The organism is Kaistia granuli DSM 23481, from assembly GCF_000380505.1.
GTDB classification, from domain to species: domain Bacteria; phylum Pseudomonadota; class Alphaproteobacteria; order Rhizobiales; family Kaistiaceae; genus Kaistia; species Kaistia granuli.
The window spans coordinates 508811-565468 of record NZ_AQYH01000008.1 but is presented as its reverse complement, the minus strand read 5'-3'; the positions used below and the strand labels follow the sequence as shown (position 1 = coordinate 565468).

Genomic DNA, 56658 nt, shown 5'->3' with positions numbered 1-56658 from the left:
AGGCTGCAAGTTGACCAGGGCCTCCACGACCGGTGCCATGTCGATCGAATTGTCCGGTGTCTATTACCCACGCGGTCACCTGGGTGATTTCACGCCCGATGGTGGCGATGCGTCGATGATCATTCCGATGAGGGCGCGTGCAGCATGAGCCGCTTCGACACCATCGAGCTGTCCCGTCTGCCGGCGCCGGCGGTGATTGAGAAGCTGGACTTCGAGACGCTGTTCGGGGGCTTTCGAGCAGCCTTCGAAGGGCTGATGCCCGACTATGACGTCGGCGCTCTCGAAACCGATCTGGCGATGATCGCCGGCCAGGCCTTTGGCTATCAACGCCTGCTCGACCGCGCCCGCGTCAATGATGCCGCCCGCTCGGTCATGCTGGCCTTCGCGCGCGGCAGCGACCTCGATCAGTTAGCGGCCCACTACAATGTCGCGCGGGTCGTGCTCACGCCCGCCACCGGCACGACGCCGGCCGTGATGGAAGACGACACGCGCTTCCGCGCCCGCGTCCAGCTCGCCCCCGAGGCGCTGGCGACGACGGGAACGCGCGGCGCCTACATCTTCCATGCGCTGGCGGCGGATCCTTCGATCAGCGACGTTGGGCTGATCGTGCCACGCCCTGGCGAGGTGCATGTCATCGTCATGGCGGGCCAGACCGGCGAGCCGAGCTCGGCGACGGTCGACAGCGTTCGCGCCCGGCTGACGCGGGACGACATCAAGCCGCTGACCGACGCCGTGGTGGTTCGGCCGGTCGGTGTGGTGCCGTATTCCGTCGCCGCGACGCTGGAGATCGCGCGTGGCCCGGATCCTGCCCTGATCCGCCAGCAGGCGGAAACCTCGCTGCGGATCTATGCCGCGTCCCGCCAGCGCGTCGGCGCCTTCGTGCCGGTTTCCGGCCTGCATGCCGCGCTGTCGGTCGCCGGCGTGCAGCGCGTCCGCCTGCAGCAATGGTCGAAGGATCTGACGGTCGGCCTCGACCAGGCGCCGCGCCTCGGCACGATCGAGATCTCGACGGAGCTGGTGGAATGACGGCACAGCTCTCTTCCGGTCAGCTCGCGGAACTGGAGGCGACGGCCCGCGCCATGCTCCCGAGCAACGCGACGCGCTACGAGCGGTCGCTGGTCGGCGGCATGCTCTCGTCGGCTCTGCAGGTGCCGATCGGTGATCTCTGGAATGCCGATCGCTGCCCCCTCCCGCTGCTGCCTTTTCTCGCCTGGGCCTTCTCGGTCGACGTCTGGGACGAGGCCTGGCCGGAGGAGGTCCAGCGCTCCGTCGTTCGGAATGCCATCCCGCTGCACCGGATCAAGGGAACGCTCGAAGGCATCCGTCGCCATGTTCGTCTCGCCGGTGGCGAGGTCGTGCGCGCCGTGCTGCCGCCGGCGAAGCTCTTCCTCGGCCAGACGCTGACGCTCGACGAGCGCCGCGCCTTCTACGCTGGTTTCCCCGAGATCCGGATCACCTCCGTGGTGCGACGCGGCCAGGCCGGCCGGGCCTTCTTCCCCGGACCGATCCAGCCCGGACGGTATCGGCGCAATACCTTCCTGTCGGATGCAGGTGGCCCGGCCAGCTTCCCGGCCGACCTGCAGACGCTCGAGCGCTTCGGCCGGCGCGGTCTCTATGTCGACGGCGGGGTCTCGCTGCCGCTGGCCGTCGCCGAGATCCGCCAGGACGAGAATGGCAGGCCGGTCGACGCCTTCGAGCGCCTGGTCATCCCCGGCCGCGCCGCCGGCGGCTACTTCACCGACGCGCCGAGGTTCCAGCGCTGGCTCGGACAGTCGGTGTCGGCCGAGCGCGTCGTCTCGCTGAAGATCGTGCCGTCCGAGACACCGACCCCCGCCGCCGTGCGCGGCGGCCTGATGCCGATCGCGGTCGAGCCCGAGACGATCCGCGTGCCCGGCGTCAACCGCTGGGGCGCGTTCGCCGGCCGTTTCGCCGGCCGCTTCTTCGTCGAGGCCCGCGCCGATGTCTCGATCTACCAGTCGATCCGATTGCACGACACGACGCGGGCGATCGCCAGGCGCAAGGCCTTCACCTTCCTGAATGCCGATCGCTTCGGCATGGACGCCTTCACCGCCGAGCTGGACGTCGCCATCCGGGGCCGCCGGCCGCGCATCATCCAGAACCAGTTCATGACCGGCTTCCTCTATGCGGGCGACCGCGAGAAGGAGGCCAAGGTCTATCGCGCCATCGTCGCCTCCAAGGCGGCCCGCGACACCATTCTCGTCAACACCAAGATCAGCCGCCCGCCGACGCTCGGGAATGACCTCTTCGTCGGTCAGGTCCGGGTCGGCGAATTCGTGAGGGGTTAATACCATGCGTCAGCAAGTCATCTTCCGGAACCGCCAGGAAACGCAGGCCGGCGACTTCAACAACCTGCAGGACTACGTCAAGGAGACCTTCGACGATCTCGTCCGCGACGCGATCGTCTCCGGCCGGGCCTTCGCCGGCTTCACGGTCTCGGAGAAGTCGGCGACGGAACTGTCCGTCGCGCCCGGCCGGCTCGTCTCGGACGGCGCGATCCACCTGCGTCAGGATGAGGTGCCGCTCTCTGTCTTCGACTATCTGCCGGTCGCTGCGAAGCGCATCGTCACGGTCATCGCCTGGGGCTCGACCAACCAGACCGACGTCCAGCCGCGCGATTTCCTCGTCAATATCGAGACCGGCGTCACCGAGCCGCAGGCCGTCGCGATGCAGCGCAGCCTCTACGCCAATATCAACCTGCTGCCCGGCATCGAAAGCGCCGATCCGCAGCCGGCGCCGATCGAGGCCAGCTATCTCGCCATTGCCCATGTCCGCCTCGGCGTGACCGGCATCGAAGAGATCAACATGGTCGAGGCGAACCGCCTGCCGCAGGTCGCCGCCGTCGCCGGCCGGGTCTCCGGGCTGGAGAGCTGGCGCGGCCAGGTCGAGCCGCGCATCGCCACGATCGCCTCCGATATCTCGGCGCTCGCCGCGAAGATGCGCCTGGCAGCGGCCGGCAACTTCCTGCTCGACGTCGCTGGCGACGTCGCCCGCCTGAAGGAAGTGAACGGCCTCCCGGATGACTACGCGCAGTACGGCGCCGACCACTTCCTCGACACGGACGAGACCGACACCACCAACCCGGAGTATCTGGCCAAGACCGAGGAAGGCATCCGCTTCGCGCCCGAGGCCATGGGCGACGGCCAGCTCTCCGTCTTCAATCCGCTCGACCAGAAATCCAAGGTCGACAATGGCGTGCTGCTGCCGGCCTTCGACCTGGTGCCGCGCCTGCAGGTGCTCGAATATGGCGGCGAGGTCTCGATCGCCCAGTACCAGTACCAGACCTTCGAGATGGTCGAGCGGATGATGTCGCGCCAGCGCATCCGCTATGGCGCCGAGTTCAAGATCTGCACCAACCACAACTGGTGGAAGTCGGGCAAGTACGACAGCGTCACCAACACCTTCAAGGTCGGCACCGAGGTGTTCACGGTCCTCAATCCGCAGGACCGGAACGGCAAGCACAACACCATGCGCTTGCAGCAGATCTTCGTCGACACCTTCGAAGAGCCGTACTGGGACGCGCTCACCGTCAACCACACCGTCAACGGTTCGCAGTGCTGGCAGTCGTTCCTGAACAGCCAGGACGGCTGGTGCAAGGGCGTCGGCCTGTTCTTCCCGAAGCTCGCCGGCTCCGGCAATGTCCATGTCGCGCTCTGCGAACTGACCCAGTCCGGCACGCCGGATCGGGAGAAGGCGATCGCGACCGTCACCATCGATCGCGGCAGCCTCAAGCTCTTCCCGGCCGAGACCTTCATCGAGATCCCGGCCACCTTCCTGCAGGCCGGCAAGCGCTACGCCTGGCTGATCACCACCGGCGGCAACCACTTCGTCGCAGTGGCGACCGGCGGCGCCTATGTCCAGGGCACGTTCGGCTACACGACCGACGGCGCCTACTATGACGGCGACCTGACGAAAGACCTGATGATGAAGGTCTATTTCGCGCAGTTCCGCCAGTCGCGCGTCGTCGTCGAGCTGAACCCGCTTTCGCTCTCGGGCGGCATCGCGGCGATCGACGTGATCGCCGGCCTGGTCGCGCCGAAGTCGACGGCCATCACCTTCGAGGTCCAGGTCGCGGGCGTCTGGCGGCCGCTTTCCGAGGTCGATACCACCGCGCTCGTCGGCCTGCCGCCACTCCTGCCGTTCCGGGTGGCCTTCGTCGGCACCACCGACATCATGGGCGGCGTGCAGATCTCCGGGTCCCGTGTCCGCGTCTCCCGGCCGCGCACGATCTTCAAGCATTTCTCGACGCTGCGCACGCTTGCGGCGCCGACGTCGGAAGTCCGGCTCGATCTGCTGCTGCAGGGCTGGGATCCGGCCAAACATACGCTGACGCCGACGCTGAAGATCGGATCCACGATCGAGGCGCCGGATGTCACCGAGACCATGCCGGCGGATCCCAGCGATCCGACCATGGTCATGAAGCGGCTGACCTTCAACCTCGCCGCGCCGACGAGCTCCTACGTGATCGTCATCGGCGGCACCACCACCACCGCGCTCGACGTCTTCCTCGTCAATGAGCGCGTCGACATCGCCTTCTGATCGGAGCCCTAACCATGGCCAAGAAGCCCAGCAATGCCTTCGCCATCGACCCGGACAAGCGCTACCGCCTGTCGGTCAATCGTGTCGTGCCGCGCGGCCGGACGATTTTCCGGCCGGCCAACAGGTACGAGGTGAAGGGCGCGGTGGCGCTCGACCTCGGCGAGGCGGTCGCCGAGATCGAGCTGATCGAGGAGTAGGAACGTGGCGCGTCGGTTCGACAAATACCGGGTCAAGACGGGGGACCTCATTGATGAGGCGTTCCTGAACGTCCGGTTCCAGGACGTCGACGTCCGCATCGCGGATGTCGAGGATACGGCCAAGGATTGGTCGACCGAAGCGGCCAAGCTGCGCGAGGCGGGCCTCGCCCGCGTCTCGGAGGCGCTCGACCCGGTGCTTTCGGCCATCGAGCGCCGCGCCAATCTCGGCGCGATCCTGACGGCCGAGAGCGACAGCGACATCGACGCTTCCGAGGGAACCAAGGTCTTCCAGATCCGGGCGCAGGACCGGGCGCAGTTCGCGCCGGCCGCCCATCTCTCGGTCTGGAAGACGGCCGACCCGTCCATCGCCATGCTCGGCCGGACGCTCGGCTATGATCCGGAGACCGGCGCGCTGACCTTCCTGGCGGAGCAGTTCGCCGGCGCCGGGTTCCATACCGGCTGGACCATCTCGGTCGCCAATTCGGTCAGCACCTTGACCGAGGCGCAGATCGCCACGGCGAAGGCCCGCGAGGCGATCGACGCGGCCAAGGTCGCTGTGATCAACCGCGACGAGGCCGTGACGGCGGCCGACACCTCCTTGCGCGCCAAAGACGACGTGGGCGAGGTGGTGGAGGCCGTCGAACTGCACCGCGCGGCAGTCGAACAGGCGCGCAATGAGGCCGAGGCCTTCATGAAGCGCTACCAGGGCGCCCATGCCACCAACCCGTCGACGCGGCTGGACGGCAGCGCGCTCCAGCGCGGCGACTGGTATCTGAACACGGCCTCCTTCGAAGGCGAGGGCGACTGGCGTTGGTGGACCGGCACGGCCTGGCGTTCGCGCCAGGTGCCGAGCGATAGCACCGTTGTCTCGTTCGAGGGCCGGGCCGGCGCGGTCACGGCGCAGGATGGCGACTATCACGCCGGCGAGGTCGTCTTCACCCCGTCCGGCGGTCTGGTGGCGAGCCGCGTTCAGGCGGCGCTCGTTGAACTCGACGCCAAGAAGCAGGCGATCTCCGCCTTGCTCACCTCGGTCGCGGCCATCGCCACCAATGGCATCCTCGCCAAGTCGGGCGCCGGCACAGCCGTGGCCCGCACGATCGGCGGCACCACGAACGAGGTCACGGTCGCCAATGGCGACGGCGTCGCCGGCAACCCGACGATTGCCCTGGTCAAGACGACGCAGCCGGAGGCGGAGGCCGGGGACGACAACAACAAGGCGATGACCGCCTTGCGCACCAAGCAGGCAATCGCCGTCCAGGTGCCGGCGGCATCCGAGACGGTCGCCGGCCGAGTGCGCCTGGCGACCGAGGTTGAGGGTCTCGCCGGCATCGAGGTCGGCCGCGCTCCCAGCGTCTATGTCGTCAAGAAGATGCTCGATCAGCTGCGCAATCAGCTGACGGCCGGCGCCGGCGCCGCGCTCGATACGTTCGAAGAGCTGGCCGCCGCGCTCGGCAACGATCCGAACTTCGCCACCTCAGTGACGACGGCGATCGGCACCAAGCTGTCGGCCTCGGCGGTCTCCGCCTACATGATGACGCTGCTCGACGACGGCAACGCCGCGAATGCCCGCGCCACGCTCGAGCTCGGCGCCCTGGCGCTGCTCGCCTCGGTCGGCACGACCAGCCTCGACAACGACGCCGTCACCAATGCCAAGCTCGCCAACATGCCGGCGAACACGCTGAAGGGTGTCACGACGGCAGGCGACCCGCTGGATCTGACGGCCGCACAGGTGCGGACCTTGCTGACGCTCGGCGGGCTCGCGCTCAAGTCGACCATCGTCACCGGCGATATCAGCGACGGTCATGTGACCTTCGCCAAGCTGGCGGCGGCGGCGATCGCCACGAAGCCGGAGGCCGAGGCCGGTCTCGCTGCCGACAAGCTCCTGACGGTGCAGGGCGGCGCCGAGCAGATCGCCGCGCTGAGCGGCGGCGGCGTGAAGACTACGGTTTTCGATATTGGCGGGACATTCGTCAAAGACCCGAAGGCGAAGAAAATACTGGTTCGCGGCGTCGGCGCCGGAGGTGGGGGCGGCGGTACAACTAACAACGCCGGCGCAAGGGCGTCGGGAGGCTGGGGCGCTGTTGGGGGGGAGGCCCTCTTCGACGCGGCCGATGTCCCGGCCTCGGTATCGATTACAATCGGCGCAGGCGGTACTGGGGGGAGCTCCAGCGGGGGCAACGGGGGTAGCGGAGGGAGCACTTCCTTTGGTGGCCTCTTCGTGCTCCCAGGCGGCCCGGGCGGCCAAGGCGGAAGCGGCGCCGCAGTAAGGGCCTCTCCTCCCGCCGCGGCGACAATCTCATCATTGGCATCGTTCGGGTATGGGATGCTAGCTGTGCTCCCCGACTATCCGGACCCGGACAATGTGCCGATGCGGGGTCTGGGATCGCTTATGGGGATCGGCGGCGCGGCGCGGACCTCGCAGAACAACGGCATCGCTGGCACCGGGTACGGAGCAGGGGGCGGCGGAGCCTATGCGAACCTCCGAACGGGTGGGGCTGGTACGGATGGTCTGCTTGTAGTCGAGGAGCGTTTTTGATGCGCACTACAGTCATCAGTGGCGGCGTCGTCACGAATGTTGTCCTCGCGGGCGATGGTTGGGTGCCGCCCGAGGGGGCCGCTGCCGTCGCTAGCGAGACGGCCAATATCGGCGACTTCTATGCCGATGGCGAGTTCACGCCGCCGCCCGTGCCGGAGCTGCCGCCGACGACCCCGAGCGAAGTCTCGCGCCGGCAGTTCTTCCAGGCGCTCGCCATGCCGGACTACCAGTTGATCACCGAGGCGGAAGCGCTCGCGGCAGTGCAGACCGGAGCCATCCCGGCGGCGTTCGAGGCGTTCATCGAGATGCTGCCCATCGGCCAGCAGTTCGGCGCCCGGATGCTCCTCGCCGGCGCCGCCACCTTCGAGTTCGAGCATCCGATCTCGATCACCTTCGGCGACGTCCAGGGCTGGACCGACGAACAGCGCGCCGGGCTCTGGTGTTTCGCCGATACGCTCTGACGGCACGGCCGTGATCTGAAGGATCTCGCCGAGGCCGCCGGCACGATCGCGGATCTCGGCGCCATCGACGAAACGGCCGGCTGGCCGGGCTGATCCGCCAACAACATCGAAAATTCAACCGGCCGCAGGGCCATACCGAAAGGAGAGCCGCAATGGCTTCTGTGTCCTTCCACCACGGCACGCGCGTATTCCAGAGTGCCGAAACGCCGGTCCTTGTCCGCACGGCGCAGACCGCGGTGATCGGCCTGATCGGCACCGCCGAAGATGCCGATGTGACGAAGTTCCCGCTCAACAAGCCCGTCATGATCCTGCGCCCACAGGATGCCGAGGGGCTTGGAAGTGACGGCACGCTTGCCGATGCCATCGACAGCATCTTCGATCAGGTCGGCTGTCCTATTGTCATGGTCCGTGTCGAGGAAGGTGCGACGGTTCCCGAGACCTGGGCCAAGCTGGTCGGCAGCCAGGTCGCATTCACTGGCGTGCACGCCTTCCGCCGAGCTGTCTCCGATGGCCTCTACAAGCCCAAGCTGCTCATCGCGCCCGGTTTCACACAGGCGTCGCCGGCGGATGGCATTGCGTCCATCGCGGTGACGGTCGGCGGCACCGGCTATGTCGATGCAACGACCGTGGTGACGATCGCTGGCGCCGGCGGCAGCGGCGCTGAGGCGAAGGCCGTCGTCGAAGCTGGCATCATCACGTCGATCCTCGTCACCAAGCCGGGCTATGGCTACACCGGAACCATCACGGTGACGATCACCGGAGCGGGTTCGGGCGCGACGGCGACGGCGACCAAGGGGTCGACTATCAACCCGGTTGTCGCCGAGCTTATGGGGGTCGCGGAGAGCCTCAAGGCGGTGGCCTTTGTCGACGGGCCCGACACGACCGACCAGGCTGCCGTGCAATATCGCGGTCTGATCAATTCCGGCCGGATATTCGTCTGCGATCCGAAGGTTCTGAAGTTCGACACGGAGCAGGCGCTCAATGTGCCGCAGCCTTCGTCGCCTGTCTGGGCGGCGCGGCAGGCCAAGATGGACCTGGAGCAGGGCTTCTGGTGGGCGGGCTCTAACGTCGATGTCGCCGGCATCGTCGGCATTAATCGGCCGATCGAATACGGCTCTCAGTCGAACTACCTCAACGAAAATCGTGTCAATACGATCGTCAACATCAACAATTCCGGCTTCCGGCTTTGGGGGGTGTGGACCTGCGATAGCGATCCGCTCTGGCAGTTCGTCTCGGTTCGCCGTACCGCCGACGCGATCAACGAGGCGCTCGAAGCAGCCTATCTCGAGTTCGTTGACAAGCCCTTCGGCAAGGCGAACCTCAAGTTCCTGGTTGAGGCTGGCCGCGCCTATCTCCGCACCATGGAACTCGAAGGCGCCATCCTGCCCGGTTCGGACGTCTGGCTGCTCGATAGCAATACCAATGAGGAATTGACGCAGGGCATCATCAAGCTCGGCGTCAAGTTCGAGCCGCCGGCGCCGATGGTCGATATCCGGATCACCAGCCATCGCCACATCGCGGCGTATGAGCTGCTGCTCAACCAGGTGGCGCGGGAGATCAGTTCCGGCTCGCTGGCTGCCTAAGGCCGTCTCTGGCGCCGGTCGAAAGCCGGCGTCATGCCCCCATTGTCCTCGAATTTGAAAGGTGGCTCTTATGCCGTCGCAATCCGACATGCCGCGCTACATCCTGCGCAACTGCACCATTTTCGCCGATCGCGTTTCCAAGATCGGCCAGGCCAGCGAGATCACGCTGCCGGTCCCGGCCGTCAAGGTCGAGGAGCTCCGCAATGCCGGGATGGTGATGCCGATCGACGTCAACATGGGCTACGAGAAGATCGAGGGCTCGTTCAAGCTTACCGGCTTCGATCCGCAGGCGATCACCCTGTTCGGCCTCGCCGTCGGCGTCGAGAAGGAATACATGGCGACCGGCGCGCTTGCCCATGAGGACGGAACGATCGTCAACGCCACCGCCTATCTGCGCGGCATGTTGATCAAGAACGATCACGGCTCGTGGAAGCCGGGCGAGGTCGGCGAGAACGATCACGCGATCACGCTGCGCTACTACCGCCTCGAGGTCGATGGCCGCGTCCTCATCGAGATGACGCCGTTCGATGTTTCGATCGGCGGCCTCTCGCAGACGAGCGCCATCCGCGATGCGCTGCTGGCGTAAGGGGCGGGATCATGACCGAAAAGACCGTAACCGTTTCTCTCGACGAGCCCGTCAGCCATGACGGCAAGACCTACGCCAGCCTCACGCTCCGCAAGATGAAGGCCAAGGATCTCGTGGCAGGCGATCTTGTCACGGGAGACACTCGCCGGGCCTTCGCGATTTTCGCCTCGATGGCGGGCGTACCGATCGGCGTGATCGAGGAACTGGATGTCGACGACTTCGAGCGGCTTGGCCAGGAGGCGGCGCCTCTCATGGGAAAGTCGGCGCAGGCGGCCATGACAAAGCCGCCGGCGCAGGCGGCGCAATAGACGCGGTGGCGACGCTGGCTCGCCACCTGCATACGCCGGTCAGCGAGGTGGAAGATATGGAATGGGACCGCTTCGGCGCCTATTCGGCCTCGCTTGGGCGCATCCTGAAAGCAGAGAGCGGGAAGTAGGGGATGGCGACTCTCACATCGAAACTCATTGTTGAGCTTCTGGATCGGGTGACAGGCCCTTCGCGTGCCGTCACCTCAGCCCTCGCCCGTATGAATGCTGCGCAGGCGCGCAACAATGCCCGCCTCGATGCTGTCCGCGGACGAATGATCGAGACTGGTGCCGTTGCCTACGCGCTGGCGCGGGCCGTGGCTGCACCTGCACGGGCGGCCACGGCGTTCGAAACCAAGCTGGAGGACATTGGCCAGAAGATCGACGCGCCGATCTCGGCCCTGCCGAAGCTCGGTCTGGAGCTGAAGGCCGTCGCGCGCGACACGACACAGACTGCGGCCGCGATCGCAGAAGGCATGGACGTGCTGGCCGGCATGGGGGCGAGCCGCGAAGACGCCCTCGGCCTGCTCAATCCGATTGGCAAGGCAGCAACGGCCTACAATGCCGAGATCGCCGACCTCTCGCAGGCGGGTTATGCGGCGCTCGACAATCTCAAGGTGCCTGCGCTGGAGTTCGGCAGGGCGCTCGACGCCATGGCGCAGGCCGGCAAGGCCGGCGCTTTCGAGCTCAAGGATATGGCGCAGTATTTCCCGACGCTTGGCGCCGGATACCAGGCCTTAGGCCAGACGGGCGTGCCGGCCGTGGCTGATCTCGCCGCCGCTCTTCAGATCGTTCGCAAGGGTACGGGTGACAGCGCCAGCGCCGCGACCAATTTGTCGAACATCCTGCAGAAGGTGAACGCTCCGCTTACCCGCAAGAACTTCGCCAAGATGGGCGTCAACCTCGAAAAGGAGATGAAGAAGGCCGCCAAGAAGGGAATGACGCCGATCGAGGCGATAGCCGACATCACCAATCGTACATTGAAGGGCGACCTCGGCCGCCTCGGGGATCTGTTCTCCGATGCTCAGGTCCAGCAGGGTTTGCGCCCGCTCATTCAGAACCTCGATCTCTATCGGCGTATCCGCGCCGAAGCGCTGGCCGCGCAGGGTGTTGTCGAGGCAGACTATCAGCGCCGGCTTCAGACCGGAGCTATTGCAACGCAGCGTTGGGCGATCGCATTCGAGGGCCTGAGCCTCGCCATCGGCAGCGCGCTCTTGCCGGCATTGACCAGCCTGGCGAACGGACTGGTCCCCATCGTCAATCGAATTTCCGAATGGACCGAGAGGCACCCTGCCTTGACGCAGGCCATTGTTGCCACGACCGCCGCGCTCGTTGCGCTTCGTGTCGCCGCCATCGCAGCGCAATTCTCCCTTCTCTGGATGAAAGGCGGCGCCATTTCCGCCGCCACCCTGGGGCTCAGCGGTTTGTCAGGCGCAGGCAAAATCGCCAGCGCGGCCTTGCTTCCGGTCGCGGCAGGCTTTCGCGCTCTGCGTACGGCCATGATCGGCTATGCGGCCTCCGCCGCGATCGCTGGCAATGGCGCGGCGCTGTCGGCCCTAGGGAGCAGTCTGCTCGGGCTGCTCAATCCCTTGCGTCTCGTCACGGTCGCCATGCGCACCCTCAAACTCGCGGTGATCGGCACGGGCATCGGCGCGGTGCTCGTCGGCATCGCCATGGCGGGAACGTGGATCTATAACAACTGGACGGGAATCGCGACGGCTTTTGAAGCCTTCAAGGGCGCGTTCATGCGTGCCATCGAGCCAGTACTCCCGGCGGTTCAACCTGTCATCGACGTGTTCTCGTGGCTTTTCGATGTCGTCTCCAGCCTGGTCGGTCCCGTCGATGAACTGGGAGGCGGCTGGAGCCGCGCCGGGCTCGCGGCCGGCAGGTTCGCTGGTGATGTCGTCGTTGCCATCGTCCAGCTTCCCGACAGGGTTGCCGAGGTCTTTCGTGAGATGATCACGCGCCTCGCGACCTTCGGGACGGAAATGGTCGCGGCCGGCAAGGCGCTGATGATGTCGCTTCTGGAGGGCATCAAGGCCGGTGCGGCCGAGGTTCTCAAATACGTGGCTGGTATTGGCAGTCAGATCAAGAAGAGCATTTCCGGCGCCGCATCCGGTGCCTGGAGCAGCATCAAGAATGCGGTGGGTCTCGGAGGTGAGAGCCCCGCTATCACTGGCACTCGCGCTGCCGGTGGTCCTGTGCGGGCGGGTGGCACCTATCTGGTGGGCGAGCGCGGGCCCGAGCTTGTCACCTTCGCTCGCAACGCCTTTGTCAACAGCGCGACGGCTACCGCCCGGATGGCGCGGAACGCGGCGCTTGCATCAGCGGTTGCCGCGCCAGTCGCCACAGGGGCGGGAGGTTCGGAACGGGCCATGCAGGCGCCAAGCGTCAATATGGGCGGCGTGTCTTTCGTGATCCATGCCGCGCCGGGGCAATCGCCGCAGGCCATCGCGCAGGAAGTAAAGCGGACGCTTTCGGCTGAGCTGCGAGCGCTGTCCGGTGGCGCCTATTCCGACGGAGCGAATTGATGGCGATCCCGATGGCGCTCGGGCCATTCATGTTTCACAGCCTGCGGTTCGGCTACAACGGCATCCGCCGCGATCTGTCGACACGCTGGGCCGAGATCCCTGTCGTCGGCGGGCTCAATCGCCTGCAATGGACCGGCGGCGATGACGATGCCGTGCAGATCGAGGGGGTGATCTTCCCGCATGAGTTCGGCGGGCTCGCCACGCTGGAGGGGGTTCGTGGCGCGGCGGCGGCGGGCACCGTGCTGCCGCTCGTCACGCTGGCCGGCAATGTCTACGGTATGCATGTCATCGAGGGCGTTTCCGAGGATCAGTTCTTCCACGATGCCCTCGGCCGGCCGCGGCGCGATGTGTTCCGGCTGCGGCTCCGGCGCTATACCGGCGGAGGCTTCTCGCCGCTCTCCATTCTTGCGACCTTGTTCGGGTGATCCCATGGCCAGCTACACCACCCGCCAGGGTGACATGATCGACGCCATCTGCACCCGCGCCTATGGCGACGAGAGCGGCTATGTCGAGATCGTGCTCGACGCCAATCCCGGCCTCGCGGCGCTTGGCGTGCCGCTGCCGATCGGCACGGTCATCGACCTGCCGGAGATTCCTAGGTCGCGGGAAGCCGTGGCCGTGGTCAGTCTGTGGGGGTAGAGCCTGGAACCCATTCCAAGGATTGGGCCATCGGTATCCCGTTCTTGATGGTCACCAGCAGATTGGCAACGCAATCTGGACCAACCGATCTGTTGGTGCATCGTTCGACCAGCTCAATCTTGGTGTCGCTGGGGAGCTCGTCGCTGTTGACATAGAGGGAGCCGACCGTCTCAATCTTTGAATTGACGACGGCGCAACTGAAATCGCCGACTGCGGCGGAGAAAATCGGACAGCGGACTGCTACCGGCTTCCCTTCGAACTCCTCCGGGGAAAGCGATAGCAGCAGGAGGGCGCGCCGTCGCTCTGCCATCTCGTCCGCCTGTGCTGCCTGCGCGCCGCCAAGCAGGACGGCACACAAGATCATGATCCCTCGCTTCACCCGAGCCCCCTCTCGCAATTTCGACGACGAGCCTATCGTTGGACTAGTCGATCTCCCATACCTTGAAGAACGACTTCCCCGAGAGTTTCGCGGCTTCCTTGGCTGCTTCGTCGCACCCGATCTTGTCGACGACGCGGGCAGCCTTTGCCCGCTCATCGTCGACCATGGCTTTTGCGAATTCGTAGTCTTTGGCGGAGAGATGATTCCCCATCACTGCATCCGGGCGAACGAAATAGTTCTCGCACTTGTCTTCGATCGCCAGGACCGTTCCCCAGAAGATGCCAAAATCCACGGCATCGTCAGCCCATGCGACCCCGCCGGAGGCGACCAGCGGAAGGGCGGCCAACAGAAGCCCGCGTTTCAATTTCGTCATTGATTTACCTGGCTGGCGGCCTGCGAGACGCCCCTGAGAAGTATCGTTCTCTTCAACCTTCATTCCCCATTGCCCCGTGAATAGAGCGGGAATTTGTCCATGAAAACACCCGTCGCCGAAATAAAAGTCAACGGCAGGCCGGTCGCCTCGCTTTTCAACGAGCGCCTGATCTCCGTCACCATCACCGACAAGGAAGGCGTGACATCCGACACGATCTCTTGCGATCTGAACGATGGCAATCCCTTTGCCGCCATCCCGCAAAAGGGCGATACGATCACCGCCTCACTCGGCTATCTCGAAACCGGGCTGGCCTTTTTCGGTAGCTATACCGCCGACGACCCGGAGGTCCGCTGCCTGCCGTACGGTATGACAGTCAATGGTAAGGGCGCGAATGTCCGCGACCAGGCCAAGCAGCATCGGTCGCGCCACTGGGACCAGAAGACGGTAAAGGACATCGTTTCGCAGATCGCCAGCGAGAATGGTCTCTCGCCTATCGTCGACCACGAGATCGGCGCCCAAGAATATGAGTGGTTCGGCCAGCAGGACGAGAGTGACCTGCATGTCGTCGAGCGCCTGGCGCGCCGCCATGGGGCGCTGTTCTCGATCAAGGACGGCAAGCTGATCTTCGCGGCGAAGGGCAGCGGCAAGTCGGCGAGCGGCAAGGATCTGACCGAGGTCGTCGCATCCCCCGCCAATATCGTCGAAGGAACCTGCCGGACGAACTTTGCCTATCGCAACAAGTACAAGAAGGTGAAGGGCCGAATCCAGGACAGGGGCAAGGCCGAGCTGGTCGAGATCGAGATCGAGAGCGACGTGGACGGCACTGCAGAATACACCCTGCCGGAGCCCTATGCTGACGAGGGCGAGGCAGGCAAGGCGGCTAAGTCGAAGGCCGAGGCGCTGAAAAGCGAGACGATCCGGACTTCGGTGACTTTGTTCGGCGACCCCTCGATCCGGGCCGGCGCGCCGTTCCGCTACGCCGGCGTCCGCCCGGGTATCGATGAGCTGCAATTCATCGTTGAGACGGCAACGCACACGATCTCCAAGAGTGGCTACACCACGCAGGTCGAGGCCAAGCTCAAGCCGAAGCCGGCGAGTGGCGAGGCGAAGGGCGAGGGCGGATCGCCGTCGAACGGTGATGGCGCAGTTGGCGAGGCGCCATCGGGCGGCAGCGCGCCCCCCACGCCGACGATCCCCAAGCCCGTGGCCCCGATCGGCCAAGGCGGCATCGGCAGCCGGTAGCCTCTCGGCACTGATCAATCCAACATCTTCCGGAGACGACAAATGGACGATCCCAAATGGGTCGCGATTGCGCGTGGCTATCTCGGCCTGCGAGAAATCGCGGGTGGCCGGCACGATCCGAAGATCCTCGAATGGTGGAGGGCGATCGGCGCGCCCTGGTTCAAGGATGACGAGACGCCGTGGTGCGGCGCCTTCGTCGGCGGTGCTCTGGCCGAGGCTGGTATCGCGCCTCCGGCGAAAGGGGCGGGCGCATCGGCTCGCGCCTGGCTGAACTTCGGCGTTCGGTTGAGCCGCGCGGCCTATGGCTGCATCGTCGTCTTCGAGCGCAGCGGCGGAGGCCATGTCGGCTTCGTCGTCGGCCAGGATCCGCACGGCAACCTGATGGTGCTCGGTGGCAACCAGGGCGATGCGGTCAACATCAAGCCATTCGCCCGTGCCCGCGTGCTGGGGTACCGCTGGCCGTCTGTCTATCCGCTCGCGGAGCGCTTCAATCTGCCGGTGCTGTCGAACGACGGCCGCCTCTCGCAGAACGAGGCGTGACATGGCGGATACGTTCCCGAAGCCATCCTGGCGCGTCCGGCGCGCCATCATCATCGGCACGCTGATCTTTTGCGCCGGCGAGATCCTCTATCTGACCGTCTGGGGGCAGGACACCGACCTCGCCGAGACGATCGCCAACGGCCTGATCCTGCTCGCCGCCTCGGTGATCGGTGCCTACGTCTTCGGCGCCGTCTGGGATGACCGCAACGTCATGGCCATGAGCTGGGCAGGGCGTCGTCGTCGCGGCGTGGACAATGCAGACGAGCCGGCGGGGGGCGGCGAATGATCCCCTCCATCTTCGGCCTCAAAGGGGTGGCCATCGCCGCGGCGATCGCCTTCGCCCTCGGCGCCTATGCGAGCTATCGCGTCACAGATGCCTTCGGTGAGGCGAAGGCCCTACGCCTCGAGCGCGACCAGCTGCAAGGCGCCCTCGACGCCGCCAACGAGACGATCACCCGCAATGCCCGCCTGACGGCCGGCGTCAATGACATCGCGATCCGCGTCAATCGCGCGATCGCTCAGCTGAGAGAGGCGGCCGGCGATGAGGCAATCACGCGGGATGATCCTGTCTGTCGCTATAGCGACGACGAGTTTGGCCGGTTGCGTGAGCGGATCGACCGCGCGGCCGCCGCCGGCGGTCTTCGTGCCCCCGCTGGCCCCTGAGATCCGCGAGCCCTGCGCGCCGCCGACGCCGAGCCGAAATCCGCAGGTGATGGCCAGCCGGGCGATCGATGCCTATGGCGTCTGCGCCATCAAGCATGCGGGCGCTGTCGGTGCCTATGATCAGGTCGCGATCGAGCTTGGAAAGGGGCGGACGCGATGAAGCAGCCGGAACACGAGCCCGTCGCCGAACGCTATGGCGACCTGCCGGAGGAGACGCGGCGCATGCTGGAGGAGCTGCGACCGGATGAGGTCGCATTCCTGCAAAAGCTTATCCGTATGGTGATGTCCTTCGGCACGGCGGGGAGGGCGTTCGCCTATGTGGCGGGCGCCATCCTCGGCCTGGTCATCGGACTACCGATGCTGATCGAGGCGCTGATGAAGATCTGGAACTGGTTTCCGCACAAGGGGCCATGAAGGTGGTCCAGGTCCAGAAAGTTACGGATTTTTAATTATTTTCGATCGAGGGCTTGAAGCCGGTTGCGGTGTCTCCCACCTGCAAGCGACTGTGCATCCCGCACAGTAAAAAGGCCAGCGTCCCCACGCCGGCCTTTTAGTAGAAACCAGTCCGAGATAGCCCTCGGTCCAGTGATGTTAAGCGAAACATAGGTGTGCTGACGCCTATGTCAAGGGCTATTTCGGGCTCCACACAGGAGCATCGAAACGATGCAGACGCACTTTGATTTGATTCCCCATGAGGCTCAGGGAGCCATCATTTATCAGCGCCCGACGGACGGGTACATCAATGCCACCGCAATGTGCCAGGCATCAGGAAAGGAGTGGTCCGGCTACCGCCGGCTCGGGACCACTGGAGACTTTTTGGATGCGCTCGAGTCCGCCCTGCAGATTCACAGGGCGGATTTGGTTCAATCGATTAGTGGTGGCGATCCGCGACTGCAGGGGACCTGGGTCCATCCGCAAGTAGCCATCAATCTTGCGCAATGGTGCTCGCCGGAATTCGCGGTCAGGGTCAGCCAGTGGGTTTCCGACTGGTTGAGTGGGCGCGGCGGCCCCGTCAAGGCGGAAATTCCGTATCACCTGCGGCGCTACATGGCCAATCAGCAGAACGTTCCTGTTGGACACTTTTCGATCCTGGCGGAATTGACCCTTGCTTTGATCGCTCCGATGGAGGCCATGGGATACACGCTGCCAGAGGCGCTGATGCCAGACATCTCTCACGGTAAGATGTTCTGTAAATGGCTTCGCGATGAGCATGGCGTCGATACCGACGCGCTTCCAACCTACGTTCACGTCTTCGAGGACGGTCGTCGAGTGCGGGCCAAAGCATACCCCGAAGCGCTCCTGGCAGCGTGGCGTAGCCATTTCCGAAATGAGTGGCTGCCGCTAAGGGCTACCGACTACTTCAAGAGCCGCGATAGCGCGGCTTTGCAGTATCTGCCGAAACTTCTGCCTAAGCCCAATTAATCCAAGACGCGCCCGCCTGATATCGGGCGGGCGCGTCGCCAAGGCGTCACGCCATCAAAGTGATCTAACATCAGTCTCGATCGGGAGCGGCCGACGAGCATTACTCAGTTCGAGGAAACATGAAGGACGAACTCAAGCAGACCCTGGACGCCGCGTTTCAAAGGCACGAGGCCTCGAAGCGCGCTGCGACAGAAGCCAAGCAAGTTGCTGAGACAAAAGCACAAACGTTCCTGCGCGATTTTATCGAGGCAAGGGACACGATCATTCGCCCGGCGATGGAGGAAATTGGGGAATACGTGCGGAATCAGGGATACGTCTTCGAGGTCTCGACGGAAGATGACAAGCCGTCGCCCGATGGGCGGGGACGCTCAATTGCTGCGTCTATCAGGCTGACGTTCTTGCTCGGAGACCGCCACCGCCCTTCATACGAATATCCTGGTCTTTCGGTGATTTGTGAGAAGCAGCAGCAGAAAGTCCGTTTCCACGAAAGCACAATGTCACCCGGACGCGGCGGGCACGCCGGCCCCGCAGGAGAAGCCACGTTGAACAGCATCACGAAAGAGATGGTTCAGGAGAAAATTTCGAAGGTTGTGGCCGAAATCTTCCGTTGACTAGCTAGGGGCATTCTGGCCGGCACTCGGCCGCAGCAGAAGAAGATCGAATATGAGTCTGAAGTGCCTATAGCCCGCAGGCTGGGGTGCTTCAGCCACTTGCTGCGGCTACCGCCCCCAGAATGGCGCGCGCCATCCAGCGGCAACAGCCTCGCCCTCATCACAAAACCACCGCTCGCCCTGCTCGACGCTGACCTTGGTCTTCGCATACCAGGGCGACCAGGGTGCGTGATAGATGTGCTCGCCCTTGCGGTTGATGTTGCCCTTGATCGGGCATCCCTCGGGTGCCTGCTGCTTGGCGACATCCCATCGCTGCGCGCGATAGTCCCAAGGTGTCTGACTCTCCTGCTCCCAGACGCCGACGCCAGCGGCGCGCGCCTCGTCCTCGGCATCGACGTAGTCCTCGGAGTATTTGCGGAAAGCCCAGGCGAGACCTTCCTTGACCATCAGTCGGCCGAGGTCGAGACCGGCTGCTTTGCACACGCCGAGTGTGCGGCCATAGACATCGGTTCCACGGTCGTCGCAGCTGACGTCAGCCTCGGCCACGGCACCCTCGAGCGCGCGGATTGCCGCTTGGCCGCACTGCCATGTGCCGCCGCCTGGCTTCCTGCAGCTTTGGCCGGCCTCGGGAGCGTCGATGCCGTAGATCCGGATCGTGGCCCCGTCGACGCGCAGGGTGTCGCCGTCAATGACGTGGACCTCGGTCGCGAAAGCGGGGAGGGCGATGAGCATCGCTACGATCAGAACGGCGGGCCGCATGATTCCACCTTGAGTGAGGATCGGAGTAAGATCATCCTCCGGTTGCGGCCTGGAAGGCAACACGGTGGTGAGGCGGTTTGGGTGAGCGTCATCGCTCCCATTCGTCGCTGAAGACCTTCTCCTCGCCCCGCATCAGGCACTTCAGCTCCCATGCTGTCTCCTGGCATCGCCGGCAGAGCGGCCGGCACGGTTCGCGCTTGACGTTGTGCCGCATGCACATGATGGCGGCGATCCGATCGCGGTTGGGATTGGCGATATAGGCGCGCAACGCCCGCAGGAGGAGGTCGGCGGTATCGTATGAGATCCGCGCGCCCTTCTGCTGGCTCACCTTCTCTTGCAGCCTGGCGCAGATCGCCCATGGCGAGAGCGGGCGGCCCGTGTCGTCGCTGCTCATTGCTGATCCGGCAGGCGGCCCCGAACGAAGCCATAAGACATCCGCTCCGCCCGACTGTCGGCAGCCATCAGCAACGTCTCGATGACGGCGAGCGCGTCGCCATTATGGGCGGCGAGCAGGCTGTCCACCCGTTCGTCGAGGGTGCGTTGTTCGTCATGTACGGTCTTTGCGGCTTGGCCCATCGCGCCCTCCTGTAGGCTTATGTTCCTATTTTGTTCTCACTGGTGCGAGAGTCAATCGGCCTCCGGTTGAAGCGTCCCTATGTCCCCGATAGGCTTTGGTGCGGGCGTCTTGGGAGGGCCGGGGGGGATGGTTAGCGACGTCTGGCAAAGGGCGGTCCTGCGAGCCCTCGTTTTCGCCACCATCATCGTCATGAGCATCTTGCTCTGGTGGTTGATCCTCCGGCTGTTCATTGCGGCCGGGCCGCTGCCGGCGCCGGTGGCGCCTGGGGCGATTGGTCAGTCTCATCAGGTGTCGGGAATCGGATAGGAAGCGGGCAACCTCAGGAGACCCCATGCCCGAAATCACCCGCCGCACGTTTGTCGAAGGTAAGGGCGTTGTCGCCGAAGAAGAGGACTGGAAGTCGCGCCAGTTGGATCTCGAAGTCCGAGGCTGGTCGTCCTATTGCGTGTTCGTGGCCGGCAGGGCGGCCGACGCGCTTCAGGGGGAGATCCGGAAGAGCCTTCCGAAGACGTTTCTCCAGGCTGTCGAATCGCATCAGCCGGCCGGTGTCTGGGTCCGCGGTGCGCGATGGGAACTTGAGGCCGCGATCAAGGCGTTGGCGCTCTAGATAAACGAAAGAGGCGGCCCTCCCAGAGCCGCCTCTAAATCGCTCCCATCCGCCCGGTAGGGAACGTTGTTCAACAAAATCAATGGCTCGGAGAGCCTACGAATCTGGTGCCGACCGTTCCGCTCTTATGGTGCAGCCATGAGAACACAGCGGAACGATGCGACACCAGATTTTGCAGACTATACCGCGAACTGCTTGATTTCATTGACCGAGGTCGCCCCCTTGCGGGTCGATTGCTGGGCATGGGCAGGGCCGTGCACGGTCACGACAAAAGCATAGGTTTGCGCAGGAAGGTTCGCGCTCTCAATCCTGATTTAGTGTGTCGTCGCAAGACGACGACGTCCCTATTTTACCGAGAGGGGTTAGTTCATCCCAGATTGCCAAATGATCGTAGATGCGATATCCGTTCAATATTTAGTTGACGCTGCGTCAACTCGGCTGTTTTGTAATCTGGGTGGCAATCAATAGGTGGGGTGTCGAAATGCTAAGGCTTAAGTTGCAAGATTTCGCCACAGAAGCAGGCGTCGGAGAGAAAAACACGGTCTCTAACGGGCAAGACAGTGGCGCCAACAACCAGATGGCCGCACTCTTCTGGAACTGCATGCGGCATGGGACAACCTCGCAGGCCGTCGACGTTGGCGTCTCCATGGTGCCTTTCGCTGCATCCGCAGGCAGCCCCCAAACAACGTCCGCCGGTGGGATGAATATCGGCGGCCACGGCAACGAGGGGCTCCTCGAGACTGGCATGGGTCAAACTGGCCCCTACGATGTCGAGAAGTTTATGAGTTTATACAATGAATATTCATGGGGGCCTCAGCTTGATCGAATCAGGCCGACGCCGATCACACTCATCTCCATCTGGTCTTGTCACACGGGCGCGGGTCAGGACGGTGCTGATTTTCTGTTCGACGTGGCTGTAAGATGTGGCCGGGCAGTGCGCGCGCGCACCGGCTTCACGTACGTGAACAGCCAACAGATTTGGTTTGAGGCCAACTCCGTGTGGCAGGTTGCGACTCCGGCCAATAGGCCGGCTCCAATCCAGGCTCCGACCCCACACTTCATTCCCGGGGCCGTAGCGCAAATCGAGGTCGCTGGCATGGACATGGAGCCGGACCAAGTTACTAAACTCGTGATTGAGCGAGTAGACTTCAAGAATGTGAGGTCGGCTGTTAAAAGCGCGACTGACGGTGCGGCTGCAATCGTCGCGAAGGCGCTGTTTTTACCCGGCGCAATGGAAATGGATGTTGAAGTGATGGGCTTCATCACGGCAACAATTACACTGACGTTCAAGGGTGGAACAACCGCCACATTCGACGTATACAATGATCGCCTGGCAATCGAGAGGGGCAGTAAGACGGGTTATTACCTGAAAGGTCAGTTGAGCAAGCTGTACGAGATGCTCTGACACAGGAAACTCTCATTCATGTGTATTTGTCAGGGGGTATCCCCGTCAGTGCTTAGTTGGCTGTGCGAGGATCCCCGCGTTCCTTCTCACAGTCAGCAAGCCTTTCGCTCTGCGCTCGCGTTTGTAGATCGATGGCAAGGGCTACGTGAGGCATACCGTACGCTGCCACCTCCAGAGCGATCTCTTTCCACGCAACCAGACGTTTTCGTATTCGATTGTCATAACACCGAGTCAGTGCCGGGAAAAATTATTCCAACACCGGAGAATTGCACCGACCCGACTGCATTTGAAGCGCTTTCTTATACGCGAAATTTCATAGTCTTTATGGATAAGATCTTTGCCAGAAATTCCCTCGATGATGCTGGGTTCACAGTTATCTCGTCGGTGCATTACAGTCGAAGTTATCCAAACGCGTTTTGGAATGGCTCACAAACTGCATTTGGCGATGGAGACGGGCTGATCTTCAAAGGGATGACAAATGCTGACGATTTTGTTGGTCATGAACTCGCACACGGCCTTACGCAGTATACCGCCAAGCTCAAATACGAGGGTGAAGCGGGCGCCCTGAACGAAAGCATCTCCGACATCTTTGGCTCCATGGCGCGGCAATGGAAGCGCCGCTGGACCGCTGAGACAGCCGACTGGGTGATCGGTAGTGACATGATGGGCACGGTAGCAATCCAAAACAACTGGCTTTGTCTTAGGAGTCTCAAGGATCCGATGGCAATTTCGTCTCTCTCTAAGCAAGCAATGCATTATAGAGACTACAATCCTGATGGTTGGCCTCACGATAATAGCGGTATATCCAATCACGCCTTCTTTCTCGCAGCGCAGGCGCTCGGAGGGTATTCATGGGAAAGCTATGGCAGGGTGTGGTATGGGGCGATGACGGGAACGGAAATTCATCCTCTAACTACATTCAAAGAGTTTGCGAGCATAACCTTGGACGAGGCCCGGCGTCTGTTTCCGTCTGCTCGCCACGTCGAACAGCACTTAAAGGGGGCGTGGCAGGCCGTTGGTGTAATCTAGTAGCGCTGCATTCGAGTGTAAGCACGGGCTAGACAATGAGGCCTCAGAAGGGCCGCCCTGAATGCTATTCTAGACAAGGCGCCTTTAGTTAGGTGATTGTTGTTAAATCGACAGCAGAGATATCATAATCCGCGTGTCGGGGGTTCAAGTCCCTCCTCCGCTACCAACTTTTTCTATGTTATCTGTGCTTTTTGCGGTGTGCTCTGCGGCGCCTTTTTGGTCTATTCATTTTTGTTGTTTTTTCTCGGCATTTTTGTTCGGTTGGTGTTCGTGCGCTCGATCTTGTGGCGGCCTGGGCGGGTCTTTTTTTTGTGGTCTTTGTCGTCTGTGTTTTGGTTCTCGTGCGGGTGCTTGTTCTGCGGGCGTCTGTCGGTAGTCGTGGGACTGTGGTAGGCCGGTTGGCGGCGGTGGGTGGCGCCTGTGTTGCTATTTGCGTGGTGCGTCTGCCGGGTTCGCCTCCGTGGCTTTTGTTTTGGTTTTGCGATGGGCTTGGATCTTCTGGGGGTTGGGCTGGTGTTTGTCGCTGTCTTGCCTCTTGTTTTGGGGCTTGGCGTGGTGGTCTGCGGTCGTGTCTGTGGGTGCTTGTCCGGTGCTGGGGGGGGGCGTGGGGCGGCGTTGCTTGTTTGTTGGTTTGGCGCCGTGGCCTTGTTTGGCCTGGGTAGGGCGGGCTTTCGCGTTGTGGCGCGGTTGGTCTTTCGCTCGTTTGTTGCTTTTGGTGTTCGGAGGATGTTTCCGTGTGGCGTGTCCGTGCCGGGGCCGATCGTGCTGGGCTTTGGGATCTGTGTCGGCTCAGCCGCGCGGTGGTCCTCGCGTTTTTCGTGGGTCCGTGTCTTGTTGGTTTTTGGGTTGTCGGTTGGTCGTTGTCCCTTGTTTGCTTTGGGGAGGGGGTTGTTTTTTGCGCTCTCGGGTTCGTTGTTGGTGCTGCTCTGGGTTGCTTCGGGGTGCCGGCGCTCTTTGGCGGGTGTTGTTTTGTGTGGGTGCTAGGGGCGGTCGCGGCTCTGTGCGCTCTGGGGTGGGCGGCTGTCGGGGGGGTGTTCTTTGTGAGGGTGCTTTCTCTATCGCGTGTCTGTTTGGTGTTCGGCTCGCGTGCGCGGGTTCGGTTTGTTGTGGTGTTGCGGCGTGTGGTTGAGCTGGTTGTTTTTGCCGGGCGTTCCGGCGTTTGGCTTGTTGTCCTGGTTGGGCTTGGCGTTGCGGTTCTCGTCGTGTACTTCGGGCGTTTTGGGGGCGGTGCGGATTCGGGTGCCGGTGTTGCTCTGTTCGTTGTCGACCTTTCCGGATTTGTGCTCGTGGTATTCGTTGCCGCTCTTGGTGTTGTTCGTGGCCTTGGCGGTTGTTCGCTCTCGTCGCTTTGCTGTTGGTTTTTGGGGGTGCAGCGGCGTGTGTTTTTTCTTCTCGCTTTGGGTCTGGCTTGTTGTGGTTGGAGTGTGTTGGGGTGTTGCCGGGGTTTCGGCCGACGTTTGCTCGGGGTTGCTCGGTTTGGGATTTGGTTGTTGGCTGCGCTTCTTGGTCTGCTGGGGCTTGCTGTTCGGTGCGGGTGCGTGGCTGTGTGGTCGGCTGCCGGTCTCGGCGGTTGTTCATTCGTTCTTTCGCTGGCGCAGTGTTGCTACGTTCCTCGTTCTTTGGCGTTCTCGGTTTTGTGTTGTTGGGGGGGCGTCTTCTTCTTGGTGTGGTTTCGCGTTTTTGGTGCGTCTTCTGGCGTTTTGTCGGCCGGGTTCAGGGGGGTCTCGGCGGTCCGGGTTGCGGTGGGGTTGAGCGGGATTCGGTTCGGCGCGGTGTTGTCGTGCACGGCGTTGGTGATGTCGTTGATGGTGCGCTTGGTGTTCTCGTCGTCGGCGAGGGTCTTGGGGCGCCTCGGGTTGGTTGGGGGGGGTGTGTTGTTGATGGCCGCCGCGGTGTTCTTGTGCTGTTGTGTCTGGTGGGGCCTCTTTCGTTCGCCCTGGGTTTTGGTTTTTGGGGTGGTGTCGGCGTGTTCTTCAGTGTGTTGCTCTGGTTTCTGGGGCTGGGTCTGGGATGCTGCGTTTTTCAGGTGCCGGTGCTCGTGCCCTGGTTGCTGGTCTGTTTCTTCCTCCGGTCGGGGGCGCTGTTCCCGTGGCGGGCCGTGTCCCGCGCGGTGTCGTTGGGGGTGTTGTTGCGCCTGGCGCGCGGGTTTGTTTGGGTCTGCGTGGTCGTTCTCTGTGAGGTGGTTTGTGGTTCGGTGGGCGCCTTCGCGGGCGGATGGATGGGCGGTGGTTCGGGTTTTGCGGGGTTTGCCGCGCTTGCTTTTTTTGACCCTCCGCTCTGGCTTGCCCGGCGCCTTCGAGGCCGGGGCGTTGTTTGTTGGTGCGGGCTTTATGTCTGCTTCTAGGGCCGTCTTGGGGTGTTTCTGTTTTGGCGGGGGGGGAGTGGTGTTGGCGCGGGCGGCGGGCTGCCTTTCGCCTTTTTTGCTGTTTGATTTGGGGTTGGCCTGGTTCGTGTTGATGTTGTGGTGTTTGTCGCGCTGCTGTTTGTCCGCTTTTTCCGGGGTGGTTCTTGTGTGTCCTTTTGCTCTCTCTTTTTTTCTGCGCGGGTCGCCTGGGTTGGTGGTTGCCGTCGCTCGTCTCGCGGTCTTTTGGCCGCGTCGTGTCGGGGGGTCTCGGCGCGTATTGGGCTCGGTTGTTTTCCATTGTTCAGCCGTTGCCCTCCTGCGTTCGTGATGCGGGGGTGTTGCGGTTGGCAGTCGCTTCCTGGGGCCAGGGGTGGGTCGGGGGGTTTTCTCATTTCGGCCGGTTGCGTTCCGTTTTTGGGGGCGTTGGCGTCGGCTGTGGTTGTTTGTGTTCCGGGCGGGGCTGGGTTTCTGGCTCTTGTTGGGGGTGTGTGGCCCGTTTGTTGTGCTTGTCGGCTTTGGGATTTGGTTGGCTTTGGTCCCTGTTGGGCCGTGGGTTGTGTTTCTTGTTCTTTTCCTGGCGCGTCTGGTCGGGGCGGGGCGCCGGTTCGTTTGTGTGGAGTTGGTCTTTGCTCGGTTTTTTCGTTTGGTTGCTGGTGGTGTGGTATTGTTCGCGCGCTTTAGCGGCGGTGGTGGGGGTTGGGTCGCGGTTTGGCGTGTTGTTTTAATCCTGCAGCCGTTCGTTGTGCTCCTTGTGGATGCCGTGGCTGTCGTCGTGGGTCTTTCCGGGGGGGGGCTTGTTCTTGGGTTGGCGCGCCTGTTGCCGCTTGTCTTCGTTCATTTTGGTTTCTTCGCGCTTCTTCTGGAGGGCCGCGGTCTGCGCCGGCGTTTGTTCGCGCTTTGGCTTCTTTGGTTTTGCTTTCATTGTTTGGCTGTGGGCTTGTTGGCTGTCGTTGTTGTTCTGCCGGTTTGGGTGGTTGCGGGTTTTGGTTTTCTCGTTGTTCTTGTTTTTTTGCAGGCTCTGGTTTTCGGGGTTCGGGGGTCCTTTCCAGGGTTGTTCGTCTCTCGTTGGCGTCGTTCTTGGTTGCCGTGGGGTTGGCGGTGCGTTTCGCGGGGCTTTTGCTCGGGCTCCTTGGGGCGGGCCGGCGCGTGTCTGTCCGTGGGTCTTTTCGGGTGCGTTTTGTCGAGGGTGCTGATGTGGATGTTGGCCTTTTGGGTGGTGCTCCTTGAGGGTCTTGTGCCGCCTCCTTTGTGGCAGCTCGGCCCGGTTCCGGTACCGGTCACGCCTGATTGTTTTTCGTTGTTCGGGTCCGCTTTGGCCTAGGCGCGATGTGCTGTGCCCTTTCCGTTGCGTGGTTCCGCGGCGTTACATCGGCCCCCCTGGATCTGGTGGCGGCGTGCGGTGTCGTGGTCCGCGGCGGCGAGATCTCGGTCCTTTCGGATTCGTTTTTCTGGCGCTGGCGGTCTGCCTGGTCCGATGCTTTGCTCCGGCTCCTCGGCGTCCTGGTTCTTGTGGCCGATTGGGGGCTGCGGGTCGTCGTGGCTGTGATGGGCGCTGTCGGCGGATGCCGGGTGGTGTGGGCGGGCTCTGTGGGTGGCCGCGGGGCGTCGGTTCTTGTTGACTAGGGCGGTCGGCTGCTCGGTGTGTCCGCGGTGCTTGTGTTGCGCGCGTGCGTTGTGGCCGACGTCCCGCTCCGCGGGGCTGAGGTGGAGGTGCTTGATGGCGGTGTCGGTGCGCTGGAGCGCGCGTGGGTCGACGTGGGCTTCGGGCTTGCCGTCGCTTCGGTGGTTGGTGGGCTGGGCGTTGTCGGGGTTTCTTGTCTGGTCGCCCAGGGTTTGGGCGGTTGGTTCGGAGGTCGCGTTCTTTTTCTCGGGGGGCTGTTGCGGGGCGTGGAGGGGTGGTTCGTGGTCGCCGTCGGTCTGGGGGCTTCCGGGCTTGCTGTTGTCGGGCGTCTGCGTGGCGTTGTTGTGCGTGGTGAGCGGGTGGGCTGGTGTGCGGTCCGTTTTCGGCTTCTGGGTGTGCTGGTCCGGGGTCGGCAGTTTGTCGCTGCCGCGGCGTGCGGCCTCGTGTTCGGCGGGTCGGTTGTTTCTATTTGGGCGGTGGGGGTCGGGCTTTTCTTGGTTCTGGTGGGGGGGGCTTTTGTTGGGGTGGCCTCCGTGGGGCTGCGGGCTTTGCTTTTGCTTGCCGGGTTTCTTTTTCCGGTAGCTGTGGTTCGGCTGGTTGTCGTGGTGGGGGTTGCTTTTGGGGCGTGCGCGTCCGTTCGGTGTTTGTTTCTGCTGTGGGGCGGTGTGGCCTTCCTTGTTGTGCGTCTCTGTGGGTGCGTCTTCTGCGGGAGCCCGGTCGTTGTTCTCGTCGTTGGCGGGTGCGCGCGGGTTGTGGACGTCTATTTGCCGGTCCTTCTGGAGGTGATGGGCGTGGCGTTTGGGCGCGTTGTTTGGGCGGTGGTTGCCGTTTGGCCTGGCTGGGGGCTTGTTCTGGGTTTGGCGTTGAGCGCGCTTCCGGCGCTGTCGCCGGGGTTTGTTTGGGGGTTGGCTTTGCGGTCCTGCTTTCTGTGTTCTGCCGTTTCCCTGTTCCTTCTGGGCGGCTGGATTCTGCGGGCTGTTCTGTTGCGCAGGGCGACTGCCTGGGCGGTTGGGCCGTCCTTCCTGAGGGCTGCTGTTGGTGGGGTGGCGCGCTTCGTTTTCTGTTGCGTGGGGGGCCGGCTTTTCTGATCTGTGCTTTCCGGGCTCCCGTTGTGGCTGTGCTCGGTTGTGTGTGGGTTTCCATTGTTGGTGGCGGTGCCAGTGTGGTTCTGCGGCGTTGCTTTTGGGCGCTTCGTTCTGGCTTCGCGGTTGCGGTTTGCGGTTTGGTTTGCCTTGAATGTTGGCTCTCTTGTCCTCTCGGGGGGCTTTTCGGGGCTGTGGGTTTTGGCCTGCTCCGGCGTGCGTGCGGTGGGTTGATGGCGGGGTGGCGGGATCCTTGGTGTTGCTCCGTCTCGTGTGCCGGGCTTCTGGCCTGTGTGGCATGGCGTGCCTTCCTGTGTTGTGGGCCGTCTGTGGCTGTGGGCTGCTGGGTTGGGGGTTTTGGTTTTTGGCGTGGGCGGGGTCGGGGCGCTTGTTCGTTTCGTGGGTGCGGGCGATGGGTGTGTTGTTGCTGACGCTCTCTCTGTTTGTTTCTTTGGTGTGGGAGTTCGCTGTGCGGCTGTGGCGTTCTGGGGCTGTCTGTCACGCGTGTTTGTTGGCGGTTGTGGTGGTGGACCTCGCGATGACGGGCGTCTGCTGGGCGGTGGTTTGCCTTCTGTGCTGGCTGGTCGGTTCGGCGCGGGTTTTGTCGGTTTCGGCTTTTGCCTGTGCGCGGTAGTTGTTGGGGTGTGCAGCGTTTTCGGGGATACGTTCGTGGTCTACGTGACCGGTCTTTTTCGGGCCGTGGAGGTCTTGGATCCGGGGCGTTCCGCGGCTGCGCTGGCGGGTGGTGTTCTGGTCGTCGGCGTCTGGGTTCCCTTTGTGGGTGGTGCGGGGCTGCTCTCGGTTGTCGTGGGTCTTGTGGGTCTCGCGTCCGTTGCGACGGGGCTTTGCGGGGGCTTTCGGGCTGTTTTTGTCGATGTCGTGGTCCGCGGGTTGGTGCCCGGGGCGGTGCGGCTGGTGGTGTGGGTGGGGTGGGTGGCTGCCAGGGCGGGGGGGGGCGTTGCGTTGCTTGTGGCGGTTTGCGGACTGGGCCTGGTTCTGGTGTGCTCCTGGTCTGCTTTTTTTTTGTGGCTGTTCTTCCGGTGGCTCGTGCTCTTTTGTGTGCTGCGCGTTTCTCGGTTGCGTCGCCTTCGCTTGGGCTGAGTCATGCGTGGTTTGTGTCGTTGTTGTTTTCTGTCGGTGTCGTGGCTGTGGGCTTTTCGAGGGTTTTTGTTGGTTCGGTTTTGGCTTTGGTTTTCACTCTGGGGCTGTGCTGCCTTTGGATTCTTGGTTCCGGCGTTGTTTTCATGTTCTCTATGCTGATTTTTCCGCGCGGCCTGTCGTTTACGTTTTGGATGCTCTTGTGCGGTGGCTTCTCCTTGTAGGCCTGGTGTCTTCTGGTCTGCTTGGGTGTGGGTTTGTGGCGGCGTGTTTTGCTGCTGGCGTTTCCGGCGGCTTTCCGTCCCGCGACGCCTGTGTTGCCGGCTCTCAGCGTTTCGTTGAAGATCCGGCGCGGGATCGTCTCGCGAACGGGGGGTGCGCGGATTTCTCGGCTGTTGTGCGTGCCGCCGCCGGGCTGTGGCGCGGTGGATCGGCCGAGGGCGGGGCGATGCCCGTCGTGTTGGTTGCGTTCGAGGGCGGCTTGCCGCGTGGTTACGTGGGGGGGCGGTTTGGGTCGGTGTGTTTTTGTCTTGTTGGACACCTGTTCGGGCTGATCGACGGCGGTGCGTTCGCTGCCGTCCTTGGGTATGTTGCGGGCCGCGGTCTGCGTGGTCGGGTCGAGTTGCTCGGGGGCGGTGTTTTTGGCGGCTGCTGCCGTTGGTGCTGGTGGCTGTGCGTGGGTGGGCGGGTTCTTCGTCGGTCTTTGCGGGGTGGTGACCGGCTTGGGTATGTTCTGTCTCCGCGGCTTCGTCGCGGTCGTGTGTGGCGGATGGCTGGGGGGGTTGTCGGCGGGCGCGTCGGCAGGCTGCGTCGTGGGGGGTGCTGCTGGCTTTTTTGTGGGTGCGCTGATTTGTTGCGGGTTGGCGGGGGGGGGGGCTCGCGTGTCTGCCGCGTGTGTGCTTGGTGGGTGTGTGCTGGTCGGGGCGTGCTTGATCGTTGCGGGTGTGGGTTGGTCGCGGGTGTTGCTGGCGGCTGGATTTGGGTTTGGTCGGGGGGTTCGCTGGCCTGGCTGTGGTTGGTCGGGTTGGATCGGCTTGTCGCCGGCGTCGCTGCGGGCGCGGTTGGCGCTGCGTTTCGTCTGGTGCTGGATCCAAAGCCTGCCTTGCGGCCGGTGGGGCTGGCCTTCCGTGGGGCTGCTTTTTGGGTTCTCCTGCGTGGGGTGCCGGCCGGTGCTTTCGGGGTGATGTCGTGCGGTTTTGACTGGTGTTTTGCGCGGTTTGTCGGTTCGTCCTGGTTGGATCTGGGGGGGTCGTCGCCGTGTCCGTCGCGGTGGTCGTCGGGGATGGTGTTTAGGCCGTTCTTGGTCCTTTGGGCGGGTGGTTGCGTGGTTTTTGTTTGTGGGCCGGGGCGTGTTGTGCCGGTGGCTCTTCGCTTTCTGTCTGTGTGGGGCTTCGAGTGCTCCTGTCGTTTCGTCTGTGCGGGGGCGTGGGTTTGCGTTGGTTCTTTGGACGGCCTCTGGTGTGGGTTGGTTGTCTTCGGCTCGGGGGTTGGCGTCCGTGCTCCGGCCGTTGGCGCTGCATGGTTTTCTTTGGTTGCTTTGGCGCTTGGTGCGCTCTGGGTCGCTTCTGGGCTCTTTTTGTCGGTGCTGTTGGGCTATTTCTTGAAGGTGCGGCAGGTGGTGGTGCGTGCCGGCGGGGCTCGGGGGGGCTGGGGGCTGTGGGGCTTGGGTGCTCGTGGGGTTTCGGCTTGTGGGTATCGCTTTGTCTCTGGTTCCTCGGGCGCGTGTTGCGCGCGGTTGGGTGGTGCTGTCGCGGGCACTGCGTTTGTTTTCGGGGGCTTGTTGGCGTTGTGCTTGTGGCTGGGGGTGCGGGCTCTGTGGTCTCTGGTCGTTTATGGGGTCCGGCTGGGCCTATTTGCACGCGTTTGTTTCGCGGTCAGTGGCGCGGGTTCGTGTTGATGCCGGCTTGTCTGTGTGGCCGGGTCCCGGCTTGGTTTTTCGGTGGTTCGTGGGGGTGTGTCCTGGGGCTCGCTTGGTCGTCGGGAGTTGGCTGACGGGGCCGCGCTGTTCGGTGGTCAGCTGGGCCGCTGGTACGTCTGGCGGTGTCTAGGGTCGGGTGTTGCCGGTGGTGTTCGTTGTGGTTCGTCTTTGGGCCTCGCCGGGCTGGTGCTTCCGTTTCGAGTTGGTCATGGCGTTGGTTTTGGGGTGCTTGCTCTCGCCCGTGATCGCTGGGGTGTTGGTGCTGGTCTGGTTGGGCTCGTTCGGCCAGCGCTCGGTTCTTTGCTTTGCTGTCGGTGTTTGCTGCTGCGCCTGTTGCGTTTTGCTGTGCGACGTTGGCTTGTCTCCGTTTTTGTCTATGGCTGTTGCTTTGGTGTCCGGCAACTCTTCGCTTGGGGCCTTCGGTGTGTATTTGGCGGCACCCGCCTTTTGGGCCGCGAGGCTGCCCGTCGTTTTGGGTGCTGGGTTGACATCGTCTAGGGGGGTTTTTTCTTGCAGCGTGTTGGGTTTGGCGGGGCGCTCGCGGCTTGTTTCGGTTTGGGGGTTGTGGTGGAGGGTGGTGGCCTGGGTGGCTCGTGCGGCCGGTGGGGCCGGCGCTGGTTCTGCGGTTGCGTTGGTGTCGAGCTTTTGGCCGTGGCTTGCTCGGGCTTTCTGGACCATCGTGGTTTGGCCCGGCTCCTGGTTGCTTTTGAGCGTGGCTGTTGGGCGGTTCGGCATCTTCGTTCTGTTTGTGGTCGTTGCCTGGCCGCGGCTCTCGGCGCGGGGTGGCTGTTGGTTTTTGCCCTTCCTTGATGGTTGGCGGTGTTTGTATTTTGGAGCTTTGGGCGGCGTTGGTTGGAGCGTTGGCTCTCCGGTCTTTCTTGCGTCGTGGTGCGGTCGATGGCTGGCGGTCTTCTGGTGTGGTTTTTCGGTTTGCTCTTGTGTGGAGTTTCTGTTCGAGTCGTCTTTGGTGGTTTGCGGTCTGGTAGGGCGGGGCTTTGGGGTTGCGCTCTGTGTGTTCCCGGAGGGTGGTGGGCTCGGAGCTCTTGTCGCGCTTGGGTTGCGTTGTTTCTCGGGTTGCTTTCGTTGTTGATTCCGGGGGTTGGGGTGTTTTTTTGGCTCGGGGGGGGTTTTCCGTTTTCGTGTTCGCTCCTTTCGCTTGGGCTTTGTTTTGGTTCTTGGTCCATTTCTGCCTGTCCGTTGCTTTTGCGCAGTTGGCGGTGGCGTGTTTTTTGGGACGTCGATCGGGTGTTGAGTTTGGTCATTCGTACTGTATCGGCTGCGGTGCTGGGCGTTATGGCAGGGGCCTGTGTCTGTTCTGTGGCTTGGCCCGGCTGGTGCTGCGCCTCGGATGTGCTGGAGGGTTTGACGGTGCGTTGGCTATCTTGTTCTGCACTGGTTCGGGTCTTTTTCGTGGCCTTGTCGAAGTTGGTTTTGCCGGGGCGGGTGGTGTCTTGTCTGCTGTTTCGGCGGTTGGTTTTCGTGGGTGGGTTGTTTGCCGTGTTGTTGATGGGTTTTCTGCGGATCTTCTGGCGGGCTGGTGGTTTGTTGTGCTTTCCGGGTGTTTTGCTGTGGGTGCGTCCTTCGGCGCTGGCCTTGCTGCTCTGGTGTGGGACGGCGTTGCTTTTGTTTTCGAGGCGGGCCCGTATCTCGATGGGGTCGGGCTTCCTGGTTCTGCTTGCTTCGGTCGAGATCTTCGGGGTGGCTTTGATCTGTCCTTGCGTCTTTGTTGTGGCGGTGGGTGTGCAGCGCGTTGGGTCTGGCGTTTCGTTCAATGTGTTCGGGCGGGCGGCCTCAGTGTTGTTTCGTGTTTCGTTTTTGGGGATGCTGTGGTCGCTGTCGGAATCTTCCGGGGCGTTCTCTCGTGTTTCGGCCTGCATGGCCTGGGGTCTGGCCTGCACGTCGCTGGTTGAGGGCATGTTGTTGCTGAGCGGCGTGGGGAGGTCTTGCGTGGCTGTGTATGTGCAGGGCTGGCTTTTTTGTTTGTCGCGGTCTGTCTCCGCGTTGGGCTGGCGCGGGTGGCGCTTGATGTCGGTGTTGAGCGTCGCGTGGTCTGGTTGGGCCGTGACGATTTTTGGGGTGTGTTTCGCCACTGTCCAGGCTGATTTTCCGACTGTGTTGCGGCTGATCATTGCCCCGGTGGGCGTGCGCGCGCGGAGGCGGTTCATCCGGTTTTTGTGCCGGGCGAGGGTGTTTCGTCGCGTGTTCTTCGTGCGTGCGGTCGAGTTGTCGATGGCGGGTGGGGCGTGGTTGTTTTGTTCGCTGGTGCTGTGCGGCGTGACTATCTGGCTCGCTTCTTTTTGGTGGCGTGACTTTGCGCCTTGGGTCGTTGGGTGGCGTTTTGGGAATTTGGCGGTCTGTGTTTGGTGGTTGCTGGTGGTCGGGGCGTTTTGGTCGGGGTTGTCGGTGCCTGCGTGGTGTGGGTGTTTGTTCTTGCGCGGGAGTTTTGGCTTGGGGTTCTCCTCGTTCGCGCGGTCGGTCGTGTTGCTCGTGAGGGGATTGCCGCGCTGGGCGGTGTCCTCGTCCTTCCCGGGGCTGGGCGCTGTGTTTCTGAGGGAGCGGTTGGTGGGTGTGTTGGTGAGGTTGTTGTGATTGTTGTGGGTTTCGCTGATCCGTTCGCAGGTGGGCCGGGGGTTGGTCGTTTTCGCCGGTGGTGCGCGGCGGCTTCGGTTGGGTGTTTCGCGCTGTCTTGCGTTTTTGGGGGTGGGCGTGGGTGCCTGATTTCGGGCTCTGGCGATTTTTGTACGTGGTTTGTTGCGCTCTTCTGGTGGGCTTGGCTTCCCGTGGGATGTGGTTGTGCCGCTGCTCTTCGCGAGTGGGTTGTTGCATTTGTAATGGGTGGCGAGTTCGGTCTGGGGGCCGCTGGGGGGTTCTGGGTCTGGGGCCGGTTTTTCGTCGAGTTGGTGTTGGCAGGTTGTGGCGCTGGGCGTGCTGCGGCGGTTGGGCGCCCGTCGGGTTGTGGTGTCGGGGCTCCGGGGCTGCGCTCGGGGGAGCTATTGGGCGCTGGCGTTGGTGGTCTTCTTGGTGTTTGTCGGCGGTCGCTGTCGGTGTTTGTGTCGGGTGGCTTGGTTCGGCTCGTGGGTCTGCTTGGTTGCTTGTATGGCTGGTCGTTCTGGCTGTGTTGCTTTCTTCTTGTCTTGGTCGTTGGGTTCCTGGGGGGCGCTGGGTGGCCGGCCCTGGCGCTCGCGGTTTCGGGCCTTGCCCGCTCCTGGGGGGGCGGGCTATTTCTCAGGGCCTTGGCTTTGCGCCTGTCGTTGTTCTCTCTCGCGGTTGTTCGGCGGGGGTGGGGGAGGGTCTGGGGAAATCTTTGTTTTGCGTTGGTGGCGTTTCCTTGCAGGGCGGGTTGGTGGCTGTCGGATCTCCTTTGCTTGGGGGTCGTTGTGGTTGGCGGGGCTCTCCGCTGTTCTTTGGTGGGGCTTTCGTCTGGCGATGGGGGGGCTGGCCTGTCTCAGGGGGGTGTCTTGGGCCCGCCTTGAGCCGGGGTCTCTGTTTCGCCTGTCGCTCTGGCTTGCGGGGCACGTGTTTCTTCCTGCAGTTGTCTGTTCGCTTGCGGTTGCGGTGGGGGTTTGGCCGCCCCAGGGCGGTGTCGCCGTTGGGGTTTGTGTCGCGGCTATCGGTCGCGTCATTTTGGTCCGGCCGGTTTGTTTTGGGTTGCTGCGGTTCTTTCCGGTCGCGGTCGTCGGCTTCTGCTCGGGCGTTGGTGCGCTCGTTTTGGCGTTTGTGCCTCCGGTTTGGGTTTTCGGGGGCTAGGTCGTCTCGGTTCTGGAGTGTTTGTTCGCTGCCTGGGCCGTTCTGTCCGTCGTTGTGTCCGGGGCTGGCTAGGGGGGGGGGGGTTCCGGTTTGGTGTCGGGTTGGTTTCGTGGCGGGTCGTTGCGGGTGTTCGCGGCCAGGGGGTCTTTCAGCCTTCTGCGTGACGTTCTTTTCGTGTTTTTGTTTGCTGCAGCGGGTGTCGTTGACTGCTTTTGTGCGGGGTGGGTGATCTTGCTGTGCGCTCGTGGGCGCTTTTGTTTCGCGGCTGGCGAGCTCGTGGTGGGGTTGTCCCGGGTGTTCGATGCCGCGCGCGTCTTCGTGCGGTGCTGTGTCTGGTTGGGCGTGGGGCTGTTTTTGGTGTTTTGCCTGGCTTGCGGGGATTTTGATGAGGTCGCTTGGTGCGGTCTCTCGTGGCGGTGCGGACGGCCGGGGCGTGCTCTTTCTGTTTGTCGTGCCTGCTGCGGCGTGATCGAGGGTCGGCGGCATGCGGCTGTGTTCGGTGCTGGGCTGTGGCGGGGCTTGTGTCCTGGGTTCGAGGCTTCTTCTGGTTTTCGCGTGCGTGGGCTTCTGTCTGTGCTGGGTCGTGCTTCTTGGGGGCGGCTGGCGCGGGGGTTGGTGTGGGTGAGGGCCGCCTCGGGCCGGGTGCGATGTTTGTTTGGCTGGATTCTGGTTGGGGGCTGTCGTGCTGGGGGTTGGGTTCTGGGCTGGTGATCATTTTCGGCCTGGGGGGCGCCTTTGGGTTTGGCCGTGTGCGCGGGGGTTTGGATTGTGTGGGTCCGTTCTCCTGTGCTGGTGCTTCGGGTCTGTGTCTCTGTGCGGTCTTGTCGGATTGGGGTGCGGATTGTCGGTTGTGCTGGGGCCGGATCTGGCTCTGTTCTGGGTGCTCCTGTGCTGTGGTGCGTTTGGTGGGGGGCTTCGCCTTGTGGGGTGCTCGGGTCCGTCCTGTGATCTGGCTGGGGTTTTCGGGTGGGGGGCATTCTGGGGATCGGCGCCAGCTGCATCGGTTGTTCGGCCGGTGTTCGTCTGGAGCAGGTCTGCGTTTTCGCCTTCCGGGGGTTTCTTTGTCGGGTTGTGGCTCTGCGGGGTGTTGTTGGGGCTGGGTGATTGTTGGTGACGTGTAGGTCGTCGTCTCGTGGCGGGTCTCTCTGTATCGTTGGTTTCGGCGGTCTTAGTGGCATGCTCTTTTGGGGTTTCTGGCGGCGCGGGTTTTTGCGGTTTTGGGATGGTGTGGCTGCGGTCTGGTCCGGGCAGGTCGCTTCGGATCGCGTCGTGGTTGCATCGTGTGGTGGTTGGCCGGTGCGCGTTTTCGCAGCGCTTCGTGGTCGGCGGTGTGCCGGTCTCGCTTGCTGTGTCTTTGCGTTCGGGGCGGGCTGTGTCGTGTGGGTCTGCTGGGTCGTCGGGTGCGGCTGGGTGGATTCGGGTTGGCGGATGGGGGTGGCATGGTTGGGGGGGGGCGCTGGCTGGTTCGCTCGGTCGGCTTGGTTGTCATGTGTCGGGTGGCGGTTCGGTTGGCGGCGCTTTGGGGGGGGTTTGCCCAGGGCGGCGTGCGGGTGGTGTTGGTTTGGGGCGGTTTGTGTTGCGCGTTGGTCTTTGGTTCTGTGATGGTTCTGTGCGGTGGTCTGGCTGGTGTTGGAGCGCGGGCGTGCGGCGGCTTGCTGCTTGTGCTGGGGGCGTTCTTTTGGTCCGCTGGGCCGTGCTTGCCAGTGCCTTTGGGTGGTTCGCTTGGGCGTCCTGTGTGGGTGGCGTCGGCCTTCGCGGGGCGGTTTTCGGTCTGTCATGGGGTTGTGCTTGTGGGGGTCGGGGGCGGCTGGCATGATCGCTTCGGGCTCCGTTTCGTTGCTGCGCTGCGGGGTTGGCTCGGGGGGGTGGTCTGTTTGGCGGTGGTATGCGCGGGCTGTTGGGCGGCAATGCGCGTGGTGGGGTTGCTTTGTGGGTCCTTGTGGCGCCTGGCGTGTGCGGTGGTCTGCTGCCGCGGTGGCATGGGTCTGGGGTTCGCCGGCTGTTTTGCCGATGTTGTAGGTGCTGGGGTGCCGCGGTGCTGCTGGCTTTTTGTGGCATTCGGTGGTTGGTGGTTTGTGGGCTTTTCGGGTGGTGCGCTGGTCTTGTCGGTCGCGGTGGCTGCTGCGGGGTTGATGGTCTGCCGGTTCGGGTGCCCTTGCCTGTGTTGGGGGGCGCCGTGATCGGGTGCCGCCATGGCGGTGTTCCTTCTGGCGGTGGCTTCGTCGTGCGGGGGGTTTGTTTCGGCGCGGTCGGGACGCGGCGCTGCTCTTTGGTGTTTGGTGGGGGTCGAGGCGACTCGTTCTTCGATGCTCTTGTGTCTTTTGGGTTGGCGGCGTTCGCGGCCGATGCGTTCGGTCGTCTCTGTGAGGGGCGGCTTGCGCGGTTTTTCGGCTGGCTTTGGGGCGGGCGGGTTCTTGCTGCTGTCTGTTTTCTTGCCGGCTTTGCGGGGGCGGCGGTTGTCGGGGAGCTGCTGGGGGGCTGTGTGGTCGGCGTTGTGGCTGTCTTCGTTGTCTCTGTTGCCATCGTCGTGGCCGCGGCCGCTGGTGTTTGGCCGGCGCTGGCTGCGGGCTTGTTTGTTGTTCGTGTCGCTCGTGTGGTGGTGTTCGCGCGGGTGGTTTTCTCTGATGCTGTCGGTGGGCTTGGCCTGGTGTTTGTCGCGGCTGGTGTTGCGGGTTCGTATGAGGGTTTGCCGATTTTGGTGCTTCTTCCGGTTGTTGCTGGCTTCGGTGTCGCGGATGGGCTGGTGTCGGTGGGTCTGGTGATGGTGGATTTTTTTTCCGGTCGGGTCGGCGTTGTTTGGTTTGGGCGTCCGTTCTGGGTGCTGCTGTGGCAGTTCGTGGTTGTGGTTTTGTGGGAGGGGGTTTGGCGGTGGTTTTTGGTGGGTGTCTGTTTCGCCGGGCTGGTGGAGCGCTTGGTCGGTGTGGGTGGGTGTTCGGCCCTTGGTGCATCGTTGGGTGTTTCCGGCCGTGTTGTTGATGCCGAGGTGGTCGTGGTCGGTGCCGGTTTGGGGTCGCTGTGTTTGGCGGTGGCCGCGGTGTGCGAACCTGGCGCTGAGGTGCTTGCCCTGCTCGCTGTTGCCGCCGTGAAGGTTGCGCCGGTTGGGCTGGTTGTGGAGATTGAGCCGGGCCTGGTTTGGGAGGCGGGGGAGTCGGGGCAGCAGCGGGTCGTCGCGCCTGTCGGTGGGGGTCATGGATGAGCTCGTTGCCGCCCTGGGCGGTGGCTGGTGTTTTGCGGCTTCGGGTGCGTCGGGGTTCGGTTGGTGATGTTTGCGTCGCTTCGGCCGGTCGCGCTGTCTGGGTTGTATTCGGGTGTGGGGCTCGCGTTCGCCGTGGCGGCTATGGGGGCTGGTCCGCGGTCGTCGCGTTCGCTGGACCTTTGGTGGTTGGCCCGTCGGCCCTTTGTGTCTGGCGCCTGAATGTTGGGGCTCGGGTCCTTGGCGGGCGTTCGCGCTCGACGTTTTTGTTGCCGGTGTGTGTGGTCGGGTGTGGTTGGATCGGGGGGCGGGGTTGGGGTGGTTGCGTTCGTTTTCGGGGGTGGGGGCTGTATGGGCGTGCCTGGGGCCTTTTGGGGTTGGTCGCCGTCCCGTTTTTGAGTGGCGTCTCGGTCGGGTTTTGGTTTGGTATGGTGTGTGTCGTGTGTTCTGGGTCGGCGGGGCTGGTGGGGCAGGGTCTGGTCTTGCGGTGGCGGCCGCGGGGGCTCTGGTTCGTGCTGGTTGGTGTCGCTTGGGTTGCGCTGGTCCGTTCTGCCGTTCCGCGTTTTTCGCTTTCGTTCGGGTTTCTCGGGGGCGGGCGTGGTTTTGGGTCCCTGGGCGGCGTGCGGATTCGTGCCGATGCTCTGGTTGTTTTCTGTCGGCGTCGGGGTTGCCTGGAGCGGCCCCTTCTCTTTGCCGCGTCGTGGTGGGCCAAGCTGTTGGTGGGCGTTGGGCCGCGGTTCGGCGCGGGGCTGCTGTATTGCGGGTGGTGTCGGGTTGCGGTGTTTGGTGCGATTGCGGGCGGGGCTTAGGGGGCTGTGGGCGCGCTGCTGGTCGCGGTTGGGGGTGGTTGCGGTGTTGATGGGTTCTGGCTGTTTTTGCGGTATTTCGCGGGGCGCTTACGGGCTTTTCTGGGTGGTCGGGGCGGTGACGGCCGGTCTGGCGGGGCGTTGATGCGGGGGTGGCTGGTCTCGGTCTGGTCCGCGGGGTGGCGCTTCGGTGGGGGCGGGGGCGGCGCTTGGCGTTGGGTCTTCGCGTTCGCGCGTGTTGTGGGTCTCGGCTCTTTCCGGGGGTGCCCGCGCTCTGGCTTTGGTCGTCGCGCTTGTGCGTTGGTGCCGGTCTGTGTCGGGTTTGCGGACGGGGTTTTTGGGGCGCGTGGTGTGTCTGTCCGGGTGGGTCCGGCGGTGGCGCCCTTTCCGGGCGCGGGTGTGGCTCTGGTGATGGTGGCCTTGTTGGGGGCTGATTGTCGCGGCGCTCTCGTAGGGCGTTTGCGCTTGCGTCTCGGTGCGGTGCCGTCGCGCGTGCGCGTTGCCTTCGGTGGGCTGGGGGCTGGTCTCTCTCGGCGGGGAGAGCGTTCGTTTCGGTGGGGGCTGCTTTGTGCGTGGTTGTGCTGTTGAGGTCTTCTTCCGGCGGGCTTGGCGCGGGCTGTCGGCTTTCTGTGTCGTCTTCTCTGGCGCTCTGCCCCGGCTGCTGGAACCGCGTTTCGTTTTGGGGCGGCCTTGGTTGCGGGGTTTTGGCCGCATGCGCTGCTTCCGCGCCTTGGGGGGGTGTCTCCTTGTCGGGGTTGGTTCGTTGTCTCTGCTGCTCGCGTTGGTGGCGGGTGGCGGGATCGCGTGTGGCGGCTTCGTCGCGGGGCGGGGGCGGGTTGGCGGCTTCGGTTCGGTCCTCTCTTTGCGGGTCCGTCGGGAGGTTGTGCTGGCTGTCGCTCTGGGGGGGCTCCTCGCATTTCTTTCTCGCTATGGCGGTTCCGTCGCGCTCTTTTCGGCTGTTCCGTTTTCTGGGCGGGCTTTCGGTGGCCGGGTGGGGGCCTGGGGGGCGGTCTTTGACGCTCGTGCTTTCCGTCTGGTTGGTTGCTGTCCCTGCTTTGTTGTCGCGCGTGTCTGTCGGGGGTGCGGGTGTATGTCTGACGCGCCGGGTGGTTGCGGCGCTGGGCTGGTTTTGCATTTGCCTCGGCTTTTGCTGGTCGGCGCTGCGCTTCTGCCGGTGGCTGGTGCGGTGCTTGCCTCGTTTTCTCGGGCTCTGGTGGCGCGGGTGGCTCTGTTCTCTGGGGGGCTCGATGCTGTTTCAGGCTTGTGGCTTGGGGTCCCTGGCTGGTGCCTTCTTCTTGTTCGGGGTGGGTTTTGTCTGTCTCTCTGGGGTTACGTCGCGGTTTTCTCGGCTCCGGGTGTGCGCATTGCTGGTCGCTTCGGCGAGTTTGGTTTCGGCCTGTTGGTTGTGTCTGGTTTCTGTTGCGGGGGTGGTGTCTCTCGCTTTGTTTTCTGGCGTGCGGGGGGGTAGCTTTGTTCGGGGGGTTGTCGTCGGTGCTGTCCTGGGGCTTGTCGCCTATGGCACCTATGACATGACCAATCTGGCGACGCTGAAGAACTGGTCGCTGTCGCTCAGCGTCGTCGACATGGCCTGGGGCACCTTCCTGACCAGCCTCGCCGCCACCAGCGGCTATTTCATCACGACATGGATCGCGGCCAGAAGCGGCGGCTGATCAGGCGGTGTCCGGCCTCCGGGCGGCGGCATCGATGCGGGTGCGCAGCGCGACCTGCGCGTCTTGCCCGAGCGGGAAATTCCACATGATGGCGATCGCCGCCAGCTTCGGCAGGATCGGCAGCCACGCATAGAGCATCGCCAGGGTATCGAGCGCAGATTCGGGCACGGCGGCATCGCTTCCCGGCACGAAACCAGACCATGCAAGGACTGGAAAAACCAGGCCGACGGCGAGCGCCAACGACAGCTTGGTGGCCAGCCCCCAGGCGGCGAAATAGACGCCCGTGCGTTGTTCGCCGGAGAGCGCCGTGTCGCAATCAATGACATCGGCCTGGATCGCCGGCGGAAGCGCGAGATCGAAGCCGAGCAGCACGCCGGTCAATGCGCAGATGACGGCAAAGGCGGCGATATCGCCAGCGCCGAGGAAGCCGGAAAAGAAGAACACGATGCAGGCAAGGATCATCGCGCCGCACCAGCTGCGATGCTTGCCGGCCCTGGCGGAGACCCAGACGGCGATCGGGACACCCAGGATGCCGCAGAGAAAATAGAGGAACAGCAGCGGCCCGCGCAGCGCTTCCGCCCCCAGCCGCTCGGATACGAAATAGAGGAACAGCGTCGCGGGAATCGCATTGGCGAAACCGTTCAGGAGAAAGGCGGCGACCAGACGGACAAAGGACCGATTGCGAACGAGATGGCGCAGGCTGTCGAGAAGCGACAGCCGCGACGTCGAGCGATTGGCCGGTTCCGGCACGGCGCAAACTGCCACAAGGCCGAAGACCGGAACAGCGACGAGAATGAACGCCGCGACGGCCGCCAGTCCGTGAAAGCCGTCGATCCGGTCCATGCCGACGGCAAATGGCAGGACGATCGCGATCAGCGTGCCGACCAGCGTCGCACCTTCGCGACAGGCCGAGACAATCGCCCTACCGCGATACTCGGTCGAAAGCTCGGCGCCCCAGGCGGTATAGGGCAGCAGCGTCGCCGTATAGCCGATCGAGAGCAGGATGCCCCAGAAGGCGAGATAGCCGATACCGGCGTTGCCGGTCGGCCAGAACACCATGAAGGCCGACAAGGTCGTCAAGGGCAGCGACAGCAGGAAGACCGTCCGCCTTCGCCCTGATTTCGGCGCCACCTGGTCCGACAGCCAGCCGATCACGGGATCGCTGGCGGCGTCGATCAGGCGGATGAAAAGTAGCACCGTGCCGATCGCCGCGAGCGAGATTCCGAGATGGTCGGCATAGAAGGTCGGCACGATCACATAGAGCGGCAGGGCGATGGCGGCCAGCGGCACCGCCGGCAAGGCATAGGCGACAAGCGCGGTCCGTCCCGGCAGTCCCGGGTCCGATCCTCCGTCGTGGGCCACTACGGCCCGACCCGGGCTGTGCCGGAAGCGCCGTCGTCGCGCAGCCAGGTGATCTTGCCGCCACCCAGCGACGTGATCTTGAAGCAGAACTGGCGGCCATCATACCAGGTCGGCCATTTCTGGCAGAGCGAATTTCCGGCGACCCACCACCGTCCCTTTTCGCTCGGCGCCAGCATGCGCGCCGCCGAGAAGCCGGAGACATCGCCGAGGACCACGCCATCCTTGCGATATTCAAGCGGCAGGGCGATGCCGAACGGCGTGCTCAGGCGGACTTTCTCGCCGCCGATCAGAGCCTTGATTTCGGGCCCGCTGAGTTCCGCCGCGGTTGCCGGCGCTGCCGCCGTGCATCCGGCGGCGATGACGGCAAGCCACAGAGGCTTCCTGAGGGGAACCGGCATGATGAAATCCTCTCCCACTTTCGTTGGCGATGGCTGGCGCGTCGACGCCGCCACCCAGGCCGGGCGGCGGCGCGTCAGCGGCTGAATTCGACTCGGGTCTTGGCGACGGGCAGTCCAAACTTGGTGATCGTGGCGTTGTTGATCAGCCGGCCGTTGTCCTGCAGCGTCATCGTGTCGTGGAAGCGAACGCGATTGCGTTTCCGGGCGGCATCCAGATCGACCAGATAGGTGAAGCGCGCCGTATTGCCGGTGATGGTCACCAAGGTGTCGCCGACGACATCCTCGCGCGTGCCGCGATACTGGTTTGGCGCGATCTTGCGAAAGCGCCACGTCTTGCGGTCGCGCTCGCCGTCGGAATAGACGAAGTCCTCGACCAGTGTCAGGGTCTGGCCGTTCCACGTGCCTCGGAGATCAACGGTGAAGTCGCGCTTCACGCCGTTGATCGCGCTGAAGCTGCCAACAGCGGAGGTCTTGCCGGAGAAATAGCCTTCCAGGGAGAAAGCTCCGGCCGACGCGGGTACGAAGCCCGACAGGGTCAGTATCACGAAAACCACCAGTCTCAGCTTGCTGCTGTACATCGCCTCACTCCGGTCAGACGTTGTGATCGAAACTTGTACGGAGCCATGTGGTGGTTGGATCAGTCGATCTGGGCTGGCACGCTGCAGCTGGACAGAGATCGACCCGCCGTAACGAATCTCCGGTGTGCTTCCAGGAGGGCTGCCCAAGCCAGGTTGGAAGGTGGTCCATACTCGTGCGAACGTCGCTCTCGGGACACAGCCAACCAAGCCGAACCGATCCTGCCGCCGTCCCACCGGCATGCTTCACCCGTTCCGGACAGCGCCGGCTCGGCCGTGGCGAGTTTGTCTGCGATGGGATGGAAGCGCTCGCCCCCCGCCGGGCCCGGCGCCTCGATGTCAGCCATTCGGGCCGACAGGCATCGAGCACTCTTGTTCTCTCCGATAATTCGCTGTAAGCGAACTTTGTTCGTGTATGCGGGATTTTTTGGAGGGTACTTTGTCGCTCGATGGCACCGCCAGCTCAGCCATATCTCAAAGTCCCTATTGGTGGCACGCCCGCGATAGGGGGCAGGATCAGCCGCTGCCTGCCGGCGCCGTCGACGTCGCCGTCATCGGCTCGGGCTATACCGGCCTTTGCGCCGCCTTGCGGCTGGCCCGGGCGGGCACCAGGGTCCTGGTCGTCGAAGCCGGCGAGCTCGGCGAAGGCGGCAGCACGCGCAATGGCGGCATGGTCTCCGGCACCCTCAAGGTCTCGCACCCGCAGCTGGTCAAGACCTACGGCAAGGAGCGGGCGGACCGGATCTTCTTCGAGGCGCAGAATTCGGTCCTCTTCCTCGAGAAGCTGATCTCCGAGAATGAGATCGACTGCGGCTACCGGCGCTACGGCATGTATTTCGCCGCCTATGCACCGAAGCACTATGACGATCTGGCGCGGGAGGCCGAGCAGTTGGACGCGCTCGGCGTTGAGACGCGGATGGTGGCAAAGGCCGACCAGCTTCAGGAACTGAATTCCGGCCTCTACCACGGCGGCCGGGTCACCACCTTTGCCGGCGGCCTGCATCCCGCGCGCTATCACGCCGGGCTGGTACGGGCCTGTCGTGAGGCCGGCGTCCGCTTCGTCACGCGCTGCCGCGTCGAGGCGATGACGAAGGAGGCCGGTCAGTTCGTGCTGACGACGGCCAAGGGAACGGTACGCGCCGGCCGCGTCGTCGTCGCCACCAATGCCTATACGGATGGCGGCCTGTCGTGGTTCAAGCGCCGCGTCATCCCGATCGGCAGCTACATCATCGCCACGGAAGAGCTCGATCCCGGCCGCCTCCAGGCTCTGATCCCCGGCGAGCGCATGATCCAGGACACCAAGCGCAACCTCTACTATTACCGGCTGTCGCCGGATGGCCGCCGCATGATCTTCGGTGGGCGCACCAGCTTCCGGCCGATCAGCGTTCTCGAAAGCGCGCGCCGGCTGCGCCTGTCCATGGCCGAGGTGTTCCCGAGCCTCGCGGGCGTGGGCGTCACCCATAGCTGGACCGGCAACGTCGCTTTCACCTTCGATTCGCTGCCGCATCTCGGTTCGCATGAGGGCGTCCACTACGCGCTCGGCTGCTGCGGCCAGGGCGTCGCGCTGATGAGCCATTTCGGCAACTGCCTCGCCGGCGACATCCTCGGCGCCGGCGAGGAAAGCGCCTTCGCCTTCAATCCGATCAAGACCGTGCCCGGCTACACCGGCAATCCGTGGTTCATTCCCGTCATCGGCGAATATTACCGCTTCCTGGATTGGCTTGATCGTCCTTCCCGCTCCTGATCCCACCGAAAGGCTCATCATGATCCGCTTTGCCAATCCGCCCGCCGCTCCGCAGCCGCCGAGCCGCTATTCGCAGGTCGCGGTCGCGCCGGCCAATGCCGAATTCGTCTTCCTGTCCGGCCAGGTCGGCCTGAACGAGGATGGCAGCATCGCCGAGGGCGCCGAGCGCCAGGCCGAGCTGACCTGGAAGCACATCGAGACGCTGCTGGCTTCCGAGGGACTGACGCTGGCCGACGTCGTCAAGGTGACGGGCTATCTGACCAGCTATGACGATGTCGGCGCCTACAAGACCGTGCGCGACCGGCTGATGCCCGAGCCGCCGCCGGCTTCCACCGTCGTCATCGTCTCGGGCTTCGTCGCCAAGGGCCTTCTCGTCGAAATCGACGTCGTCGCCGTCAAGCGCGCCTGACGGTCAGGACGGTCGCGGCGTCATCACGAAGATCGCGACCGTCCGCTCGGTGGAGGAGGGGTTCAGGAAGGTGTGCAGCAGGCGGGGGTCGAAGGTCATCGAATCCCCGGCATTGAGCTCGAAGCTCTCGTCCTCCATGCGAACGATCAGCGTGCCCGATACGACATGGATGAACTCCTCGTCGGCGCGCAGCGAATAAAGCTTCTCGCCGCCGGTGCCGAGCGGCTCTATCTCGGTCCAGAGCGCCTGCAGGCGCGTGCTGTTGCTGGCGGTCAGCAGAGAATCCGAGACGCCGGTGCCGCCGAATGAGACCTTCGGCCGCTCGTCGGCCCGCACGACGGTCGAGATCGTCGAATTGAACAGATCGCCGATCGACAGCCCCAGCGCGTCGCACAGGCGCACAAGCGAGGCGACGGAGGGTGAGGTCTTGTCGTTTTCGATGTCGCTCAGAAAACTCTTCGTCAGTTCGACCGTCTTGGCCACGCTTTCCAGAGTGAGGTTGAGCTGCCGGCGGCGCTCCTTGATCAGGCCGCCGAATTTCGGCGCCGGCTTCTGGGGCTTGCTCGCGGCGGGCGAAGTGTCCGTCTTCATCGGTAATCCTTGAACTCAGGGTGCATCACCCTCATACCGCATGTTCGCTAAAAACGAAATTAGTTGACTTATAGAGAAATCCGGGTAGGACAGTATAGATAAGGGGTAGGAGGAAATCTGCCCCGTTTCCAAGAGGGGAATTGTCGTGTCGAAGTCATTCAAGACCGGAATTTTGTGCGCCCTTGCGTTCGCCGCAGCAACGGTACCGTCCATTGCCGCCGATGCGCAGCCGTCTTTTGTTGGGGACAAGGTATTCACCGTCTGCACCGACGCGACCTTCCCGCCGATGGAGTTCTTCGAGAGCGCCGGCAATGCGGAACCGGTCGGCTTCGACATCGACCTCGCCAAGGCGCTGGCCACCCATTGGGGCGTTGAATCCCGTATCGTCGTCTCCGAGTTCACCGGCCTGCTTCCCGGTCTCGACGCTGGCCGCTGCGACGCCGTGATCAGCGGCATTCCGCTGACGCCCGAGCGCGTCGCCTCCTATCCGGGCATCCCGTATTTCTCCACCGCCGTCGTCGTCTTCGCGGCCGAGAAGTCGGATCTCGCCATCGCCGATGCGGCCGAGCTGTCCGGCAAGACCGTCGCCGTCCAGGCCGGCACCAGCTATCTCGCCCGCCTCGAAAAGATCAACGAGGCGCTCGCCAAGGACGGCCGTCCCGCCATCCAGATCCAGACCTACCCGAAGCAGACCGACGTCATCCAGCAGGTGCTGGTCGGCCGTGCCGACGCGGCCGTGTCGCAGGATACGGAACTGGCCTACCGCAACCTGCAGAAGCCCGGCCAGTTCAAGACCATCTACGCCTTCCCCGACACCAGCGATTTCGCCGTGTTCGTCAAGCGCATCGACGGTGACGAAGCCGCCGTCAGCGCGGCCGTCGCCGCCCTCGTCAAGGAAGGCACGCTCGCCGAAGTCGCCAAGAAGTGGGGCACCTCGGTCGACAGCCTCGTTCCCGGCGTGAGCCAATAATCGCGGGCGGGGATGGAGATACGACATGGCCTTTGATAGCTCGGTCTTCTTCGGGGCGCTGTTCTCGACCGCGTTCCTGAACGGAGCCCTGGTCACGGTCTTTCTGGCGCTGCTGTCGCATGGCGTCGGCATCCTGATTTCCATCCCCGCCGCCCTTTACATCAGCGGGCCACCCAGTCTGCTGCGCTGGCTCGTCAAGGGCGTCCTGGGCGTCCTGCGCGGCGCGCCGACGCTGCTGCAGCTGCTGTTCGTCTGGAACGCGCTGCCGCAGTTCTTCCCGGTCTTCCGCGAGCCTTGGTTCTCGCCCTTCCTGGCGGCCTGGATCGCGCTCAGCCTGAACGAGGCCGCCTACCAGACCGAAATCAACCGAGCGGCACTCGGCGCCATTGATCCCGGCCAGAAGGCGGCGGGTGTCGCGCTCGGCCTGACGCGGTTCCAGATCCTGCGCAAGATCCTGCTGCCGCAGGCGGTGCGCGTGGCGCTGCCCTCGACCGCCAACGAGTTCATAACGCTTCTGAAGATTACGTCGCTCGCTTCGGTCATCTCGCTCTCCGAGCTGATGAGTGTCACCTCGCGCGCCGTGGCGACCACCTTCCAGTTCACCGAGTACTACGCCGCCGCCTTGGTCTATTACCTGGTCATGGTCTACGTGCTGGTCTTCCTGCAGTCGCGGCTCGAGCGCCGCCTGGTCTGGAACACCTCCGCCGCTGCGGCCGCGCCTGGCATGCTGCAGAAGGCGATGGCCTTCTACCGCCGCTCCTGACCCTCATTTCGATTGGTGATCTCCGTGTCCGAAATGATCCGCGTCGACAATATCTCCAAGCGCTACGGCGACTTTCTCGTGCTGGACAAGGTCAGCCTGTCCATCGCCAAGGGTGCCAAGGTCGTCATCTGCGGGCCGTCTGGCTCCGGCAAGTCGACCCTGATCCGCTGCATGAACTACCTCGCTCCGCATGACACCGGCGTCGTTTCAATCGACGGCGTCGAGCCGAAGAACCGCCGCAGCTGCGAGGCGGTGCGGCGCGAGGTCGGCATGGTGTTCCAGAACTTCAACCTGTTCCCGCACCTGACCATCCTCGAGAACTGCATCCTCGCGCCGATGATGGCGCGCAAGCTCACCCGCGCCCAGGCGACCGAGCGGGCGTACCAGTATCTGAAGCGCGTCCACATCAGCGAGCAGGCGGACAAATATCCGACCCAGCTCTCGGGTGGCCAGCAGCAGCGCGTCGCCATTGCTCGCGCGCTCTGCATGGAGCCCAAGGTCATGCTGTTCGACGAACCAACCTCGGCTCTCGATCCGGAAATGGTCGGCGAAGTGCTCGACGTGATGGTGGAGCTCGCCGGCGACGGCATGACCATGGTCTGCGTGACGCACGAAATGGCTTTCGCCCGCAAGGTCGCCGACCAGATCGTCTTCATGGACAAGGGCCAGATCGTCGAGGTCGCGCCGCCCGAGCAGTTCTTCACCGCGGCAACGTCGCCCCGGGCCAAGACCTTCCTGTCGCAACTCCAGCACTAACCGCCCCTGAATTTGGGACCGGGCCGCCCGGCGCCTGCTCGCGCCACGGCTTCGCTCGCCCCGAGCAAATGGAAACCGCTATGACCGAATTCGACTTCGACGCCGCGCGCAAGGACATGGGCCGCTGGTACTGGTGGGGCATCCCGACCTTCTTCCGCTGCGAGTGGAACGAGGATCCGGCCGCCAGCGACATCGCGCTGCTCGGCGTTCCGCACAGCTCCGGCAATGGCTCGACCGAGCGTGACCAGCATCTCGGCCCGCGCGCCGTCCGCAATGTCTCGGCCCAGTACCGCCGCAGCCATGGCCGCTTCGGCATCACGCCCTGGGATCTCGCCCGCATCAACGACGCCGGCGACGTGCCGCTGCCCGAGGCGATGGTCAACGACGTCTGCGTCCAGCATATCGAAGCCTATGCCCGCCGCTTCAACGATGTCGGCACGCGCCTCGTCTCGATGGGCGGCGACCATGGCATCACCGGCCCGCTCCTGAAGTCGGTCGCCGGCCCGCATTCGAAGCTGACCAACGGCCAGAAGGTGGCCCTGGTGCATTTCGACGCCCATACCGACAGCTACCGCCACATGCCGCATTGGCTTGGCAGCCGCCGCTCCTCGGCGCATTGGGCGAGCTACACGGTCGAGGAAGGCCATGTCGACGCCCACGCCTCCACCCAGATCGGCATTCGTCCGAATGTCGGCACGCCCGGCTCGAAGAACACCAGCGAAGAGCTCGGCTACCGCATCATCGGCATGGACGAGATCGAGGAGATCGGCGTCCAGGGCGTGGTGAAGACCACGCGCGAGCGCATCGGCGACCTGCCGGTCTACGTCACCTTTGACCTCGATTCGCTCGATCCGGCCGACGCCCCCGGCGTCTCCAACCTCGAGCCGGGCTATCCCGGCATCCGCATCGGCGACGCCATGCGCATGCTGCAGGGCCTGCGCGGGCTGAACGTCGTCGGCGCCGACGTCGTCTGCATCATGCCGACCAAGGACAACCCGAACAACATCACCGCCATGAACGCGATGGTGGTGATGTTCGAGCTCCTGTCGCTGATGGCCGACTACAAGAAGAACCACGCGCCCGCGTAGTTCCAGCCTCCCCACGCCGATCTCTTTCCTGCCACGAGGACGCCCGATGAGTCTGCCCCTGAACGATCCCTCGCTCCTGCGGACCCAGTGCTACGTCGATGGCGCCTTCGTCGGCGAGGGCGAGACGCCCGTCACCAACCCGGCGACGGGCGCCGAGCTGGCGCGGGTGCCGGCCTTCGGCGCCCCGGAGGCGACCGAGGCGGTCGAGGCGGCGAGCCGCGCCTTCGGGCCGTGGGCGGCGCGTGTCGCCAAGGATCGTGCCAACATCCTGCGCCGCTGGTTCGACCTGATCGTCGAAAACCGCGACGACCTGGCGTTGATCCTGACTTCGGAGCAGGGCAAGCCGCTCGCCGAGGCCACGGGCGAGATCGACTACGCCGCGGCCTATGTCGAATTCTATGCCGAAGAGGCGAAGCGGATCGCCGGCGAGACGCTGCCGAGCCACCGCGCCGATGGCCGCATCCTGGTGCTGCGCCAGCCGACCGGCGTCGTCGCGGCGATCACGCCCTGGAACTTCCCGGCCGCGATGATCACCCGCAAGGTCGGCCCGGCGATCGCCGCCGGCTGCACGGTCGTGCTGAAGCCGGCCGGCGAGACGCCGCTGACGGCGCTGGCGCTGGCGGAACTGGCCCATCGCGCCGGCGTGCCCGCCGGCGTGCTCAACGTCGTCACGGGACCGGCTCGTCCGATCGGCGAGGTGCTGACCTCGCATCCCGCCATCCGCATCGTCGGCTTCACGGGCTCGACCGAAGTCGGCAAGCAACTGATGCGGCAGTCGGCCGGTACCGTGAAGAAGGTGGCGCTGGAGCTCGGCGGCAACGCGCCGTTCATCGTCTTCGACGACGCCGATCTCGACGCCGCCGTCGAGGGCGCGATGCTCTCGAAGTTCCGCAATGCCGGCCAGACCTGCGTCTGCACCAACCGCATCTATGTCCAGCGGGGCGTCGAGGCGGCGTTCACCGAGAAGCTGGCCGTCGCGGTCGCCGCTCTCCAGGTCGGCAATGGCGCGACCGGAAACGTCCAGCTTGGTCCGCTGATCAACGAGAAGGCGGTTCAGAAGATCGAGGAGCACATCGCTGATGCGGTCTCGAAGGGCGCGCGGGCGCTGGTCGGCGGCAAGCGGCATGCGCTCGGCGGCACCTTCTTCGAGCCGACCCTGATCGCCGGCGTCGACGAGACCATGCAGGTCGCGGGTGAGGAGACCTTCGGCCCTCTCGCGCCGGTCTTCGTCTTCGACGACGAGGCCGAAGTCATCGCCAGGGCGAACGACACCGAGTTCGGGCTCGCCGCCTATCTCTATACCCGCGATATCGGCCGGATTTTCCGGGTGGGCGAGGCGCTGGAATACGGCATGGTCGGCATCAATTCCGGCCTGATCTCGACCGAGCTGGCGCCGTTCGGCGGTGTCAAGGAATCCGGCAATTCCCGTGAGGGCTCGCACCACGGCATCGAGGAATTCGTCGAGAAGAAGTATCTCTTCGTCGGCGGCCTGCATAAGTAACCGCCAGCCGGGCTGCAGGGATGGAGCGAGCCCGAACTCGCTGCCCTCGGCCCGACGCCGTTTGAACTCGCCGGCGCATGGACCGCCTAGGTCGAAAACGGACGTCGGGACGGCACGATTGCGCCCCGCAGCAGATCTTCCGGCATTGCTGAACGAACAAGGCGGGGGCGCATCCGCGGATGTGTTTCAGGTTGTCGAAGGCGTCGGGACGGGTGGCGTTCAGCCGTCCTGGACCTCGTCGACCACTGGCCGCGCTTCTGCCGCCTCGGCCCTCGGACCGAGCAGGACCTTGCCGTAGATCGGCTGATAGCGCTTCCGGTCGGCGGCCGACTCGCGGAAATACAGCGTGTAGTGGCCGATCTGGTGGAAATAGGTGATGCGGGCCCGGACGAGCGCTTCGTCGTCCGGGTAGCCGAGCGCCAGGAATGACCTTTCCAGCAGCGAGATCCGCAGGCCGTCCGCCGCTGCCATCTCGTCGGCGAGTTTGCGCGATCCGCGGGACCAATCGCGTACCGCCAGATCGAGCAGCGGGCTGAACGGGTCCTCGTTTACCCATGTCTTCACGATGATTTCGAAGAATACCAGCCCGTCCGGGTGCGGATCCTTCGCCAGCGCCTCGAAGGGGCGGCAGTTGCGCGCGCGCCATTCTTCCAGCAGGGCTTCGCGCAGATCCTTGATGCTGGAGAAGTGGAAATAGAAGCTGCCGCGCGTGACCTTGAACTGCTTGGCCAGCACGTCGATCTTCACATCGGCGATGCCGCGCTTTTCGAGCACCTTGAGCGCCGCGGCAATCCAGGCTTCGCGCGTCAGCGTCTTGCGTCGATGGGCAGGCGCCGTTTCGGAAGTCGGCCTGGCAGTCTTCGGCAAAACGAGCTCCTGCAATCCGGTGACGTACGACGACGACCATAGAGCAATTCGTCGTTCCATCGAAACGGCGAACTGCTCTAACTCTTTGCTGGAGCGCGTTTTCTTCGCGCGAACCGGTTCCTTCGCTCGAAAACGCGCCAGTCCGGCCTCGTCGCGACCGCGGTAGGGAGATGCGACCTCGCGACAGCGAGCCGTCGCGAGGTGGACGTCAGTCGAGAGCGCCGATGCGCTCCAGCATCAGCTCGAAGAACGGAGCGGGATCGATGGCGCGCAGAACGTTGCAGTTCCGGCGACGGCCGGTGACATGCCACCAGTCGACCACCGTCATGCCGATCGTCTCCGGCGAGACGATGTCGATGGTGACGCTGCACTGGCGCTGCTGGTAGATCTCCGGCGCCAGAAGATAGCCGGTGACGCAGGCGTCATGGATCGGCCGCGCCGTCGTCTGGAACTTGTGGCTGCCATACTGGCGATAGAAGTCGGCCATGTTCGCCGCCTCGATCGCGGCCCGCTTGCCGGTCGCCCGCAGCCGGTCGAGCCATTCCACCGTCATCTCGGCGGTATAGGTGCAGTCGATCGGGCACATGGTCACCGGCACGCCCGATTCAAACACGACATGGGCCGCGTGCGGATCGACGAAGATGTTGAATTCGGCTGCCGGGGTCGCGTTGCCGCCCTGGAAGAAGCCGCCGCCCATCAGAACGACTTCGCGCAGCCGGGGGATGATCCGCGGCTCCATCACCATCGCCATGGCGAGGTTGGTCATCGGGCCGAGCGTACAGACGGTCAGTTCGCCCTCGGGCGCCGCCATGATGGTACGGACCAGATAGTTGACCGCGTGTTCATCCTGGGCAGCGATCGACGGGGCAGGGAGGTCGGCGCCGTCCATACCGGTCGGACCGTGCACATATTCGGCCGTCATCAGCTTCTTGACCATGGGGCCGGGACAGCCGGCATAGACCGGCACATCGGCGCGTCCGGCCAGCTCGACGACCTTGAGCGCATTCTCCGTCGTCAGCCTGAGCGGGACGTTGCCGCCGACCGTCGTGATGCCCAGCACATCGAGTTCCGCGGGGGAGCCGAGGGCGAACAGGATGGCGAACGCGTCGTCCTGCCCCGGGTCTGTATCGATGATGATCTTGCGCGGAGCCACGGCGTTTCCTTGTCGATGCTGTGGGAGGTGGGGCCCGGCTATTGCCAAGCGACGCGCTCCGAGAATACAGTACTGTATCTTATGTTCAAGATGGGAGGCCTGCATGGTGGCTGAGGCACGCGGCGATTTTTCGCAGATTCCGATCCTCGACGTTTCGGGGTTGTACACCGGCGATCCCGCTGATGCCCGCGCTGTGGCGGAGACGCTGCGCGGCTATCTCGAGACGGTCGGTTTCCTGTATGTTTCGGGCCACCGTGTCCCCAGCGCCGATGTCGAGGCCGTGCGCAGCATGAGCCGCGCCTTCTTCGCCCTGCCGGACGAGCAGAAGCTGGCGCTGAAGATCGACAAGAACTTCCGTGGCTATCTGCCCTTCAATGGCTCGACCATCGTCACCTCTTCGGTCGCCAAGGTCAGCAAGCCGAACCAGAGCGAATCCATCTTCTTCATGCACGAGGTCGCCGCCGACGACCCGGACGCGCTGGCCGGCAAGCCGCTGCAGGGCCCCAACCAGTGGCCTTCCGAAGCCGAGCTGCCTGGCTTCCACGCCACCATCGAGCGCTACGTCGCCGAGATGAGCGCGCTGGCGCGCGAACTCGTCGGTGCCATCTCGATCTCGCTCGGTCTGCCGCCCGAGAGCATGAATCGCTATTTCGAGAAGCCGACGACTTTCCTGCGCCTGCTGCATTATCCGACGCAGCCGGAGGAAGCCGGCCTGTTCGGTTCCGCGCCGCATACCGACTACGGCTACATCACCCTGCTCGCGCAGGACGATGTCGGCGGGCTCGAGGTCAAGAACAAGGCCGGCGAATGGATCCCTGCGCCGCCGATCCCCGATACCTTCGTGATGAATGTCGGCGACATCCTCGCGCGCTGGTCGAACGACCAGTTCGTGTCGACGCCGCATCGCGTCATCAACCGCTCGGGTCGTGAGCGCTATTCGCAGCCCTTCTTCTTCGATCCCTCGATGGATGAGATGATCGAGGTGCTGCCGCCCTGTCTTCCGGCTGGCACGGAACCCAAGTACGAGCCGGTGCTCTATCGCGACTACCTGATGGAGCGTATCGACAAGAACTATCACTATCGCAAGGGCGCAGCGGCTTCCTCCCAGGCGACCTAGCGCGCCACGCTGCGACTCGACCCGATGGGCCGGACGGAAGACGCCCGACCCATCGGCACCCGGAGCCTTTCACGGTTTCGTCGAAGCGGCGAAAGGCTCCGTCTCTCTGTCTGGTAGCGTTTTTTTCACGCGAACCGGTGCCCACTTCGCCTGAAAACGCACTTGCTGCGAGAGGACCAAGTTTGGGGCCACCCACTGATCCCGTCGGATCCGCCGACGTCCAGCCAACATCGTCCGATGTCGTCGTCATTGGCGGCGGCATCATTGGTTTGAGCACGGCCCTGTTCCTTGCGCGGGAAGGGCTGTCTGTCGTCGTCTGTGAAAAAGGTCAGTTCGCTGGCGAGCAGTCGAGCCGCAACTGGGGCTGGGTTCGCCGCATGGGCCGCGACCCGCGTGAATTGCCGCTGGTCGTCGAAGCGATGCGCCTCTGGGACGAGATGGAAGCCCTCGTCGGCTGCGATGTCGGCTTTCGGCGCACCGGCATCCTCTATCTCTGTGAAAACGATGCCGACGTGGCGCATCATCAGGACTGGATCGCCCGCGCCGGAGCGTATGCGCTCGACACCCGGATCATCTCCGGCCCGGAACTGGCGCGACGGCTGCCCGGCGCGGCCCGGACCTTTCATGCCGCGCTCCATACGCCCAGCGACGGCCGCGCCGAACCGCAGAAGGCCGCACCGGCGATCGCCCTCGCCGCCGCCCGCAGCGGCGCCGTGTTGCTGGGAAATTGCTCCGTGCGCAGCCTCGAGTCCAGCGGCGGCGCCCTGTCCGCCGTCGTCACCGAACGCGGACGGATCGCGACCAAACGTGTCGTCATCGCCGGCGGCATCTGGTCCAGCCAGCTTTGCCGGACGCTGGGACTGCGCCTGCCGCAATTGGGGATACGGTCCTCGGTGCTGCGGACGGCTCCGGTCGAGGGGGGGCCGGACGGGGCTGCCTGGGGGCCGCGCTTTGCCTATCGCAAGCGCCTTGATGGTGGTTACACGATCGCCGATGGCAGCCGCAGCCTGCACGACGTCGTGCCGGACAGCTTTCGCTTTCTCGGCGATTTCCTGCCCATTTTGAAGCGCGAATGGCGGCACATGCGCCTCGGCTTCGGCGCGCCCCTGGTTGCCGGCCTGCGCGACAGCCTGCGCGGCGCCGATGGCGCGGCGATGGCATTCGAGGCGACACGCATCCTCGATCCGCAACCGCGCCAGCGCCAGCTCGCCGCCGCCTATGCCGCCCTGCAGGAAGCATTTCCGATTTTCCGGAATGTGCCGGTGGTCCAGCAATGGGCCGGCATGATCGACGCCACGCCGGATGTGATACCGGTGATCTCAACCGTCCAGTCTCATCCGGGCCTGGTGATCGCCACGGGCTTCTCGGGCCACGGCTTCGGCATCGGCCCGGCGGCGGGACGGCTCGCGGCGGATCTGGTCACGGGAGCGATGCCGATTGTCGACCCGAGGGCCTTCCGCTACGAGCGTTTCATCGACGGCACCAAGCCGCTACCGACGACGGGGGTCTGAAGCGCGGCGACGCTTTGAACCGCGCATCGGCATGCCGATTGACGTGTTTTCGAAATCCAAACCCGCCCCGAAGAGGGAGGGCTGGACCAATGGGGAACTCCGCCGGAGCCTTGCTTCGGCGGACCGAATGACGGACTTCCAGGAACAGATCGAGAGGAGATGACAATGAATCGATATCTGAAGCCGATGGCAGGGCTGGGAATTGCGCTCGGGCTGACGGCGTGGTCGGTCGGACCGGCCTCGGCCGAAATCGTCAAGTCGCCCGAGGTGGCCCAGACCGGCACGCTGTCGATTGCCAATACGCTCGACTTCGCGCCGTTCGAGTATCTCGATGCCGACGGTCAGCAGACCGGCATCATCATCGAGCTGGCCGGCGAGGTCGCCAAGTTGCTCGACGCCAAGCTCGACATCCAGCGGACGCCGTTTCCCTCGATGATCCCCGGTCTGTCGGCCGGGCGCTTCAAGATCGCCTGGGAGACCTTCTCGGCCAATGACGATCGCCTGAAGCAGGTTGACTTCGTCATGTTTCTGAAGGCAGGCGTCGCCGCCTCGACGTCGCCGGACCAGGTTGCCGCCTTCTCCGGCGACCATCCGCTGTGCGGCAAGCGCGTTGGCGTCTCGGCCGGCACCGTGTCCGATTTCCTCGTCGACAAACTGGATGCCGAATGCAAGGCCGCCAATCTGGGGCCGATCCAAAAGTCGGTGTTCAACGCCTCGACCGACACGATCCAGGCCGTTCTGTCCGGCCGCATCGACGCGCGCCTCGACGATGCCACCGCGTCGAGCTATTTTGAGGTGACGAGCAACGGCAAGCTGGTCGTGCTGCCGGAGCTCTATGAGGTCGCGCCGCTCGGCATGGCAGTCGCCAAGGGCGATGCCGCCACGCAGGCGATGATGATCGCGGCCCTGTCGGAGCTGTTCAAGAACGGCACCTATCAGAAGGTCCTCGACAAATACGGCATGGGCAAATACGCCATCCAGGAACCCTATCTGGTCGATAGCATGGACAAGGTCCGCAAGGACTGAGTTGGTCGGCACCGGACGTCACGGCGTCCGGTCCCGCTCCCATCGACGCCCCCAACCTTCGAGGAACCGTGCGGATGAGCCTGGTTGAGCCGAACAAGACTACCGGGCTTCCGTTAGATCTGCCGGTTGAAGAACTGATCGTCGTGCCGCGTCGGCGCTACGGCATTTGGATCGGCATCGCCGTCGCGATGCTGTTCGCCTTTTTCATCGGCAGGGCGTTCGCGACCAATCCGGCCTTCGACTGGGGGACGGCTGCCAACTATCTGTTCCACCCCTCGATCATGCGCGGCCTCGGCAAGACCCTGCTGCTGACGGTCGTCATCATGGCGGCGGCCATCGTCATCGG

54 protein-coding genes (2 of these 54 only partly in view) are annotated in these 56658 nt (G+C 64.0%); 40 read left to right on the top strand and 14 right to left on the bottom strand.

What is annotated here, in order from left to right:
- The 13 genes from G342_RS0115050 to G342_RS0114985 form a co-directional block, all read left to right on the top strand.
- On the top strand, positions 1-148 hold the 3' portion of the coding sequence (locus G342_RS0115050; RefSeq protein WP_018183990.1) for a GPW/gp25 family protein. The gene continues 236 nt to the left of window position 1, outside the view; the window shows 148 of its 384 coding nt (coding positions 237-384); its start codon lies beyond the left edge, outside the window; its stop codon occupies positions 146-148.
- Positions 145-1026: a baseplate assembly protein gene (locus G342_RS0115045; RefSeq protein WP_018183989.1), complete on the top strand. Its 882-nt coding sequence runs from the start codon at positions 145-147 to the stop codon at positions 1024-1026. Before G342_RS0115050 ends, G342_RS0115045 begins: the two co-directional genes overlap by 4 nt.
- Positions 1023-2306, top strand: coding sequence for a phage tail protein I (locus G342_RS25345; RefSeq protein WP_018183988.1), 1284 nt, complete (start codon positions 1023-1025; stop codon positions 2304-2306). The genes G342_RS0115045 and G342_RS25345 overlap by 4 nt, the downstream gene beginning before the upstream one ends.
- A gap of 4 nt (positions 2307-2310) precedes the next feature.
- On the top strand, positions 2311-4557 hold the full coding sequence (locus tag G342_RS0115035) for a hypothetical protein (RefSeq protein WP_018183987.1): 2247 nt from the start codon (positions 2311-2313) through the stop codon (positions 4555-4557).
- Between the two features lie 14 nt (positions 4558-4571).
- Positions 4572-4754, top strand: a complete 183-nt coding sequence (locus tag G342_RS0115030; RefSeq protein ID WP_018183986.1) for a hypothetical protein — start codon at positions 4572-4574, stop codon at positions 4752-4754.
- A 4-nt stretch (positions 4755-4758) separates the two neighbouring features.
- Positions 4759-7290, top strand: coding sequence for a hypothetical protein (locus G342_RS0115025; protein ID WP_018183985.1), 2532 nt, complete (start codon positions 4759-4761; stop codon positions 7288-7290).
- Positions 7290-7751, top strand: a complete 462-nt coding sequence (locus tag G342_RS24250) for a hypothetical protein (RefSeq protein ID WP_018183984.1) — start codon at positions 7290-7292, stop codon at positions 7749-7751. Before G342_RS0115025 ends, G342_RS24250 begins: the two co-directional genes overlap by 1 nt.
- 152 nt (positions 7752-7903) lie before the next feature.
- Positions 7904-9334 (top strand): phage tail sheath subtilisin-like domain-containing protein, encoded by a 1431-nt coding sequence (locus G342_RS0115015; RefSeq protein ID WP_018183983.1) that lies wholly within the window; start codon positions 7904-7906, stop codon positions 9332-9334.
- Positions 9335-9404: 70 nt separating this feature from the next.
- A complete protein-coding gene (locus tag G342_RS0115010; RefSeq protein WP_018183982.1) occupies positions 9405-9920 on the top strand; it encodes a phage major tail tube protein in 516 nt (171 codons plus the stop codon).
- A gap of 11 nt (positions 9921-9931) precedes the next feature.
- A complete protein-coding gene (locus G342_RS0115005; protein ID WP_018183981.1) occupies positions 9932-10228 on the top strand; it encodes a phage tail assembly protein in 297 nt (98 codons plus the stop codon).
- A gap of 131 nt (positions 10229-10359) precedes the next feature.
- Positions 10360-12756, top strand: a complete 2397-nt coding sequence (locus G342_RS0114995; RefSeq protein WP_040878890.1) for a phage tail tape measure protein — start codon at positions 10360-10362, stop codon at positions 12754-12756.
- Entirely contained in the window at positions 12756-13181 is a 426-nt protein-coding gene (locus tag G342_RS0114990) for a phage tail protein (RefSeq protein ID WP_018183978.1), read from the top strand. Before G342_RS0114995 ends, G342_RS0114990 begins: the two co-directional genes overlap by 1 nt.
- Positions 13182-13185: 4 nt before the next feature.
- The gene (locus G342_RS0114985) at positions 13186-13395 is read left to right on the top strand and encodes a tail protein X (RefSeq protein ID WP_018183977.1); all 210 of its coding nucleotides are present in this window, start codon (positions 13186-13188) and stop codon (positions 13393-13395) included.
- Here the strand turns inward: G342_RS0114985 and G342_RS0114980 are convergent.
- Entirely contained in the window at positions 13379-13759 is a 381-nt protein-coding gene (locus G342_RS0114980; protein WP_018183976.1) for a hypothetical protein, read from the bottom strand. The two genes, G342_RS0114985 and G342_RS0114980, sit on opposite strands and share 17 nt — an antisense overlap.
- A 58-nt stretch (positions 13760-13817) precedes the next feature.
- Entirely contained in the window at positions 13818-14210 is a 393-nt protein-coding gene (locus G342_RS0114975; RefSeq protein WP_156830958.1) for a hypothetical protein, read from the bottom strand.
- A 36-nt stretch (positions 14211-14246) separates the two neighbouring features.
- On the opposite strand from G342_RS0114975, the gene G342_RS0114970 reads away from it, so the two are divergent.
- From G342_RS0114970 to G342_RS0114935, 8 genes are all read left to right on the top strand, one after another.
- A complete protein-coding gene (locus G342_RS0114970; RefSeq protein ID WP_018183974.1) occupies positions 14247-15389 on the top strand; it encodes a phage late control D family protein in 1143 nt (380 codons plus the stop codon).
- Between the two features lie 42 nt (positions 15390-15431).
- Complete coding sequence (locus tag G342_RS0114965) at positions 15432-15929, top strand: TIGR02594 family protein (protein WP_018183973.1); 498 nt, start codon at positions 15432-15434, stop codon at positions 15927-15929.
- A gap of 1 nt (position 15930) precedes the next feature.
- Positions 15931-16215, top strand: coding sequence for a hypothetical protein (locus G342_RS0114960; RefSeq protein ID WP_018183972.1), 285 nt, complete (start codon positions 15931-15933; stop codon positions 16213-16215).
- Positions 16212-16592, top strand: coding sequence for a hypothetical protein (locus G342_RS0114955; RefSeq protein ID WP_018183971.1), 381 nt, complete (start codon positions 16212-16214; stop codon positions 16590-16592). The genes G342_RS0114960 and G342_RS0114955 overlap by 4 nt, the downstream gene beginning before the upstream one ends.
- A complete protein-coding gene (locus G342_RS26055; protein ID WP_018183970.1) occupies positions 16573-16752 on the top strand; it encodes a hypothetical protein in 180 nt (59 codons plus the stop codon). The genes G342_RS0114955 and G342_RS26055 overlap by 20 nt, the downstream gene beginning before the upstream one ends.
- A complete protein-coding gene (locus tag G342_RS0114945) occupies positions 16749-17006 on the top strand; it encodes a hypothetical protein (protein WP_018183969.1) in 258 nt (85 codons plus the stop codon). The genes G342_RS26055 and G342_RS0114945 overlap by 4 nt, the downstream gene beginning before the upstream one ends.
- Before the next feature lie 249 nt (positions 17007-17255).
- On the top strand, positions 17256-18014 hold the full coding sequence (locus G342_RS0114940; RefSeq protein ID WP_018183968.1) for a KilA-N domain-containing protein: 759 nt from the start codon (positions 17256-17258) through the stop codon (positions 18012-18014).
- A gap of 119 nt (positions 18015-18133) precedes the next feature.
- Positions 18134-18625, top strand: coding sequence for a hypothetical protein (locus G342_RS0114935; RefSeq protein ID WP_018183967.1), 492 nt, complete (start codon positions 18134-18136; stop codon positions 18623-18625).
- A 108-nt stretch (positions 18626-18733) separates the two neighbouring features.
- Here the strand turns inward: G342_RS0114935 and G342_RS0114930 are convergent, their stop codons facing one another.
- The 3 genes from G342_RS0114930 to G342_RS0114920 all read right to left on the bottom strand — a co-directional run bounded on the left by G342_RS0114930 (position 18734) and on the right by G342_RS0114920 (position 19960).
- Complete coding sequence (locus tag G342_RS0114930; RefSeq protein ID WP_245557280.1) at positions 18734-19357, bottom strand: thermonuclease family protein; 624 nt, start codon at positions 19355-19357, stop codon at positions 18734-18736.
- 115 nt (positions 19358-19472) lie between these two features.
- Positions 19473-19778 carry a hypothetical protein gene (locus G342_RS0114925; protein WP_018183965.1) on the bottom strand — a complete coding sequence of 102 codons (306 nt, stop codon included), beginning with the start codon at positions 19776-19778 and terminating at the stop codon, positions 19473-19475.
- Positions 19775-19960: a hypothetical protein gene (locus tag G342_RS0114920; protein WP_018183964.1), complete on the bottom strand. Its 186-nt coding sequence runs from the start codon at positions 19958-19960 to the stop codon at positions 19775-19777. Before G342_RS0114920 ends, G342_RS0114925 begins: the two co-directional genes overlap by 4 nt.
- 332 nt (positions 19961-20292) lie before the next feature.
- On the opposite strand from G342_RS0114920, the gene G342_RS0114910 reads away from it, so the two are divergent.
- The 5 genes from G342_RS0114910 (at position 20293) to G342_RS0114880 (ending at position 28055) form a co-directional block, all read left to right on the top strand.
- Positions 20293-20568, top strand: a complete 276-nt coding sequence (locus G342_RS0114910; protein WP_018183962.1) for a hypothetical protein — start codon at positions 20293-20295, stop codon at positions 20566-20568.
- A gap of 418 nt (positions 20569-20986) precedes the next feature.
- Positions 20987-21973, top strand: coding sequence for a hypothetical protein (locus tag G342_RS0114905; protein WP_198010802.1), 987 nt, complete (start codon positions 20987-20989; stop codon positions 21971-21973).
- A gap of 234 nt (positions 21974-22207) precedes the next feature.
- Positions 22208-23002 (top strand): M4 family metallopeptidase, encoded by a 795-nt coding sequence (locus tag G342_RS25720; protein ID WP_198010801.1) that lies wholly within the window; start codon positions 22208-22210, stop codon positions 23000-23002.
- Positions 23003-24572: 1570 nt separating this feature from the next.
- Entirely contained in the window at positions 24573-25346 is a 774-nt protein-coding gene (locus G342_RS26050; protein WP_156830957.1) for a hypothetical protein, read from the top strand.
- 1710 nt (positions 25347-27056) lie between these two features.
- Complete coding sequence (locus G342_RS0114880) at positions 27057-28055, top strand: hypothetical protein (protein WP_156830955.1); 999 nt, start codon at positions 27057-27059, stop codon at positions 28053-28055.
- Positions 28056-28547: 492 nt separating this feature from the next.
- Here the strand turns inward: G342_RS0114880 and G342_RS26660 are convergent, their stop codons facing one another.
- The 3 genes from G342_RS26660 to G342_RS26030 all read right to left on the bottom strand — a co-directional run bounded on the left by G342_RS26660 (position 28548) and on the right by G342_RS26030 (position 31743).
- On the bottom strand, positions 28548-28925 hold the full coding sequence (locus G342_RS26660) for a catalase (RefSeq protein WP_156830972.1): 378 nt from the start codon (positions 28923-28925) through the stop codon (positions 28548-28550).
- Between the two features lie 226 nt (positions 28926-29151).
- Complete coding sequence (locus G342_RS26035; RefSeq protein WP_156830954.1) at positions 29152-29688, bottom strand: hypothetical protein; 537 nt, start codon at positions 29686-29688, stop codon at positions 29152-29154.
- Between the two features lie 1503 nt (positions 29689-31191).
- The gene (locus G342_RS26030; protein ID WP_210162355.1) at positions 31192-31743 is read right to left on the bottom strand and encodes a hypothetical protein; all 552 of its coding nucleotides are present in this window, start codon (positions 31741-31743) and stop codon (positions 31192-31194) included.
- A gap of 570 nt (positions 31744-32313) precedes the next feature.
- Between G342_RS26030 and G342_RS0114865 the strand changes: the two genes are divergently transcribed.
- From G342_RS0114865 to G342_RS26600, 3 genes are all read left to right on the top strand, one after another.
- Positions 32314-33654, top strand: coding sequence for a hypothetical protein (locus G342_RS0114865; RefSeq protein ID WP_156830952.1), 1341 nt, complete (start codon positions 32314-32316; stop codon positions 33652-33654).
- 3334 nt (positions 33655-36988) lie between these two features.
- Positions 36989-38008 carry a hypothetical protein gene (locus G342_RS0114855; protein WP_156830950.1) on the top strand — a complete coding sequence of 340 codons (1020 nt, stop codon included), beginning with the start codon at positions 36989-36991 and terminating at the stop codon, positions 38006-38008.
- Positions 38009-39740: 1732 nt separating this feature from the next.
- Positions 39741-40481, top strand: coding sequence for a DUF2177 family protein (locus G342_RS26600; protein WP_342665167.1), 741 nt, complete (start codon positions 39741-39743; stop codon positions 40479-40481).
- Here the strand turns inward: G342_RS26600 and G342_RS0114845 are convergent, their stop codons facing one another.
- The 3 genes from G342_RS0114845 to G342_RS0114830 form a co-directional block, all read right to left on the bottom strand.
- On the bottom strand, positions 40482-41843 hold the full coding sequence (locus G342_RS0114845; protein ID WP_018183950.1) for an MFS transporter: 1362 nt from the start codon (positions 41841-41843) through the stop codon (positions 40482-40484).
- A complete protein-coding gene (locus tag G342_RS0114840; protein WP_018183949.1) occupies positions 41843-42241 on the bottom strand; it encodes a hypothetical protein in 399 nt (132 codons plus the stop codon). Before G342_RS0114840 ends, G342_RS0114845 begins: the two co-directional genes overlap by 1 nt.
- 74 nt (positions 42242-42315) lie before the next feature.
- The gene (locus tag G342_RS0114830; protein WP_018183948.1) at positions 42316-42819 is read right to left on the bottom strand and encodes a DUF3833 family protein; all 504 of its coding nucleotides are present in this window, start codon (positions 42817-42819) and stop codon (positions 42316-42318) included.
- A 436-nt stretch (positions 42820-43255) separates the two neighbouring features.
- Here G342_RS0114830 and G342_RS0114825 point away from each other — a divergent pair, with 436 nt between their 5' ends.
- Together G342_RS0114825 and G342_RS0114820 are read left to right on the top strand one after the other, a co-directional pair.
- On the top strand, positions 43256-44560 hold the full coding sequence (locus G342_RS0114825; RefSeq protein WP_018183947.1) for an NAD(P)/FAD-dependent oxidoreductase: 1305 nt from the start codon (positions 43256-43258) through the stop codon (positions 44558-44560).
- A gap of 19 nt (positions 44561-44579) precedes the next feature.
- Complete coding sequence (locus tag G342_RS0114820) at positions 44580-44969, top strand: RidA family protein (protein WP_018183946.1); 390 nt, start codon at positions 44580-44582, stop codon at positions 44967-44969.
- 3 nt (positions 44970-44972) lie between these two features.
- Here the strand turns inward: G342_RS0114820 and G342_RS0114815 are convergent, their stop codons facing one another.
- The gene (locus G342_RS0114815; protein ID WP_018183945.1) at positions 44973-45560 is read right to left on the bottom strand and encodes a helix-turn-helix domain-containing protein; all 588 of its coding nucleotides are present in this window, start codon (positions 45558-45560) and stop codon (positions 44973-44975) included.
- Positions 45561-45705: 145 nt separating this feature from the next.
- On the opposite strand from G342_RS0114815, the gene G342_RS24235 reads away from it, so the two are divergent.
- The 5 genes from G342_RS24235 (at position 45706) to G342_RS0114790 (ending at position 50638) form a co-directional block, all read left to right on the top strand.
- Positions 45706-46530: a transporter substrate-binding domain-containing protein gene (locus G342_RS24235; protein ID WP_198010799.1), complete on the top strand. Its 825-nt coding sequence runs from the start codon at positions 45706-45708 to the stop codon at positions 46528-46530.
- 25 nt (positions 46531-46555) lie between these two features.
- Positions 46556-47293: an amino acid ABC transporter permease gene (locus G342_RS0114805; protein WP_026304464.1), complete on the top strand. Its 738-nt coding sequence runs from the start codon at positions 46556-46558 to the stop codon at positions 47291-47293.
- A gap of 33 nt (positions 47294-47326) precedes the next feature.
- Positions 47327-48049: an amino acid ABC transporter ATP-binding protein gene (locus tag G342_RS0114800; RefSeq protein WP_040879007.1), complete on the top strand. Its 723-nt coding sequence runs from the start codon at positions 47327-47329 to the stop codon at positions 48047-48049.
- Between the two features lie 80 nt (positions 48050-48129).
- Positions 48130-49137, top strand: coding sequence for an arginase family protein (locus G342_RS0114795; RefSeq protein ID WP_018183943.1), 1008 nt, complete (start codon positions 48130-48132; stop codon positions 49135-49137).
- A gap of 46 nt (positions 49138-49183) precedes the next feature.
- On the top strand, positions 49184-50638 hold the full coding sequence (locus G342_RS0114790; protein WP_018183942.1) for an NAD-dependent succinate-semialdehyde dehydrogenase: 1455 nt from the start codon (positions 49184-49186) through the stop codon (positions 50636-50638).
- Between the two features lie 219 nt (positions 50639-50857).
- Here the strand turns inward: G342_RS0114790 and G342_RS24230 are convergent, their stop codons facing one another.
- Both G342_RS24230 and G342_RS0114780 read right to left on the bottom strand, forming a co-directional pair.
- Positions 50858-51505, bottom strand: coding sequence for a TetR/AcrR family transcriptional regulator (locus G342_RS24230; RefSeq protein WP_018183941.1), 648 nt, complete (start codon positions 51503-51505; stop codon positions 50858-50860).
- Between the two features lie 208 nt (positions 51506-51713).
- Complete coding sequence (locus G342_RS0114780) at positions 51714-52658, bottom strand: nucleoside hydrolase (RefSeq protein ID WP_018183940.1); 945 nt, start codon at positions 52656-52658, stop codon at positions 51714-51716.
- A gap of 103 nt (positions 52659-52761) precedes the next feature.
- Between G342_RS0114780 and G342_RS0114775 the strand changes: the two genes are divergently transcribed.
- The 4 genes from G342_RS0114775 to G342_RS0114760 form a co-directional block, all read left to right on the top strand.
- Positions 52762-53775 (top strand): isopenicillin N synthase family dioxygenase, encoded by a 1014-nt coding sequence (locus G342_RS0114775; protein WP_018183939.1) that lies wholly within the window; start codon positions 52762-52764, stop codon positions 53773-53775.
- Between the two features lie 182 nt (positions 53776-53957).
- A complete protein-coding gene (locus tag G342_RS0114770; RefSeq protein ID WP_026304461.1) occupies positions 53958-55286 on the top strand; it encodes an NAD(P)/FAD-dependent oxidoreductase in 1329 nt (442 codons plus the stop codon).
- Between the two features lie 165 nt (positions 55287-55451).
- Positions 55452-56312 carry an ABC transporter substrate-binding protein gene (locus G342_RS0114765; protein WP_018183937.1) on the top strand — a complete coding sequence of 287 codons (861 nt, stop codon included), beginning with the start codon at positions 55452-55454 and terminating at the stop codon, positions 56310-56312.
- A gap of 74 nt (positions 56313-56386) precedes the next feature.
- A protein-coding gene (locus tag G342_RS0114760; RefSeq protein WP_018183936.1) for an amino acid ABC transporter permease crosses the window boundary here: on the top strand, positions 56387-56658 show its 5' portion. 673 nt of this gene lie beyond the right edge of the window; only the first 272 of its 945 coding nucleotides appear in the window; the start codon lies at positions 56387-56389; its stop codon lies off the right edge, out of view.

Coding starts and splice junctions, on each gene's coding strand:
- G342_RS0114930 (WP_245557280.1), bottom strand. CDS start 19,357: ATGCTCATCGCCCTCCCCGCTTTCGCGACCGAGGTCCACGTCATTGAC.
- G342_RS0114935 (WP_018183967.1), top strand. CDS start 18,134: ATGAAGGACGAACTCAAGCAGACCCTGGACGCCGCGTTTCAAAGGCAC.
- G342_RS0115010 (WP_018183982.1), top strand. CDS start 9,405: ATGCCGTCGCAATCCGACATGCCGCGCTACATCCTGCGCAACTGCACC.
- G342_RS25345 (WP_018183988.1), top strand. CDS start 1,023: ATGACGGCACAGCTCTCTTCCGGTCAGCTCGCGGAACTGGAGGCGACG.
- G342_RS0115030 (WP_018183986.1), top strand. CDS start 4,572: ATGGCCAAGAAGCCCAGCAATGCCTTCGCCATCGACCCGGACAAGCGC.
- G342_RS24250 (WP_018183984.1), top strand. CDS start 7,290: ATGCGCACTACAGTCATCAGTGGCGGCGTCGTCACGAATGTTGTCCTC.
- G342_RS0114795 (WP_018183943.1), top strand. CDS start 48,130: ATGACCGAATTCGACTTCGACGCCGCGCGCAAGGACATGGGCCGCTGG.
- G342_RS0115035 (WP_018183987.1), top strand. CDS start 2,311: ATGCGTCAGCAAGTCATCTTCCGGAACCGCCAGGAAACGCAGGCCGGC.
- G342_RS0114800 (WP_040879007.1), top strand. CDS start 47,327: ATGATCCGCGTCGACAATATCTCCAAGCGCTACGGCGACTTTCTCGTG.
- G342_RS0114960 (WP_018183972.1), top strand. CDS start 15,931: ATGGCGGATACGTTCCCGAAGCCATCCTGGCGCGTCCGGCGCGCCATC.
- G342_RS0114995 (WP_040878890.1), top strand. CDS start 10,360: ATGGCGACTCTCACATCGAAACTCATTGTTGAGCTTCTGGATCGGGTG.
- G342_RS0115005 (WP_018183981.1), top strand. CDS start 9,932: ATGACCGAAAAGACCGTAACCGTTTCTCTCGACGAGCCCGTCAGCCAT.
- G342_RS0114910 (WP_018183962.1), top strand. CDS start 20,293: ATGCCCGAAATCACCCGCCGCACGTTTGTCGAAGGTAAGGGCGTTGTC.
- G342_RS0114765 (WP_018183937.1), top strand. CDS start 55,452: ATGAATCGATATCTGAAGCCGATGGCAGGGCTGGGAATTGCGCTCGGG.
- G342_RS0114980 (WP_018183976.1), bottom strand. CDS start 13,759: ATGATCTTGTGTGCCGTCCTGCTTGGCGGCGCGCAGGCAGCACAGGCG.
- G342_RS0114955 (WP_018183971.1), top strand. CDS start 16,212: ATGATCCCCTCCATCTTCGGCCTCAAAGGGGTGGCCATCGCCGCGGCG.
- G342_RS0114805 (WP_026304464.1), top strand. CDS start 46,556: ATGGCCTTTGATAGCTCGGTCTTCTTCGGGGCGCTGTTCTCGACCGCG.
- G342_RS0114840 (WP_018183949.1), bottom strand. CDS start 42,241: ATGCCGGTTCCCCTCAGGAAGCCTCTGTGGCTTGCCGTCATCGCCGCC.
- G342_RS0114920 (WP_018183964.1), bottom strand. CDS start 19,960: ATGGGCCAAGCCGCAAAGACCGTACATGACGAACAACGCACCCTCGAC.
- G342_RS0115015 (WP_018183983.1), top strand. CDS start 7,904: ATGGCTTCTGTGTCCTTCCACCACGGCACGCGCGTATTCCAGAGTGCC.
- G342_RS0114965 (WP_018183973.1), top strand. CDS start 15,432: ATGGACGATCCCAAATGGGTCGCGATTGCGCGTGGCTATCTCGGCCTG.
- G342_RS0114775 (WP_018183939.1), top strand. CDS start 52,762: ATGGTGGCTGAGGCACGCGGCGATTTTTCGCAGATTCCGATCCTCGAC.
- G342_RS0114970 (WP_018183974.1), top strand. CDS start 14,247: ATGAAAACACCCGTCGCCGAAATAAAAGTCAACGGCAGGCCGGTCGCC.
- G342_RS0114940 (WP_018183968.1), top strand. CDS start 17,256: ATGCAGACGCACTTTGATTTGATTCCCCATGAGGCTCAGGGAGCCATC.
- G342_RS0114985 (WP_018183977.1), top strand. CDS start 13,186: ATGGCCAGCTACACCACCCGCCAGGGTGACATGATCGACGCCATCTGC.
- G342_RS0114945 (WP_018183969.1), top strand. CDS start 16,749: ATGAAGCAGCCGGAACACGAGCCCGTCGCCGAACGCTATGGCGACCTG.
- G342_RS0114925 (WP_018183965.1), bottom strand. CDS start 19,778: ATGAGCAGCGACGACACGGGCCGCCCGCTCTCGCCATGGGCGATCTGC.
- G342_RS26030 (WP_210162355.1), bottom strand. CDS start 31,743: ATGGTCCAGAAAGCCCGAGCAAGCCACGGCCAAAAGCTCGACACCAAC.
- G342_RS26600 (WP_342665167.1), top strand. CDS start 39,741: ATGGCGGTTCCGTCGCGCTCTTTTCGGCTGTTCCGTTTTCTGGGCGGG.
- G342_RS0114975 (WP_156830958.1), bottom strand. CDS start 14,210: ATGAAGGTTGAAGAGAACGATACTTCTCAGGGGCGTCTCGCAGGCCGC.
- G342_RS0114815 (WP_018183945.1), bottom strand. CDS start 45,560: ATGAAGACGGACACTTCGCCCGCCGCGAGCAAGCCCCAGAAGCCGGCG.
- G342_RS0115045 (WP_018183989.1), top strand. CDS start 145: ATGAGCCGCTTCGACACCATCGAGCTGTCCCGTCTGCCGGCGCCGGCG.
- G342_RS0114990 (WP_018183978.1), top strand. CDS start 12,756: ATGGCGATCCCGATGGCGCTCGGGCCATTCATGTTTCACAGCCTGCGG.
- G342_RS0114790 (WP_018183942.1), top strand. CDS start 49,184: ATGAGTCTGCCCCTGAACGATCCCTCGCTCCTGCGGACCCAGTGCTAC.
- G342_RS0114830 (WP_018183948.1), bottom strand. CDS start 42,819: ATGTACAGCAGCAAGCTGAGACTGGTGGTTTTCGTGATACTGACCCTG.
- G342_RS0114820 (WP_018183946.1), top strand. CDS start 44,580: ATGATCCGCTTTGCCAATCCGCCCGCCGCTCCGCAGCCGCCGAGCCGC.